The following is a 55,797-nucleotide window of genomic DNA, read 5'->3' as shown; positions in this document are numbered from 1 at the left end:
TTCAAAGATTTGTATTAGCTGGTCCTGTAAGACGCCCCCGTGAACCGCCGCCATTGTAGGCCCTTTCAATGTACTGAGACAAAGAAAACAAAATAAATAACTTAGGTCCGACCGCAACGTCCGTCATGACTTTTGACTACTATAGTAGGTGGCACTAAAGGGCGCGTTCTGACTGCCTCGCCGCATGAGGCTGAGGTCTGTTTTTGCTCGCAATCTGAGGTTGCTTCGCCAGGGCACCGGCCTGTCGCAGGAGCAGCTCGCGGACCTTGCCGGCCTCGACCGCAACTATGTCGGCAAGCTCGAGCGGGAGGAAAACTCACCGACCGTCGACACGCTGGAGGTACTGGCGTTGGCATTGCAAGTTGACGTGGAGCAGCTCATCCGTCGAAACTCGCCGTGATGCGCTGGTCAGCAGGCCGCCGAGAGCATCAGGATTTTCCCTTGCGCCGCTCACGCGGCGCCACAGCACAATCACCAGCTGGGGCTCGGGCGTTTTTGCCGGGCCGTTTCGTCAGCTCCTCGATGTCGACGCTCAATGCGGTGGCAAGCTTTGCGAGCGACAGGAGTGTGGGATTGCGACGGCCGGCCTCGAGACCACTCAGATAGGCGCGCGTGAATCCTGAACGGAACGACAGTTCCTCTTGAGAGAGGGCCTGTGCGCGCCGAATCCTCTGTACGTTGAGGCCGACAACGAACCGTAGGTCCATGACGGCATGGTCGTCGCTGGGCACACTTTAGGACGACACACTATAATGAACATTCGTCATTGACAGGCGCGGCCATTGCTGCTTTTCTCATCATATTAAGGAACGCCATTCCGAAATAAGGAACGCCAGTGACAGGAAATCTTTCGTTGGAACGTGGGCTTGCGGTTCTCAATGTCCTCAAGGAAGCGGACGAAGCTGTCGGGGTGCGCGAACTCGCCCGCCGGCTTGAGCAGAGTGCTCCCGCCGTGCAGCGAATTCTGAATACCCTGGCAGAGCAGGGCTATGTCGAGCAGTCGCCAGACTCGCGACGCTACCGGCTGGGTCACTCCGTGCTGGCGCTGGCGCGGAAGGTCCTGGGCAGAGATCGCCTGGTTGGTTTGGCTGAAATCGAACTGCAGGCGCTGGCCGCCGAAGGGTGCTTCAACGCATTCCTCGGTATCAGGCGGGGCAACTGCGGAATTTATCTCCTGACCGTGCAGAGCAAGAGTCCGGTCGTCATTCGTTCTTCACCTGGCGAGACCTTCCCCTTGCATTCCACCGCGTTGGGCAAGGCGCTCCTGATGGAGCTGAGCGGCGAGGCGGTCATTGGGATTCTTGGCCGAGGTCCACTGGAGCAGGTTGCCGTACGCACAGTCACCGATCCGCACAAGCTCATTGCTCAAATCAGAGCGTCCGAGCCCATTGGTTACACAACATCCCTGGACGAGAACTTTACCGGGCTGATTGCGGTCGGCGCACCGCTTCGCGATGCATCAGGCACAATCATCGCGGCCATAAGTGCGGCCTACCCCCGGTCAGTGGGACCGCATGTGGAGATCGCTGAGATTGGAGAGGCAGTAATGGCGGCTGCGGCGCGCATTTCCACCGGCCTCGGCTTTCTGGAAGCAAAACAGGCTCGGGATTCCCATCATGCTGCTTAACGAAGCGCGCCTGAAACAATGCATGACGGCAGCCGGGCTTCACGCAATTATAGCGACTGCCCCGGAAAACGTGACCTATATGAGCGGCTTCTGGGCTCTGCCGCAATGGATCCGTCGCGGCCCGCAGGCTTATGTGGTGTGGCCGGCTCCTGACAAGGGCACGCCTGAAATCATCGCCAGCTCCAGCACGCTCGACCTCGTTGCCGATCAGGAAGTCTGGGTAAGCAAGGTTCGGCGCTATGGCGACTTTTATGCCAATGTCGGTTCCTCGACGACCGTGGACCTCGCCAATGAACGACACCTCCAGCTTCGAGACCTGCCGAGGCATGGCGATGCCATTGCGGCTTTGGTCGCCGCATTGGAAGAGGCCCAGCTCGGCCGTGGGCGGATCGGCATAGACGAGGCGGGGCTCGCGCCAGGATACCAGGAAACCCTCAGAGCCCATTTTCCCAATGCGTCGTTCCTACCAGCCACCGCATTGCTTCGCGAGGTTCGTGCCGTAAAAACGGCAGATGAAATCGAACGGCTCGGCCAAGTTGCCCAGATTGCCGAACGCTCCATTCAAGCAGCACTCGGCGTTGCTCAGGAAGGCGCCACCGAAGCAGATCTGGCGCGCGCTTTTCATGTCAGGACGGTCGAGGAAGGCGCCCTGCCCGTACTGGGATGCATCGGCTTTGGCGAGCGCAGCGCGCTCATGAACGTCCAGCCGTCTGACCGCAGGTTGCGCGCTGGAGAAATCATTCGCTTCGACGTCGGTGGCCGGTTCCGGCACTACCGCGCCGACATTGCCCGCATCGCCACGCTGGGCGAGCCGCCGCCGCAGGCGCATCGACTTCAGCAGGCGCTGCTGCGCGGCGTTCAGCATGCGTGCGACATTATCCGTCCGGGCATGGCAGCAGCACAGCTCTTCGAGACGGTCGTGCGTGTGGTGAAGCGCGAAGGAATTGCCCACTACGAGCGCGATCACGTCGGACATGGCATCGGCCTTGATGGTTATGATGCGCCGACGCTCTCGGCGCGCAGTACAGACATCCTTGAAGAAGGAATGGTGTTGTGCGTGGAGACCCCCTACTACGAAATCGGCCGCTGGGGACTCCAGGTGGAGGACATGGTGGTTGTTCGCGAGCGCGGAGTGGAGCGGCTGACGCAGACGCACGATGCAATCACGCGGGTGCCGTTATGAGCCGCGCGGCAGGGTTTTCCTGTATTCGATGCGGCGCCTCGTTCCGGATCGATACCAAAATCGACTCGCGCGGCTGCCCGAAATGCTGTGCCGAAGCACCGGCCAATCTTAAGGTCGTCTACGATCCGTCCGGAGCTACATCGGCCGCTTCCGCAGCGGGTGCCGCCCTGCCCTCGCTCTGGCGCTATGCCGACATGCTTCCTTGTGGACTCAGCGATGCAATCTCCTTGGGCGAGGGCCTGACGCCGTTGCTGAGCGCCGAGAAGCTGGGAAAGCAGCTCGGCGTCCCCAAGCTGCTTATCAAGGACGAGGGCGCAAACCCTACCTGGTCCCACAAGGACCGCTTCTCGACCGTGGCGGTGTCGATGGCACGTTTGAGTGGCGCACGCGTGGTGGCGACTGCTTCGTCGGGGAACGCCGGGGCCTCACTTGCCGCCTATGCTGCACGGGCGGGCCTGAAATGCGTCGTTGTCACATTCTCAGGCACCGCCGGCGCAATGTTGGCGCAGATCCGCAAATACGGCGCAAGCGTCGTATCCCTGGCCGACAAGTCCCATCGCTGGCCATTGCTTGCCGCTGGCACCGAGCGCCTCGGATGGTTTGCAACATCACCGTTTCACACTCCCGTGGTGGGCAGTCATCCTGTCGGGATCGAGGGCTAGAAGACCCTGGCTTACGAAATCGTCGAACAAATGCACGGTGCAGTGCCGGACTGGTGCGCCTTGCCTGTTTGCTACGGGGACGCGCTTGCCGGGCTGTGGGCCGGATTCAAGGATCTTCTCAGCCAAGGCAAGATCGAGCGGTTGCCGAGACTCGTGGCGGCGGAAGTGCATGGATCTTTGGCCAGAGCCCTTGCCGGCAAGGGAGATCTGGTTGCCGAAGTCCCCGCAAGCTTCGACACGCTTGCCATCTCGATCGGCACCACACGAAGCACGTTTCAGGCGCTCAACGCCCTGCGTGAATCTGGCGGCACGGCAATGCCGGTCGGCAATATCGGCTTGATAGCGATGCAGCAGCAGCTTGCGGCCACCGAGGGCGTTTTTGCCGAGCTTGCCTCGGTGACGCCATTTGCAGCTATCGAATCCTTGAGGCGAGAAGGCACCATCGCGCGGTCGGACAGCGTCGTTGCCATCGTGACAGCGAGCGGCCTCAAGGATTTGGATCGTTCGACCGGTCCGAACAAAGCACAACCATCGTTTCAGTCAGTTGCCGAAGCGTGGGAATACGTTGCCGAGGGCCGTGACTATTTCACGCCCTCACTTGAACGGCGCGCGACCAAGATGTCCTGAAGAGAAGATAGAGGCGATCATGAACGGATGCGATTTTTTCTGATCGATTGATGATCTCGTCCACCATTGGACGGTATTGCGACTTCCTAAAAGCTATCCAGGAGAGGCAAATTCAACTCGCTTAGCGAGCGGAATCTCGATTCAAACATGATGTAAGGGGAATGTTCATGCTTCGCAAAACGCTCATCGGCTGGCTCGCAGCCCTCAGTGTCGCAATGGCAACTCAGACGATGGCTGAGGAAACGCTCAGAGTCGGCGTCACGCCAACCGGAGTGCCGTTCACGTTTGTCGACACCGCAACCCAAAAGCCGACAGGCGCGATGGTCGATCTGGCAAGTGCGATTGCCGCGAGCCTTGGCACGACCGCCGATTTTCAAATAAACGCTTTTCCAGCCCTGATCCCGGCATTGACGACCGACAAAATCAATCTGATTTCCGCCAGCATGTTCATAACGGACAAACGAAAGCAGGTAATCGATTTCAGCACGCCGGTTTACGCCTATGGCGAGGCGATGTTTGTTGCTGCCGGCGATAGCAAAAACTACACGATCGAGGAACTCACAGGTGCGACCGTCGGGGCGCAGATCGGCTCGACCTACGCTGATGCTCTGGAAGCGCTTGGCGTCTTCGGTCAAGTCAAGCTCTACGACTCAATCGCTGACATGATGCGCGATGTGGTTCTGGGCCGCATCAAGGCCGGTTTCGGTGACGCCCCGATCGTCGCATATCAGCTTTCAAAGAATCCCGAGCTGGGTGTTCGCCTCGTCGACGGCTATCAGCCGATGAAAAAAGGCGAGGTCGCGTTGGCGGTTGCCAAGGAAAATCCACTGCTTCTCGAAAAGGTGAATGCCTCCATCGCCAAGCTGAAGGAAAGCGGCGAATTAAGCCGAATATTTGCCAAATATGGCCTTTGAGGCCGACCCGCACTGACCTCGACAGAAGCGCCGGCTGGCAGGACCAAAGGATCGCATCGGAATGACCGGCTTTGACGGCCGGGGTACGTGCCAAGAGGAAGCCGGCCATGACCAAATTCATCGCGCATGCAACGGAATATCTGCCGCTTCTTCTTAACGGCGTTTGGCTGACCGTCATGATAACCCTTCTTGCGCTGTGTCTTGCGACGGCGCTCGGCCTTGTCTGGGCGCTGTTCAGGACATCGGGGATACGCTGTCTCGCCGTGCCGACGCGGCTCCTTGTCGACTTCGTGCGCGGCATACCATTGTTGGTGGTTCTCTTTTATATCTACTTCGTCGCGCCCGAGATCGGCATCAACCTGACTGCGCTCCAGGCTGGCACGATCGGGCTGGGGCTGGCGCACTCCTGCTATCTCGGGGAAACCTTCCGGGCTGGCATCGAGGCGGTCGATAAGGGTCAGGTCGAAGCGGCAAAATCGATCGGCATGAAGCGTCCGTTGATGATGCGCCGCGTCGTGCTGCCGCAGGCATTCAAGATCATCCTGCCGCCTTACGCCAACAATATGGTCATGCTGCTGAAGGACTCCTCGCTTGTCTCGGTGATTTCGGTTCAGGAGTTGACCATGCAGGGCAAGATGCTTGCGTCGTCCACATTCGACAACATGACAGTTTTTACCTTGGTGGCACTGCTTTACCTGTGCCTGACGGTTCCGCTGAACCTGTTTATGCGTAGAATCGAAAGCTATCTTGGGGCGGCGGGATGATCACCTTTGAAAACGTGCACAAGTCCTTCGGCTCCCACGAAGTCCTCAAGGGGATCAACGCCGAGATCGCCAAAGGACAGGTCGTATGTCTGATTGGGCCCTCGGGTTCCGGCAAATCGACGCTTCTGCGATGTGTGAACGGGCTTGAGACCTATCAGCGCGGTCGCATCAGCATCGACGGCACCGTGGTCGATGCCGCCTCGCCCCAGGTTCACGCCATCTGCACCCGCGTTTCCATGGTTTTCCAACGTTTCAACCTGTTTCCGCACCGCACAGCCCTGGAAAATGTCATGGAAGGGCCGCTCTACGTGCTGAAGGAAAATAGGAACCAGGTCCGGGAGCGGGCCACGGCATTGCTCAATCGCGTCGGGTTGGCCGACAAGACGAATGCCTATCCCGCGTCATTGTCGGGGGGTCAACAGCAGCGCGTGGCCATCGCCCGTGCCCTGGCGATGCGCCCACAGGCCATTCTTTTCGACGAGCCCACCTCCGCACTTGACCCGGAAACGGTCGGCGAGGTCCTGCAGGTCATGCGCGCGCTCGCATACGAGAACATGACCATGCTCGTGGTTACGCACGAAATTCAGTTCGCCCGCGAGGTTTCCGACAGCGTCCTCTTTCTCGACGGCGGCCGGATCGTTGAGCAAGGTCCGGCCAAGGAACTGCTTCGAAATCCGAGACACGAACGCACTAAGGACTTTCTTCATCGGGTTATGCACCCCGTGTGACTCGCGCGCTGGTTTGTCGCGTCCAACTCTGAATTCGGACCTGTCACTGCGTAGGGACCAAGCCGTCCGCCCCCGCGACCACGGCGTTTAAAGTTCTGCGGTTCCAAGGGAATCTCGTCCATGCCGTCTCTTCGGCCGGATGAATTTGCGTGAGAACAGTTGGTTCAGGAGGAATTGAGATTGGCCAATCCTTCAAACCGGCGAGCCAGTCGGGGTTGTAGACTGTATCTGAATGACGGTGCCCTTCATCTGGCATTATCACGACGGTGGAGGCTTCCGGATTTTGCCTGGCGAACCAGGCGCCGACCAAGGCTGCGGCGCCGCTGGTCGGCCCCATGAAGAGCCCGTGATCGCGAAACAGCCCATGCGCCATTGCGTAGGCCGGCAATGCCCCCACCCAATGAATATCGTCGATCATCTCATGACGAACATTTTCCGGCAAAACACTGTTGCCCAGCCCGCGCAACATGCGACGTCCGACAGGCTGGCCAAAGAGCATGCTTCTGTGGGTATCGACTGCAATCATCCTGAGATCAGGAAAGAGCTCACGAAGGAAGCCTCCGGTTCCACAAAGCGATCCCCCAGTGCCCACGCAGCCGACGAGGCAATCGATACGGCCGAATGATCGAACAACGAGGTCGGCCAGGCGCGCGTAGGCCAGGCGGTTTTCCGGACTGTCGTATTGCCGAGGCCAATACGTGCCCGGGCTATCTTGCAGCGTCTGCTGAAGATACTGGAGCCGACCGCGCTGATTGCCGTCTCCTTGAGGATCGTCGATGGCCATGACTTTGGCACCAAGCTGTTCCAGTCGTCGCCTGAGTTTCAGGTCGATGAGGGTGGAGGCCGTGACAAGTGTAAGCGCATAGCCACGAGCCGCAGCCAGCATGGCGATGGCCAGGCCGAATGTGCCCGACGTCGTTTCGATTATGTGACCTTCCCGCCTGAGGCGCCCTGACGCTTCCGCCTGATCGACCATGAATCGGGCGGGCATCAGCTTCATAAGGGAAAAGCAGGCGGCATTGAGGTTAGGTGCGAGTTGGGCAAAACGCGGCGTCTCGTAGGCGCGTAAATAGTCTTGCGCCGCGCTCACTGGATTAGCCCCGTTTCAGCGTTAAGGGCAAACGTATGGACGCCTTGGAGGCCTGCGCCGCTCACCTGCCTTGCGAGCTCAGCAGCGCGCATGCCCGCCCTGGGTGCGTTGGCATCCAGAAGGATGCCGATCAACGTGCCACTGTGGGCCACCTGCACACCGCACGCGTCATGCGCCCGTGCTATATCCAAAACGGTATTGAAGGATGCCTTCGGCAAATGCCTCTGGCTGATACTGGCGCTGATGGTTGCGACACGTCCAAGCAAGCGGGGATCTTGTTGCCGGATGGAGTGGTTCGCCAGTCCCCGCAGAACACGGAACAGCCCGATTTCCTCACCATCGTAGCGTGCCCGTGGCATGCTCAGCGTATCGATCGGCCGGGCACTGCCGTCCCTGAAACCTACCAGGAGAAGGGGCGGGAACTCGCCACCGAAGTGTTCGATCGTACGGCCTTCCCGGTGGGCGAAGAGGAGAGGTTGGTCGCCGTAGGCAATGGCGTCGCTTGCGCCTTCCGCGGCCACCGCCAGTCGCGCAATCGTTGACTGGCGCAGCGTGAGGCCCGCTGCGGCTGCCACCGCACGAATCGCCGCAATGACGTCGGCGGTCGAGGAACCATAGCCATGCCCTATCATGATAGGGCTTTCGATCGTAAGTTCTCCACCTCCTTCAGCTACTCCGATATGCTCGAGCGTGAGGGCTGCCGCGCGCGCCGCCTTGGTCCGGTTTGCAGGCCGCGGTCGAATCCCAATTTGTTCATGCGGCCAGAAAGTCGCTAGCGATTCTTGCGACGTGAGCGGCAGGGTTACGAGCCCGCGACAAAGCCTTCCGTTTTCCCCTTCAAACACGCCTTGGAGGAATTCCCCGTGATGGGCGTGCGCCCGTCCGACGCCTACCGCCAGAGGCAGCACGATATTCTCGTTGTTGACGTTGCTCGGGTTTGTCCGGTGGCCGGACCTGAGCGTACCCTTTGGTGTCACCGCATCATCTCCTCACCATGGCATTGGACGATGATGCGTGCGACTGACCCGTGCTGTCACTCGCCAAATCTTAGTAGTGCCAGACAACATTGCCCCACTAATTCGGGCCTCCTATAGCCCGTTGGCGCTCCGACAACGCCAACCTCACCTTCCCCATCTTCGTCGCGTTCCTGCTGGATCGGTATTCGTCCTGACAGGTATCCGACCGTCATGGTCGGACAATCAACCCGGTTTCAGAGTCCGTCGTGCGTCGGCGAATGTTCTGTTTATTGTGGCGAACCGAGTCAGCATCGGCGGAATCTGTTCCGGGCCAATCTCACTCAGGCGTCGCCGCTTTTAATGCCCTTTGCCTCTGCGCGTCTTGCCCGGCTCCGCCCGGTTGTCCTTGCAAAACTGGAACTATACTCCATAATTGCAAGGATGATTGAACGTCGCATCAGCACTGAACTCACCGAGATGCTGGACAGCATGCCCGCTGTGGCGCTGCTCGGGCCGCGTCAGGTTGGCAAGACGACCCTAGCGCTGGAACTAGCCGAACGGCGTCCTTCGATCTACCTCGACCTCGAGTCGGACGCCGACCGCGCACGGCTTGCCGAGCCGGAGCTTTATTTGGCCGAACATCAGGACAAGCTGGTTATCCTCGACGAGGTCCACCGGCTACCGAACCTGTTTCAGAACCTGCGCGGGCTGATCGACCGCGGTCGACGTAGCGGTCGCAAAGCCGGCCGCTTCCTGCTCTTAGGTTCGGCGTCGATCGATCTCCTGAGGCAGTCAGGCGAGACCCTTGCAGGGCGCATTGCCTATCTCGAAATGCATCCCATCGACGGTCTCGAGGTCGGCGCCGCCGACCTTGGGCCGCTATGGGTACGCGGCGGCTTCCCCGACAGCTTTCTGGCCGCCAGTGACCGCGCCAGCCTGCGGTGGCGGCTGGATTTCATCCGCACCTATTTGGAACGCGACATCCCTCTCCTCGGTCCGCGCGTCCCAGCCGAGACGCTGCGCCGCTTCTGGACCATGCTGGCGCACCACCAAGCTGGCCTGCTCAACGCCGCCGAGTTCGCCCGCGCGCTCGGCGTCGACGGCAAGACAGTCGCGTCGTATCTTGACCTACTCGTCGATCTCCTGCTGGTTCGCCGGCTGGAACCCTGGCATGCCAACGTCGGCAAGCGCTTGGTTAAATCCCCACGCGTCTATGTCCGCGACAGCGGCATCACCCATGCGCTGCTTGGTCTCGCCACGCACGAAGACGTGCTTGGGCACCCAGTGGCCGGCGCCTCTTGGGAAGGGTTTGTGATCGAAACCCTCACCGCCGCCGCCCCCGCCGGCACGCTCAGCAATTTCTACCGAACAGCCGCGGGCGCGGAGATCGACCTGCTGCTCACGTTGCCGGGCCAACGCCTCTGGGCCATCGAAGTGAAGCGTAGCCTGGCGCCGAAGGTGGAAAAGGGTTTTCATCAGGCCTGCGAGGATCTTGCTCCGGTGCGGCGCATCGTGGTTTTCCCGGGCTCGGAGCACTTTCCACTCCAGCATGGCGTCGAAGCGATGCCCCTACAGGACTTAGGCCGGGCGCTGCTTGGTCAAGCATGATACGATAGCCGTGGCATTCATCGCGTCAGCAGCAGAGCATCGCTTCGCGAAATTCCCTAAGGGCAGCCAGAGATTGTTCCGATCAGTGTTGAACGAGATAGGTTTCAATCCTGCCGACACCTGCCAGTTCTACATTACAGCGCGGTTCGAGCTCCCAGGAGGTGCACAGGGCCTGCTTGGTTGCCTCGGAGATCTGCATGCGGTCGGCCACGCCCTGGGACTCGAGCCGGCTTGAAATATTCACGGTCTCGCCCCAGAGGTCGTAGACGAACCGATAACGGCCGATCAGGCCCGCGATCACCGGTCCCGTGTGCACGCCAATGCGGATCCGAAAACTATCGTTGCCCCAAGCTAAGGGCTTCAACGCGTCCAGCATGGATTTCCCCAGTGCCACGATCCTGTCGGCATGGCCTGTCACGTCGATCTCGCCCTTCGGCTCGCCGTGACTGGAAAGACACGAGCCAGTATAGTATTCGGGCAGCAGAATTCGAAATGACCGGCGTCCATCCGCCTCTGTGACGCCGTGTAGGCTCCCTTCGCTCTCTGCGGATCCAGCAAGACGTTTTCGATGATCTGTGCTTCCCAGGCGTCCGGAAGCGATTTGCGGATGCGCACGAGGGCTCTGGCGCAGTCACACGCACCCGAGCTTCGTTGCCAGCCGGGGAGACAGCGACAAACTTCGAAGCTCAGGGAAGGAGGGAACGAAACATTCGCCATCTGTTCCGAAGCGTCCCTGGCGTGTGTCACCCATCTCCGCCGAACGGCCCTTACCACCCAATTGCCAACCCAAAGCCTCGACCAACTGGATGACGGCTTCGGGTGACGGCCGTGAATTGGCCCGGAGCAAGCGAGCTTCCGCTTAGGTGAGAACCGGCATTTCGCTTAGGGTAAAGCCACCAGGACAGCTTCAGGCGGAGCCATCACCTTCACCACCGCTTCGCGTCGTGCTGCTGGCTGGAGACGCCGCTCGTTGACGGGCACGGCCGGTCTTCGCCTTACGGCTGCGCCAGCCGCGATCCGACCCGACGAACGCTTCCAGCATGTGCGGAATCAGGGCAGCGGTGTCCACGGGTTCGTAGAGCCGGCTGTGCTCCGCCGCATACTGATCGAGTTCCTCCTTGAGAGGCTCCGGCAGGATGATGGTCATGCGGACGACGCCAACCTTCGGCAGCCGACCCAGCCTTAGATCTGGCATTGTTCACCTCCTGCTTGTGAGACAAGGACATGTTGACTGTTCAGATAATCTGCGTAGGCGACGCGATCGCGATGAACGGCGCCGGGCAGTTCGACCGTGACCTTGATCGGACAGTCATCGGGAATGGCGGAGCGTTTCAACTTGGTCATGACGGATCCTTCGGCGCACCATACGGCACAAGAACAAGGTCGCGATTGACAATCACGCGAACCGGGAAACCGGGCCGCACGGTGAGCGTAGGCTGGACATTGAGCTGATTGCGCACGAGCTGCTGGCCAATATCGGAGGCCGAATCCTGCGCGCTTTCGCGGATGGCCTTGGCGATTTCGCTTTCGTCGTCGCTGGACCCAAGCGATGTCCCAATGCCCAGTAATGTCGAGAGTGCTGCGGCCCGGAACATCTGGCCCCAATGAGGGTCGACCTCGTCCTCAAGCCCAGAAAATCCTTCAGCGTCTGCGCCCTGCTGGCGCTCCAGGACGATCGAGGTGCCGTCAGGCATGATCAGCCGGTTCCAGACCAGCAGCACGCGCGACTGGCCGAAGGCGACGTGGCTGTCGTACTGGCCGATCAGCCTCGCACCCTGCGGGATCAGGAGATGGGATCCTGTCGGGCTGTCGTAGACATTTTCCGTGACCTGAGCGGTGATCTCGCCGGGCAGGTCGGAGCGGATGCCGGTGATAAGGGCGGCTGGAATGACGCTGCCGGCTTGAACCACATAGGCCGAGGCCTTCGCGGCGAGCCGATCGGGGCTGACTGTGCGACGGTCTGGCTCGGCATTGACGAAGGCCAGCTTGCGATCCTGCACGTTTTGCGCGGCGCCAGGATTGATCGGTGGCGGCCCAAGCGGCGGAGTCAGACCAGATTGGGTGTCCGGTTCTATGACTCTGCCGCCAGTATCCTGTCGTGTGGGACCAGGTCTCGTGTTCGTATCGGTGAAGAGCTTCGCCACGCGTGCGGCCTCGATCTCGGCCAGTCGGCGCTGCTCCTCCGGATCGGCGCGCGGTCCACTGACGTTGGACGCCCCAATCGGCTGGCCGCGCTCCTGCGCACGCAAGATCGGCCGGCCCAAATCGCCAGGCAGCGCGGGGCCGAGTTGCGGAACACCTGCATAGTCCTTCGGCAGCTTCTGTAGCCCGTCGGCCGTTGAGCGGTTTTCGGTGGTGAAGAGCTCGGGCGGCTGTTCGGTTCCGCGCTGTCTGGTGTCGAGCGCCCAAATCAACGTGCCGAGGATCGCAGCGCTGGCAACTCCACCAACGCCTATCAGCACCTTGCGCGACAGTCGCGTGACCCTGGCCGGTTCGGGCCGAAGGCGCAGTTCCGCTCGAATGTCCTGGTTGGGTGCATTTGCAGGGTCGCTCATCGGAACAGCCTCGTGCTGGGCGAGGTTCGTTTGCCGTCCGTGCGCACGATGCGGACGCGCTTTTCGCTTGTTTTGTCGCCGAGCCTCAATTCAGCGGCGGCAAACAGCCGATCAACGACGTAGTAGTTCTGGCGAGCACGGTAGTTGACCAGCTCCGAGCCGCCCGATGGGCCGATGACAAAGAGCGGCGGCATTTCACCTTGCCCTATGCCCGACGGGAACTCGATGTAGACTTTTGCACCGTCATCGAAGGCGCGAAGCGGCCGCCAGGGCGCCATGTCGCCTTCGATGCGATAGCGAAAATTCAGTTTCTGGATGTCGACGCCGGACGCGACCGGCTGTGCGGCGGAAGCCTGCGCGTTCTGGCGCCGCAGCGCAATCAGCTGGTCCTGCGGGTACTGCCAGGAGACCGAAGCCATGTAGGTCTTTTCGGTCGAGCGCAGCTCGAGATGATAGGTGCGGCGGTCGCTGTTGATGACGAGATTGGTCTGCAGATCCGGCCGTGTCGGCTTCACAAGGATATGGACCTGCTGGCGCTCCCCTGCCCCACTTTGCGTATCGCCGATGATCCAGCGCACCGTGTCGCCGGCGGCCACAGGCCCGGAGCCGACAAGCTGCTCGCCGGGTTGCAAGGCGATGTCGGTGACCTGGCCGGGCGCGGCATAGATCTGGTAGAGCGCGCCCTCACTCCAAGGATAGAGCTGGATGGCATTGACGAACCCGTCGCGAACCGGCTGCATCCTCGCTGCCTCGTTCGCCTGGCTGATACGCTGCTTCGGATCGGTCGGCTCCGGCTTCACCTTCGTAGCGTCGACTGGTTTCAACTGACCAGGCAGCGGAAGCGCTTTCGGCACTTCCACCACTTTGACCGGACCAGGCGGCTCGACCCTGCGCACCGCAGGCACCGCATCGTCGTAGGCGATTTCCGGCGGAATGTATTTCTTCGATGCACAGCCGGCGAGCGCCGTTGCCGACAGCAGTGCCAGGGCAAGCCTACGTGCCTCGGGCGCATTGTGCGTGACCGGTCTCGCCGACGTTCTTGTTGGTGCTGCACGCATCATGAAAACTCCTTCGACCAGCTGATGGCGTTGACATAGACGCCAAGCGGATTGGCTTTGAGCCGGTCAGCGTCGCGGGGTTGCTGAATCACGATTGTGAGGATTGCGGTCCAACGCTCGGTGCCGGCCAGGTTGCCATTCTCGTAACGGCGCTCGACCCAGGCGACGCGAAACGAATCGGGGGTAGCACGGATGACGCTGGAAACCTCGATGGCGATCTGGAGTTTGCCCAATTTGGCAAAAGGGTCGTTCAACCGGGCGTAATCATTAAGGGAAATGGCGCCGCGGTCTGTGGTGTAGTCGTAGGCTCGCAGCCAGTTTTGGCGGACGATGACCGGGTCGGCCGGAATGCTTCTGACCTGTTCGATGAAGCGGGCCAGATGCCAGGCGACCTGCGGATCGGTCGGCCGATAGTCGGCAACGGCCGGCGCGACAACCTGCGCTTCACCGAACTTGTCGACCTCCACCACCCAGGGAACCACTGAGCCGCGCGTTGACTGCCACACCAATGCGGATGCAAAACCGCCGGCCAGGACGAGAGAGCCGAAGGCCATCAGCCGCCAGTTTCTCGCCTGGACGCGAGCCGAGCCGATGCGCTCGTCCCAAATCTGGGCTGCACGCTGATATGGCGTCTCGGGGTGGGGCGTTTTTGCGTAACGAACGAAAGGGCGTCTAAGGGGGGTCATCGGCGGTCGTCCTGATCGAGGGAAACATTCATCGAGCCGCCCCCATCATCACTCGAGTGAACTGAATGCGCGGCGACGCTGGCGCCATGGCTCATGACCTGGCTACGCTTCATTCGTTTTGCCCATGCGGGCGGGGCGTCGGAACTGGTTTCGGAGGTCGACCAGTCACCCGAGGAAGCCGTTCCCGACGATCGCTCTCCACTCGTCGCACTCCAAGCCGCAAAGCGGCCGGCCTCATAGCTGTCGGACAGCGCCGACGCCGCGCGCGACATGGCCTGCTTCACCGGTCGAACGGCAGCGCTGGCACCGGCCCTGGCGACACCCGCCACGCCGGCGGCGACCGAGCCTGCACCACCTCTTCCAGATGTCGCTGCGCCAAGTTCCCAGGCGGCCGAAGTGCTGCCGGCCAGATGCGCGCCGCGGCGTGCGGCTGCTGCCGACATACGCGCACTGCCATTGAGTGCGCCTGCCGCGCCGCTCAATCCGGCGCGAGCACCCATAGCGCCAGCCACGCCAAGGCCGCCAGCGACGAGGCTCGTGCCAACAGCGGCACCTGCGCCCAGTTGCGGGGCACCGGAGACCAGCCCCGTCGCAATGCCGGGACCGAAGATCGACAGTCCCATCAGCGACAGAGCGCCCAGGACAAGCGACAGCGCATCCGTGATTGTGGGCTGTTCGGCGCCGAAGCCTTGGGTGAACTCGCCGAACAGGCCCGAGCCGATGCCGACGATGACGGCAAGGACCAGTATCTTCACGCCGGAGGCAACGATGTTGCCGAGCACTTTTTCGGCAAGGAAGGCGGTCCGGTTGAACAGCGCAAAGGGTATCAGCACAAACCCGGCAAGCGTCGTCAGCTTGAATTCGACCAGCGTGACGAAGATCTGGACGGCCAGAAGAAAGAACGCAATCAGTACGATCGCCCAGGCGATCATCAGCACTACGATCTGGACGAAATTCTCGAAGAACGATACGTAGCCCATCAGCTGGCTGGCGGCCTCGAGGATCGGATTGCCGGCATCGATGCCGACTTGCGCCACGCGGCCCGGCTGCAGCAATGCCGAGCCTGAAAGTGCCGAGCCTCCAGCCTTCAGGCCGAGCCCGGAAAAGCTCTCGAAGACGATCCCGGCAAGACGGTTGAAGTTGCCGATGATGAAGGCAAAGAAGCCGATATAGAGCGTCTTCTTCACCAGTCGGTGCAGCACGTCTTCATCAGCACCCCATGCCCAGAACAGGCCGGCCAGTGTGATGTCGATCACAATCAGGGTCGAAGTGAGAAACGCAACTTCCCCACCGAGCAGACCAAAGCCGGAATCGATGTAGCGAGTGAAAGTCTCGAGGAAGCGGTCGATGACGCCGGTGTCGTTCATGGCGCCACCGTTTCGGGATAGGGCCGGTCTTCCGCGAAAGGCGGCGTTGGCGGTTGGAGCGGCGGCAGCCGGGTCGGGTCCTTTTCGATCGACGGAGCCACGTTTGGCATGATCGGGCGGGATGGCCGCAGGAAGCGTCGGCGGCCTTCCGCCCAGGCTTTCCTGCAGGCGTCGTCATCGATCGCCGCCATGCCGATGTCCCGGCATCGGGCAAGCTCGACACTTGCCGGCTCACCGCCCGGATATGCGGAGCGCGGGGAGGACGCGTCCTGCGAGCCGCCGCCGCGCAGCGCCATGGAGGCGGCGGTCATGGCGGCGCCAAGGGCAAGAACGGCTGTTATCCGGGCGGCGATCTTGAGATTCATGCGGTCTTCGCCTCAGTCGTGGAACATTTTTACGGATGACGCGCTGTAGCTGCTGCCCGTCATGAAACGGCTGAACTGTTCCCGCGCCTGCTCCTGTGCGGCCGCCCGCCTCGCCTGCTCAAGGGCTTCGGCTCGTCCTTGTGCCGCCAGCATCGCGGTGAGGTCGGCAACTTGCTTGGCCTGCACGGCAAGAAGCTGGTTGCCGGCCTGCGTCGCCTGCAGCACGCCGACCGCGGACTGGCTGGCACCAACCAGCGCACTCGTCTGCTCTTGTGTCGCGGCGCTGTTGTCGACCGCGACAGCGCCCGCCTTCAGCGAATGCTCAAAGGCCGACACCGAGGTCTGCCAGCGTTGACGCGCGCCCTCGACAAGCTGCTGGCTGGAGAGTTTCGAACCGAAATTCTCGTAAGCGGAGGTAAACTGGCTCTCGATCTCCTGGACGCTATAGGCCAGCTTGTCGGCCTCGCCGAGCAGGCTCTTCATCTCGGAAAAATTGGCCTCGATCTGTCCAAGCAGCGAGGTTGGCAGGGAGGTGAGATTCTTCGCCTGGTTGATCAGCATCTGCGCTTCGTTCTGAAGCGAGCTGATCTGATTGTGGATCTGCTCCAGCGCACGCGATGCCGAAAGCAGGTTCTCGGCGTAGTTCTTTGGGTCGAACACGATCAGTGCCGATGCCGGTGCCGATGACAGCGCCGTCGCGACGACCATTGCGCCGGCTGCCGCCATGCGACGGATACGGCGACCTGCAAGAACGGAATTCATGAGGGAAGCTCCTTTGTGGATTGGTCGATCACGCCAGTGAGATTGGCAATGAGGTCTGCCGCCCAGGAGAGACCACGGTTCGTAAGCCAGGCCTCGACGAAATGGTCTCGCCCCGCCTCGGCGATTGTCCGGTCGATCGCGGCCTGGTCCGATTTGGACGATGCGGCGCAGAGCGCCAGCGCGATCGGACCAAGCCCCAGCTCGAACAGGCGGTTGCCGCGGCGGCTTTGACAATAATAGTCGCGCTTCGGTGTCGCTCGGGCGACGATCTCGATCTGGCGATCGTTGAGACCAAAGCGTCGATAGATCTCTGTGATCTGCGGCTCGACGGCGCGCTCGTTCGGCAAGAACAGCCGCGTCGGGCAGCTTTCGACGATTGCCGGTGCGATTGGCGATCCGTCGATGTCCGAAAGCGACTGGGTGGCGAAGACCACGCTGGCGTTCTTCTTCCTCAGCGTCTTCAGCCATTCGCGCAACTGGTCAGCGAAACCGCCGTCGTCGAGCGCGAGCCAGCCCTCGTCGATGAGCAGCAGTGTCGGCCGTCCGTCCATCCTCTGCTCGATGCGGTGGAACAGATAGGCGAGCACGGCGGGCGCTGCACCTGTGCCGATCAGGCCTTCGGTTTCGAACGCCTGGACCGAAGCCTCGCCCAGCCGCTCGTGCTCGGCATCTAGCAGGCCGCCATAACGGCCACCGATGCAGTAGGGAAGGAGCGCCTGCTTCAGCGGCGAAGATTGCAGCAATACGGACAGGCCAGTCAGCGTCCGTTCGTGGACGGGCGCAGAGGCCAGCGACGTCAACGCCGACCACAGATGTTCCTTTACCTGCGGCGTGATGGACACGCCTTCGCGCAGAAGGATGTCGACAAGCCAGTCGGCCGCCCAGGCTCGCTCTGGCGTATGATGAATATGGGCGAGCGGCTGTAGCGAAACGGTATGAACGTCGTCCGACAGATCGGCTAAAGTGAGCAAGGGCAACGGATCGTCAGCCCCCTGCCCAGTTCCGGCATTTCTTCCGAGATCATGCCAATCGCCATGCATGGCGAGCATGGCCGCGCGGATTGAGCCGCCGAAGTCGAAGGCAAAAACCTGGCTGTGCTCGTAACGTCGGAACTGCAGCGCGATCATCGCCAACAGGACCGACTTGCCGGCACCGGTCGGGCCGATGACGAGGGTGTGGCCGACATCGCCGACGTGAAGGCTGAACCGGAACGGTGTGGCGCCTTCCGTTCTGGCGAAGAACAGCGGCGGGGCGCCAAAATGCTCGTCCTCAGTCGGTCCAGCCCAGACCGCCGAAAGTGGAATCATGTGGGCGAGGTTCAGAGTCGAGATCGGCGGCTGGCGGACATTGGCGTAGACGTGGCCGGGGATGCTGCCGAGCCAAGCCTCGACCGCGTTGACGCTTTCGGCGATGCAAGTGAAATCCCTGCCCTGAATGACCTTTTCGACCAGGCGCAGCTTTTCGTCGGCGATCGACGGATCGGCATCCCAGACCGTCACGGAGGCGGTGACATAGGCTTCGCCGATCTGATCTGAACCGAGATCCTGCAGGGCCGCGTCCGCATCGGCCGCCTTGTTGGCGGCGTCCGTATCAACGAGGACTGACGCCTCGTTGGTCATCACCTCCTTCAAGATTGCGGCGATCGATTTGCGTTTGGCGAACCACTGGCGACGAATCTTCGTCACCAGCTTCGTCGCGTCGGTCTTGTCGAGCATGATCGCCCGCGTGGACCAGCGGTAGGGGAAAGCAAGGCGATTAAGGTCGTCGAGAATCCCCGGGAAGGTCATGTTCGGAAACCCGGTGATGGTGAGTGTGCGCAGATGCGCATCGCCAAGCCTCGGCTCTAACCCGCCGGCTAACGGCTGATCGACAAGCAAGCCATCGAGATGCATCGGCGTTTCCGGCACGCGAACGCGATGCCGCTTGGTCGAAACGGCTGAGTGCAGGTAACTCAGCGTCTCGGCATCATCGAGCCAGTCAGCTTCGGGAACGAAACCTTCGATGAGGTTGAGCACGCGGTCCGTGCGATCGACATAACTCTTCAGGAGCTCCCAAGGATCGACGCCGGTCTTTTGCCGGCCTTCGTACAGCAAGCTCTCCATTCGCGACGCTTCCTCGGCCGGAGGCAGCCACACGAAGGTGAGAAAGTAGCTGCTTTCAAACAGCACGCCGGACCCTTCGAACTGTTCGCGCCGCTCGATGTCGAGAAGTGTGGATGCGCAATCCGGGAAGCGGCTGTCGGGATAGCCGCTGGCAGGATTGCGCTGCGCTTCGACAAAGATCGCCCAGCCGGAGCCGAGCCGGCGCAGCGCGCCATTGAGCCGCGCGGTCGTGCCGACCAGCTCCGCCGGCGTGGCGGAGTCCAGGTCCGGCCCGCGAAAACGCGCCGTTCTTTGAAAACTGCCGTCCTTGTTGAGCACCACGCCCGGCGCCACCAGGGCGGCCCAAGGCAGATAGTCGACGAGGCTGGCGCTCTTGTTTCGATATTCCGCGAGGTTCATCACGGCGAAAAACCTCAATAGCCGAAATGCGAGGGATAGCGCAGGTGCCGGCGAACCACGTCGACGAACTGCGCATCGCGCTTTGCCGCCCAGACGGCGGCGAGATGCCCGACCGCCCAGATGACGAGCCCCGCGATCCACAGACGAAGACCCAACCCGACCGCGCCTGCCAGCGTGCCGTTGGCGATAGCGACCGCGCGCGGCGCGCCGCCGAGCAGGATCGGTTCAGTAAGCGCGCGATGCACCGGCGCGAAAAAGCCACGGACTTCCTCCTCCATCAGATCAGCGCCCCGCCGCCGAAGGAGAAAAAGGACAGGAAGAACGAACTTGCCGCGAAAGCGATCGACAGCCCGAAGACGATCTGAATCAGCCGGCGAAATCCGCCCGATGTGTCACCGAAAGCGAGCGACAAGCCGGTGACGATAATGATGATCACCGCCACGATCTTGGCGACTGGCCCCTCGATCGATTCGAGAATCTGCTGAAGGGGCTCCTCCCAGGGCATGGAGGAACCGGCAGCGTGGGCTGGCTCAATCGTCATGATCGCGGCGGTCGTCGCATACGACAGCTCCACGGCAAGCTTGCGGATAGCCGGTGGAGTGAAGCGGATCTGGTTCATTCTGAAGCTCCATGGCAGAGTGGGGATTCACGATCGGAGTGGTCTCGACATTCGAGGGTGCGGTAGTCGCCGGTGGCCGCATCGAGCCCGTCGACCAAGGCGATCTCGACGAGCCGGCGCGCTGAGCCACGACCAGCGAGAACCGCGATGATGTCTATGGTTTCCGCAATCAGTGCGCGCGGGACCGTGACGACGGCCTCCTGCACGAGCTGTTCCAGTCGCTGCAGTGCGCCAATGGCAGAATTGGCGTGAATGGTGCCGATGCCGCCGGGATGGCCGGTGCCCCAGGCCTTCAGCAAATCGAGCGCTTCGGCGCCCCGTACCTCGCCTATCGGGATGCGGTCGGGCCGAAGCCGCAACGACGACTTCACCAGATCGGACAGCGAGGCGACACCATCCTTTGTGCGCAGCGCTACAAGATTGGGCGCAGCACACTGCAACTCACGTGTGTCCTCGATCAGCACGACGCGCTCGGCGGTTTTAGCCACCTCCGCCAAAAGCGCGTTGACGAGCGTGGTCTTGCCCGTCGATGTACCGCCGGCCACCAGCACGTTCTTGCGTGTCTCCACGGCAAGCTGCAGGACGTCAGCCTGGCCGTCGGTCATGATGCCGGCAGCGACATAGTCTTGAAGCGTAAACACCGCGACTGCCGGCTTGCGGATGGCGAATGTTGGTGCCGTGACGACAGGCGGCAAAAGGCCCTCGAACCGTTCACCGGTCCCGGGCAGTTCAGCCGAAACGCGCGGCGAGCCCGAATGCACCTCCGCACCGACATGGTGCGCGACCAGCCTGACGATCCGTTCGCCGTCTGCCGCGATCAGTGTTTCATTGCTTGCAGCGAGTCCTTCGCTGAGACGGTCAACCCACAGGCGACCGTCGGGATTGAGCATCACCTCGACAATGGCTGGATCGTCAAGGAAGCCTGCGACCGCCGGGCCGAGGGCGGTGCGCAGCATGCGCGCGCCGCGCGATACCGCTCCCTTACTGGCATGATAGTTGGTCGCCATGCGGGTCCCCGTTTCTCGCCACGAACTGGTTCTTGCCGCGGTCGGGGATCATTAGAAAAGGCAGGAGCGCCGGCCTTGCAACAAGCAAAACCGGCGATCGTGACATGACGTGCAGAGACTTGCGAAATGCGGTGCCGCGACCGCGACAGCTCAGCAACCCGGTGCTCGACTGGCCATCGCCGCTCCAGCAGAACAGGCGGCTATATTCAAGAGGTGGCATCGCGACGGAGGATCAGCGCCTCGTTAGGTGCGTCTGACAGGATGAAGGGACTGCTTTCACGCTCTATGGACCGCTGCCGGAGCGCTCTTTACCGCGGCCCCGGTAGAGTTCCTCGCCGGCCGTCGTCGGATTGGAGTCGACAGGCAGCTTCGGGAGACTGCGGTCGCCGCTTGGCAGACGTCGGCCTGGCGATTGTCGTGGTCAATCCGGCGCGGGTAGGCGAGGCTAGCAGGTATGTTGAAGAACCTAGAGAACTGTGGTAGAAATTGCCAGAAAGGTAGATTTTTGGAGCTTCTCGTGTCCCTGAACATCAAAAATCCAGCCACCGTTGCTCTCGCCGATGAACTCGCACGCCGCCAGGGTATCAGTAAGACAGCAGCCATTCATCAGGCCCTTAGCGAGCGCTTGCACCGCTTGGGCTTTGGAGAGACCGCTCAGGAGCGTCTGCTGGCAGAATTGCACGCCATCCGAGAAAGAGTGGCACGATTGCCTGAACTGGATAGTCGCAGCGACGAGGAGATCATCGGGTATGACGAGCATGGAATCCCTACCTGATGGTGATCGATACCTCAGCTGTTGTAGCGATCCTTCGGAGCGAGCCTGAGGCAGCAAGGCTGGAACGAGCGCTGGTCTCCGACCCAATCCGTCTGATCCCGGCAACCTGCGTGCTCGAGGCACGCATGGTGCTGGTCAGCAGGCGCGGCGAACACGCGTTGGCTGAGATCGATCTTTGGCTGCGCAAAATCGAGGCCGACATCATTCCTGTCGACTCCGAATTGGTTGATCTTGCGACCCAGGGCTGGCTGACCTACGGCAAGGGCCACCACCCGGCGGCGCTGAATTTTGCCGATTGCCTCTCCTATGCTTTGGCAAAGCGTGCAGACGAACCGCTGCTTTTCATCGTCAAAGACTTCGGCCAAACGGATATCGATCCGGCATGAGCACGAGATTGTAAGATGATCGGCTGTCTCCGGCTTGAACCTGTAATAGCGCCCAATTAGTTTCGGCCCTGTCGGCTGGGCCTGCATCAAGGGGCCTCATGCCAACTTGGTCCAAAAGCAAAGCAAGCTGGCGTCTTTCGTCCTTCCGATCTGGCGCTGCTGGGCCGCGTCTTGGATGGGTTGGAAGTTGAGGGCCAATCCAGCCGGCCAACTTGTAACTCAGACATTCACGGCCGCGACGCTGGCTGCACCAATAGATGATGGGCCTCGTCGAAAACAGCCCTTGGGAGGGCCCGAAGCTCGCTTGCTTGGTGGGTGAGATGCTCGAGATACTGCGTCGACAGCGGGACAATCACTTGCGCTTGGGCCAAGTCACGACCGCGCTTGACTGGCTCGCGATCAGCTCGTTTTGAGACCCAGAATTGTGAGCAGCAAAAATACGCGGATCGGGAACCACGAGCCGTAACGGTCCGCCTTTTTCATCGATGGCGATTGCTTCGAAAGCAGGGGCGTTTTCCAATTATGCCAGACCAGATCAGCAGTGTGTGGGACGGCGAACCTGTTTTGAGAGGTACTTGAACTCACGTTCGGGCAATTGGCCGCGCAGGTGTTTGGACGACACGCGCGCGGCATCATGGCCCACCAGATTCGGATTCGCGGCCAAGAGGACGACGTCGGCATAACTGTGCCTGAGATTCTGCTCGAGATCGCCGGCGGAACGCAGCCTCAGATGGTCTTTGAAAACGTGCTCTACGGATCGAGCCATGCAACATCTCCATTTGCGGCACCGAAGAGACATTCAGCCCGAGGGTTCTGGCGGTGCCGAACGGATGCGAGTGCGGTTGTTCCTCTGCTATGAGACAGGGGCGCGGAGGCCCGGAGAGGTGGACATGCCGCATCGACCGACGGATAATTGTCGGGACTCGCCGGTTTGAAAGGCGTACTCTGCTTTGATCGGTGATAAACATTAAGGGCATCGCCGGCTGTGAGCGAGCATCGTGCTTCCGCCCCAATTCGGGAGGGAGCCATGAGCAGCCCCAACACCTCCAAAATTGGCCTCGCATACTCAGAAGACCGCGATCGGGCGCCACAGCCAATTCCTAGCCCAGAGCCTGTATACAGAAACGAACTGCTGCGGCGCATGTCTCCGGCCGATCTTCAATTGCTCAGGCCTCACCTTCACAGCAGCTTTCTGCCATTGAGGACGCAGCTCGAAACCGCAAACGCCGCTATCGAGGCCGTCTACTTCTTTGAGACCGGGATCGGCTCGATGGTGGCGAAACTCCGGCCGGAGGTCGACGCCGAAGTTATAGTCATTGGTTTCGAGGGCATGACCGGCTCGGCGCTGATCATGGGCGGCGATCGATCGCCGCACGACTGCTACATTCAAGCGGATGCCGAGGTTGCCAGCATGGACGCCGAGCCATTCACAAAGGCGCTTTCCGACAGCCCGACGCTGCGGCTTTTTCTGCTGCGGTACGTGCACTACGCGTGGATCCAGGCAAGCTATACCGCCCTCGCCAATGCGCGTTTGAAACTGGAAGAACGGCTGGCAAGATGGCTGGTCATGTGCAACGACCGCATAGAAGGCGACCGGCTGCCGATTACCCATGAATTCCTGTCGGTCATGTTGGGTGTACGACGGCCGGGCGTCACCCTGGCACTTCAAATGCTGGAAGGCCGCGGTCTGATCAGGTCAAATCGTGGCGAGGTCATCGTCCGTGATCGAACTGGTCTCATCACCTTGGCAAACAGCTCATATGGCCAGCCGGAGGCGGAATACGCCCGCCTGATCGGCGAGCAGGCATCTCCATGATCCGCGCCAATATCGAAGTCCGCCGATGGGATGAGACAAACTACCTAAAGCGGCAGGCCATCGCTAATGCTGGGCGGGGGGTCTCGATGCGCGAAGGGCAATCCCTGCTGGTTGCGACCGTTGAGTGAGGGACGCCGAGTCTCTCCCTTCCCGCAAAGAATTGATATGTTGAGACCGGAGGCTCTGTCAGCGCCGTTGGCGACCAGAGCAGGATATGGCTGCCAGTCCGGCGCGGGAACCACCATCCAGCCGCAGTCGACGTGTTGTCCGGGTCCCGGCCAGCGTCGACGTTACTCCGACCGATCCCACACACTGACCAGGTCGGTGATGAGCAGCCCTGCAAACGGCCTGAGAAAGCTTACCAAATGTGGCGGAACAAATCATGATCGTTTCTCATTGTGCTGATCAATCAAGGGAGATTGACCATGGGCGACCGGCACAACCCAAAAATCGAGGCATCGGCAAATGTCGGAAAAGACCCGGAAGATTGGGTCAGCGGAGATGACCCAATGACTCCCGCACAAGCCTCATATCTGAAAACTCTGGCCGAACAGGCCGACGACCCTGACGCCTATGCCGACGGCCTTAGCAAGGCGGAAGCTTCTAAACGGTAAGCGCTGTTGTGGGACCACCTTTCGGGAGTGGTCGCGATCTGTGAGGTTGCCGATCCTGTATTGGGATCGGAGATCGGCTTGTGTCTGGACTTGACCTTACGCTTGACCCGGAGCGGCAGCCTCGGCGTTTCGAGGTGATCAACGGTGCCGGCGGTCGGCGTCATTGGTCGGTGGATGACAAGGCGCGGATCATCGCGGAGACGCTGGAGCCGAACGCAGTCGTTTCCGAGGTCGCCCGCCGGTATGGCCTCAGGCCGCAGCAGGTCTTCGCCTGGCGCCGCGAAGCGCGCAAACAGGCCGCTTCGGTGCAGCAAAATTCTCCTGCCTTCGTGCCGGCGGTTGTGGCGACGGCGGAGCCTGTAGCCAGCCGTTCACCGAAGCAGCAGAAACGGCAAGCCACTCGAGACGCCGGAGTGATCGAGCTTGAGATCGACGGGGTTGCGATGCGCGTCGGCCGGGGCGCCGATGCCAAGACGGTGGCCGCAGTGGTCCGCGCGCTGAAGGCGACGTCGTGATCGGGCCGACGGGTGCGGTCAAGGTCATGGTGGCGACGAAGCCGGTCGACTTCCGCAAGGGTGCGGAGGGATTGGCTGCGCTGGTGCGAGAGACGATGGGGGCCGATCCGTTCAGCGGGGCCGTCTACGTCTTCCGGGCGAAGCGGACTGACCGGATCAAGCTGATCTTCTGGGACGGCACCGGCGTCTGCCTCTATGCTAAGCGTTTGGAGGATGGGGAGTTCCGCTGGCCGAAAGTACATGACGGCATGATGCGGCTGACGGCCGCGCAGCTCTCGGCGCTACTCGAAGGTCTCGACTGGCGGCGCGTCCATGAGGCGCGCCGGACCCGCGTTCCAACCCAGGCCGGCTGACCCGCGACGAAGTGAATCAGTCTGGATTCCGCTGTCGCGGGCTGTCGTCGAATATGGTCTGATCCGGCCATGGCGATGACTGCTGACCAGCTTCCCGACGATCCGGACGCGCTGAAGGCGATGATCCTGGCGCGCGACGTCGAGAACGCCCGGCTGATCCAGATCATCAAGGAATTGCAGCGCCACCGCTTCGGCCGTCGTGCTGAGACGCTGCCCGAAGACCAGCTTCTGCTGGGGCTTGAGGAAGCCGAACAGATCGAGGCGGCCGGTGAGGAAGAGCAGGCACAGACCGCTCTTGGCGAACGTCAGGCGCGTGTCGCAAAGCGCCGAGCGAATCGGGGCGCGCTGCCGGCACACCTTCCTCGCGTGGAGATGGTCGTCGACATCGAGGATCAAGCCTGCCCGTGCTGCCGCAATGGTCTGCATCGCATCGGCGAGGACGTGAGCGAGCGGCTCGACATCGTGCCGGCGCAGCTGCGTGTGATCGTGGTGCGCCGGCCCAAATATGCCTGCCGCACCTGCGAGGACGTGGTGGTTCAGGCTCCGGCACCCGCCCGCCTGATCGAGGGTGGTCTTCCGACCGAGGCAACGGTCGCCCAGGTCCTGGTCTCCAAATACGCCGATCACCTGCCGCTCTATCGTCAGGCCCAGATCTATGCCCGGCAGGGCATTAATCTCGATCGCTCCACGCTCGCCGACTGGGTCGGCCGTGCCGCCTGGCATCTGCGTCCGGTGCATGCGCGGCTGCTTGGCAATCTGAAGGCGTCGCCGAAGCTCTTTGCTGACGAGACCACCGCGCCGGTGCTCGATCCCGGCCGCGGCAAGACAAAGAACGGGCAGCTCTGGGCCTATGCCCGCGATGACCGACCATGGAATGGCGGCGACCCGCCGGGCGTCGCCTATGTCTATGCGCCAGATCGGAAGGCCGAGCGTCCGATCGCTCATCTCGCAGGCTTCACTGGAATCCTGCAGGTCGACGGCTATGGCGGCTATCGTGTGCTGGCCGACAAGAGCGGTGTGACGCTCGGCTTCTGCTGGGCGCACGTTCGCCGGCGGTTCTATGAATTGGCCGTGTCCGGACCGGCGCCGATCGCGGGCGAGGCGCTGAGACGGATCGCCGAGCTCTACAGAATAGAGGACGATATCCGCGGCCGATCGGCCGATGAACGCCGTGCGATGCGTCAGGAAAATAGCCGTGCCATTGTCGCCGATCTCGAACCCTGGCTGCGCGAGAAGCTCGGCCTGATTAGCCAGAAGACAAAGCTCGCCGAGGCGATCCGCTACACGCTCTCGCGCTGGCAAGGCCTCTCGCGCTTCCTTGACGACGGCCGCATCGAGATCGACAGCAACACCGTCGAGCGCTCAATCCGTCCGATCGCGCTCAACCGCAAGAACGCGCTCTTCGCGGGCTCGGACGGCGGTGCCGAACACTGGGCAGTCATCGCATCGCTCATCGAAACCTGCAAACTCAACGGTGTCGAGCCGCTCGGCTATCTCGCCAACGTCCTCACCAGGATCGTCAACGGCCATCCGAACAGCCAGCTCGACGACCTGCTGCCCTGGGCCTACATCCGGGCGCCTGAGCTCAAGGCCGTGGCCTGAGAACAGCGCTTACTCTAAACGCATTGGTGCACTCCGGGAAAAGTTAGGCCTGTAGCGTCCGCCCGTGGCTTTTCGTCTCTAGCAAAGGACAGCCGATCGGATTGGATTGGGACAGTTTTGCTGCAGGTGACCCGCAATGAATCTTCTGAATTCAGTGCGTTGTGGCTCGACCGGCGATCGAGACGACAAACGGCGGATGGGAGCGGCTCATAGGGTACAACAGCCCGGCATTCGCCCTAAACCCACCGAGACCTCGCACCCGCCGGTCCAATCCTACTGTCGAAACAGATCAGGCCCTTCCGACGAGGGCGATGGTAACCAAAGACACAAACAGGACAAGGGCGATTGCAGCGCCCCAGAAGAAAACTTTTTCGGTGCCGCGTTGCTCTTCCTCGCGAGATATGTCTTTCGCCATTGTATGCATCCTTTGCGAAGGTCAGCGACTGAGCAACGTGCTGTGCCAAGGCTGGGTTCCCGATATGCACTCAACGGCGATGGCGCAGTTCTCGGAATGAAGCTCCAACCGTCGGTTGGTGGACGCATCGCAGCTGGTGCATCTAAAGTTCGCGTGGTCCGCGCGCACCGGGCATGTCCGACCCCCCGCTCGGTGCAACAGCGTTTGATCGACCCGCCGCATCAACCTGTGCGGCGGGCTTTTTTCCTCACGCGATGGAACACCGGCGCGCAGGAAAAGTTCTGCCCACGCAGCAAACTCTTTCCCTCATATTTTTGCTGCCAGATCGGATATCTCCGATCGGCCCGCGTCGTTCTTATCCTCCGGCGGCGCGGGCTCGCCGTCGTGCTATCGGTCGAGGAACCACAGAACAACCGAAAGCACGATGCTGTCAGGACCCGGTGCCAATCGGAGCACAAACGTGAAGTTCTCACGCGGATCCTGGTCAACCGTAGCGGCATATGTAAGGCGGGAGCGTCTTCACCGATCGCCTCATCGGCTTCCTCTTGCAGGTCTAACTATACGTTCTGATGTTCTTGGACCCAAATGAGCTGCACCGCGTTGTTTGCGCGCATGCTGTGCTTCGCAATCTGATGGAAAAATCCGACGCCCCTGCTGCACCGCAGACGGCTCCTGGTGCCGAAGCGCGCTTTCCGTACGATCGTGCGGCGGTTGAGCGGTTTCGACAGACATTCCCGCGCGCCAGGTGGAGTGACGAGCGCAGAACCTGGTTCGTGCCAGGAAAGACTGCAGCGCGGCGCATCCAGCGCTGGCTTGCGCAAGAGGCGGATTTGCGAGCAGCACATGATGACAGCAAGGGACGGGATGCCTTCGCCTTCGATCCCCTGTCGAGCCGGTATCTGGAAGTCGCGGACGACCTGCGCATTCGCACGCCTTATTCGCGGACGGTTCTTGAGGAACTGCGAGCCGTTCCATGGGCGAGCTGGGACGACGAACTGCGGGCCTGGAGGGTGCCTTTCCGCTCGTACGAGGAGTTGAAGCGCCATTGGCCAAGCATCGAAAGGGCCGCAGGCCGCGCAGAACCGGAGGAGAGGAAACGGCGACGAGAAGCCTCCAAAGATTCCGAGGAATATAAAGCCGCCAGATTGCGGTATGCCGAACGCAGGCGACGTCGCTATCCACTGCCCCCAGACGATTTACCCCGGCTTGGCCGTGCCGTGGCAACGGAGCAATACGGTATCGTGGTCTTCACCGAGATTTCGGGTGAACTCGTCGACGCCTCGCAGATAGCAGCGTTCTATCCGCATTTGATCGAGGCGAACGTCGACCACGTCTGGGGCCGATGGCGTCCGGCGACGTTGGCTGAATTGATTAGAACATGGCCCGCTCGGCGTGCTGCCGGATTACCGGAACGGCAGCGAGGCTGGTGGCAACCAACGCTGGCCGAACTCAGGATAGCTCGCCAAATAGCTCGAAGCCTGGCGCGAAGAAGGGCACAAGGCTTATGGCATTGTTCTAGCTTTTGAAGCTGGGGCCGTTTTCCACCGTCTGTCCGGTTGCCCTAGTGTTGAGATGTCACCCCGATCGGAGCCTTCCATGTGCAACGATTGCGAACAACATACGGCTTGGCTGAACATTGCTCGATGATGACGTCGCTGGCCTTGAAGGTCCCATGCATGAAACCGACTTGACGTGCGCGTAGGCGCACGACACCAGCATCGATGATCCGGCTCCAATAACCCGCGTGGCAGTAAAGCCATCGACCGGCTTCTATGACGTTTGGAACGCACCGGCCGGACCTAGACTAACGGTGGGCGGGTGGTCAACTTGCCTTCCGAGGGAGCTTGGGGACAGCACACGTTTCCTGCTTCCGGCGTGGCGTTCCTCGAATTTGCCAGAACGATGTACCTGAACGCGAAAGATTCATTTCCGCTTCACGCTCAGCGTTTATGCCATCGCCGGACTGCGATGAAGTCCGCCGCTCCGCTACCGTGTGGCGGGCGCGCCAAGGTCATCCTGAACGTCAAACCGTTTCTGCAGAATTTTGACGCACAAGGCCGATCCGAGGCCAACTGGGAGTGCATACCAGCTTGGAATTGTGCGGAACCGTACGAAGTCGATTGCAAGCAACCAACCTGGTTGGCCGGGCATTAATTTAGCAAAGCGTGAATTAGGAAGGCATCGGGAGGAAGACCATGCTGCACGTTAACATGCCTCGCGAATTTGAGGTCGGCGATGAGGTGGCGCTGGCAGGTATCGTGATCGCGATTCTCCCCAGTGGGCGCGCCAGGGTGAGCATTCCTTCGTATGACCATCCTTATACGATTGATCCGCCACCGAAAGTCCGGGCCGGCGACAGAGTGGTTCTTGTTGGGGACGTCACCCGCGTCGATCGCGGGGTGAACAAACTCACTGTGCGGATTGACTGCGGCGGGGTGATCACTGTCGACAATTCGGCGATTACTCGGCTGAGAAAGCACAACCGGACTTCAGCGGGTTGACGCTCCGGATACAACGGCCGGTGTCGGCGCAGGGAAGATGCAAGCGCCTTTGAACAGCCCAAGGGTGCGGCCCTGTCCGGATATGGAGCGGACGAACCGATAGATGGGAGCTCGACGGCTAGGGCACGGGTCCAGCGCAGCGCGTCCCTGGCGTCTTCCGGGTTACTGGAGAAGCAAGCCAGATTCGGGCCATCGCAAGCGCGCTTCACCTGCCGCGGCCCGCCCGTCCAAGACGCGTAGCATGTGCCGTCGCGTGAAGGCACGCGGGCATCGCGATCGATTGTAACCTTTCTCTGCAACGAGCGCCTGTTCGCCGATCAGCAATTTCAATCGCGACAGGCTCCGGTTCGTACGCATTATGGAGATCACATGTTCGTCCCGGCCCCGATGCCGGCATAGGTCTGCTTCGGAGCGTCGCGAGGGAACTGGGCGACGTATTGCGGTGGAGTAAGCGCCCCCTGGGTTAACAACCCGGTCAGTGACGGCCATGGCGGTCAGTGACGGCCACGACCGCATCGACAACGCCCGCAACGGCGATCAAGTCGTCGCTGAAAGCCCGCAAGGTGTCTGTCACGACATAGCGTGCCGGCGAAGCTCCGCCCTGGCGACGGGGATTCGTTGTAGGCCGACCGGAAAGCAACGCCGGCCAGATGAGCGACAACTTACCTCGGTGTTGGTCTCGATCAGGGTCGACGTTCGTCGACGACCGTCGGTAATTGCCGACTACGAGTCGAGGTCGTAGGGCTCGTGGCCCAGCTCGTTGTGATGAAGCGCCTCTGCCATACACCTGATATCGAACGCCTGGCCGCACGCCGGGCAAACGACATAATACTCCTCCTCCCGAAGTGGCGAAGCGTCGTGGTCTTGGGGAATGACGATGTCATCGTCGGGCATTGGGTCCTCCGGCAACCCGCCCGCTATGCTGGAACGCTTGCCGGCAGGATTTGTTTCAAAGTTATTGCGCCTAAGGAAGGGTCCGATGTCCGGTTCGAGCGATGCCGTCCCACCGGGCTGTCCAAAGTGATTATCATCTGCAACCTTTGGTTACGGCACGGGCAAGAACCTGTTCCTCCGGCGGCAAGGCTCGAATTCAACCAAGCATGCGCGGTCGAAAGAACTCCGATTCTGCAACGCACACTGGCCGAGATCGACTGTGGAGACGAATGCCCAGGCCCGCCGCTCCGATGAAAGGTGATCTGATGGCCATCAGCTGCGCAAAATAGCTCTGCAATCGGGCACCGGGGTTGGGCTGTTGAAGCGCCGGTCTTGCCGCAAGCTCATCCAGTTGCTGGCGGCGCTGGCGGGACATCGTCGGCTATCTCCTGCCTGAGCCTTGGTCCTTTGCTGAGCCGGCGCCCGAGCGCATCGACGAAATTGTCGTAGCGCTGCAAGCCCTTGGCGCGCGCCTCCGCTTGCGCCGATTCCGGCAAGGCTGGAGTCGAATTGAGCCAAAAGCGGACGAACAATGCGAGTGTCTCAATGGATATTCCGATATCGCGTTCAACACGCTGCACACGTCGATCGATCTGGTCGAGGCGTCGAGTGATTGCCGCTTGCTTTCGCTCTTCGGCATCAGGCGACAGGAACGACGCGAGCGCAGCCTCCGCGACCAGTGACAGCGAGACCTCGCGCCGCCCGGCGTAATCTGCCAGTGCCCTCATTACGTCAGGGTCGAGATAGGCAGACAGACGTCTTTTCTTGGCGTTCTTCATGCGCTCAAAGCTCAATGCCATCATCGGGGTCAAGGGCGGCCTGACGAGCTGCGCGTCTCATGGCTTGATCGACACTGCGGCGACGAACGGCGTCATCATCGGGCTCGTCCCTGTCCAGGTCGAACTCATCGTCGCAGCGTGGCGTTCGTTCCGGCGCGATGTCTTCGTGTTCGGGAAGCTCGGGCTGGCGGCGAATGCCGCCATTGGCCGGATCCTCGTCCTGCTGATCCCTGGCAAGCCTCAGCTTGCGAGATTTGCCTTCCGGCCCAGCAAGAAGTGTCGTGTCGGTCCAGTCGTCAGGGCGAGCGTTCTGCGTTGTCCCTCCGGTCCTTGGTGGCGGCAAGACGCGCTCAGCAAGACGCGGGTCGGCAAAGTAGCGTGCCTTCTTCGCACGGATTGGGAACTGGCCCGAGATCATAATGATCGCCTCGGTCGGCGGCAGCTGCATGATCTCGCCCGGCGTCATCAGTGCACGCGCCGTTTCCTGCCGCGACACCATCAGATGCCCGAGCCAGGGCGACAATCTGTGCCCCGCATAGTTCTTCATGGCGCGCAACTCGGTCGCGGTCCCCAGAGAGTCTGAGACGCGCTTGGCCGTCCTCTCGTCATTCGTGGCGAAGCTCACCCGCACATGACAATTGTCGAGGATGGAATTGTTCGGTCCGTAGGCCTTCTCGATCTGATTGAGCGATTGTGCAATCAGGAACGACTTGATGCCATACCCGGCCATGAAGGCCAGCGCGCTTTCGAAGAAATCGAGCCTGCCGAGCGCGGGAAACTCGTCCAGCAGCATCAAAAGACGCTGCCGGTGATCCTTCGCGTGAAGATCTTCGGCGAGCCTGCGGCCGATCTGGTTAAGCACGAGTCGCATCAGCGGCTTTGTGCGACTGATGTCCGATGGCGGCACGACCAGATAAAGCGTCGTCGGCCGTGCCTCCTCGACAAGGTCTGCGATCCGCCAGTCACAGCATGACGTCACCTTGGCCACAACTGGATCGCGGTAGAGGCCCAGAAAACTCATGGCCGTCGAGAGCACGCCGGAACGCTCGTTCTCGGACTTGTTAAGCAGTTCCCGAGCAGCCGACGCCACGACAGGATGCGGGCCTGCATCACCCAAATGCCGCGTCAGCATCATGGCGCGCAGCGTTGCCTCGATCGGCCGCTCTGGATCGGAAAGGAAGTTCGCCACGCCTGCGAGGGTCTTGTCTTTCTCCGCATAGAGCACGTGCAGTATTGCGCCGACCAGCAATGCATGGCTGGTCTTCTCCCAGTGGTTGCGGCGTTCCAATGTGCCTTCTGGGTCGACCAGGACATCCGCCACGTTCTGCACATCTCGAACTTCCCACTCGCCCCGTCGCACCTCCAGCAGAGGATTGTAGGCTGCTGATCCAGCATTGGTCGGGTCGAACAGAAGCACCTGGCCGAAACGGGCCCGCCATCCGGCCGTCAGTTCCCAGTTTTCGCCTTTGATGTCGTGGACGATTGCCGAACCCGGCCAAGTCAGTAGTGACGGCACGACCAGGCCGACGCCTTTCCCGCTTCGGGTCGGTGCGAAACATAGCACGTGTTCCGGACCGTCGTGGCGCAGATAGTGTCGGCCCAACATACCCAGGATCACCCCATCCTGACCGATCATCCCAGCGGCCTTGATTTCGTCTCGCGTCGCCCAGCGCGCCGAGCCGTAAGTCGTGGTGTCCTTTGCCTCGCGCCCCCGCCACAGCGACATCCCGATCGCTGCGACGATAGCCATGAGGCTTCCGCTCGCCGCAATCGCCGCGCCCTCCAGGAAGACCTTCGGCGCGTAGGCGTCGTAGAAAAACCACCACCAGAAAAAGGCTGGCGGCGGATAAACGGGCTGTCCAGCCAATTCGAACCACGGCGGACCGAGTTGGCTTTGAAAGCCGAGCCGCCCTGCCGTCCACTGTGTTGCTCCCCATGTTGTCGCGACGACGATCAGAAAGGCGGTGAGTATCTGGCCCCATAAAACCTTGCTTGCCGGCATCGATCGTTTCCCAAATGGATGATCGGAACAACCGAAAAGCTCGAATTCCTAAATCCGCAAGAAGAAAGGGGCGGTCGAAGCAGCATGGCGTACCCGGACGTGGAAAGACTTGCCCGATGCGGGCTCGAATGTTGAACGAGCATCGGGGGGCTGCTTTCTTCTGGAGCCGTTGAGCCGCTACTTTGCCCAATGATAATTAGTTGTCTCGGCTCAGATGGCATTTGACGAGATGGACGGGTTCTTGGAGAACCGCGGATTGCCCACGACCAAATGAACAAGAGCCCTCAGCGGCGCGCCGAGCCGGAGAACGCTCTAGTCCCGGCAAGTGGTGGTCAGCCGGAATTGCCGTTCTGCTGAGCTCGAATCTTACCGCCTCCCTGATCGGTAGCGCGATAGATCCAGAGCCGACTCGATGAGCAGACCCATCAAGTCTGTTCAATTTTGTTAATCAATTCAGTCCCATCAACTATTGCCATGGACTTTCGTTGGAACTGTTGCGCGCGCCGGCCTCACGGGTCGCGGAATCTATTGGGCCGCACCAAAGTTCCAGATGTCCCGATGCAGGCGCCACGTCCCGTCGTCCCCTTTTTTCCAAACGACAATGTACTTGCCCGCAACGGTGGAAGGGGCACCGCCTTTGCTCGGCACACCGAGCGTAAATGCGCCAACTTCGTAGGCGAGATTCCCGCTCTCTTCCACTTCCAGCGCCTTCAGGGTGAGATTCTTCATCCCGGCCTTGATTGCGCCCTGCCAGAATTCTTCCACGCCCTTGCGGTCATCGACGCGTTTGCCGTCGGGTGGCAGCAGGGCGGCATCGTCGGTATACATTTGACCTACCGCTGCTGCGTTTCCGCTGTTGAAGGCGTCCATGAATTTTACCAACGCCGCTTCGATGTCCTCACGAGCCGAGTGGGCGGCCGCAGACAATGCAGACGAAAAAAGCAGCACAGCAGCAAATGCAAATGACTGAACCAGTCTCATTTCGTCCTCCCTTGCGTGCCCGACATGCCCACCCGATGAATAGCGCCGACCCGAGGGCGCCGCGGCGCGTTCGATGGCCGGGCGCGGATTATATTAGACTTATCTGATATGACGGCGCAAGCGCAACTGCGACCCTCTGAATGACCAGCGTAGCAGCTGCCGGAGAGCTTCAAAGCGGCGGCTACCGCCTCACTGCCCTCCTCGTCTCGACGAAAGAGTTCGTTCGAATGATGCTTTTCCGTGGCTTTGCTCGCAAGTTTTCGTCAGCCAGCACAGGGCCTCCTCTTACGGTCGCTGGTCGTCAAGGCCCAGCGGCCACTAGCTGACAGTCCCCCCGTAGCCAAGCCGCTGGGCCCCTCGACGTGGGGAACGAGCATTGGAGACGATGTCGCGCTTTCCGTTACAGCCCGAAGGCGGGTGACAGATGACCGCGTCAGCCTCTCCACTCCGAGCTACGATTTCACGCATTCGATCAGGCACAGCTCTCTCGGGCACCAAGCATGAGTCAGCTCCCGAATGAGCAGGTGCCGCCCAGTTCGGCTTCGGCCCTTGCGCGCGCAAAGTATTGGGCGAGATCGATCGGCAGTCCGATCGGCAAATTGGGGCAGCGATGGCGAGAATGAATGCCAGGAACTTCCCTTCGGTGCCGCTTCGTCGATCTGTTTGCCGAGAAGACGCGCGCTGCGTGCCGCCCCCCATACCGCAGAGAACTCACTTCAGGTCACACACACACGACGCCACCGAGATCCTGCATCACTTTTCTACTCCGACGCCGCCACGTCACCAAGATCAGTCGCGAGCGTGATCGCGGCTATCAAATCGGGATCGCGCACCGGAGTGCTCTATGAGTGAGCCCCGAACGGCGCGCTCGAGCAATCCGGCTCGACGTAAGGCGGGCCATCCGTGCCGGCCTCGTGACTAAGACGGGCGAATGGCGGTTCCTGGACTCACCTTTTTGGTCTGAAGTCGCTTCCTTGAGCCGGTGGCGGAGTTCTTGCTTGATCGACCTCAGCACTATCTTAGAATCGGTTTTCGGAAAATTTGTCTTGTGGCATCAATTTTCATGGGATAGGATCATTTTTCATAGGTTTTGCCGACTAAACCAAAATTCAATGGAAGGATTCGCGTTTCATGCCTGCGGTGCAACAGCACCAATTTTCAGGTCCTGTTACCGTTTTTCAGGAAATCCGCCTTCCTGAAACGGCGACCCCGGCCGGGTACAGCGCCCTGATCGGAGCCTACAGGCTCGCCGCGCCCTTGCCCCGTAGGTTGTTCGCCACTGGCGAGCATCATCGCATTACCGAACGGGATGGCTGGCGGATCATGACCCCCCGCCATGCCCCAAATCCTACCCTCGAAGGCCACCTGACCTTTGCGCTCAAGTACGAGGGACTGGACCTTGCCGTCCTCAAGCGGCTGTTCCAAGTGACCGGTCCCGCGCCGATCGAGGCGCTGGTCCGTGAAAGCCCGACCGGCAGTTATGCCCGCCGCATCTGGTTTTTATATGAATGGCTGAGGGACGCGCGTATCGATCTGCCGGACGCGGAGGCCGGACGATACATTCCGGTTGTCGATCCCGAGCTGCAGTGGCCCGGACCCGACAAGACCGCTTCGCGCTATCGCGTAAGGGACAATCTCCCCGGCACGCGTGAGTTCTGCCCTCTGGTGTTCCGCACCAAGATTCTCGAAAAATTCATCGGCCTTGAACTACCGCGGCGCGCGGAGGCAATCGTAGCGGACGTGCCGCGCGACCTCCTTGCTCGGACCGCCGCCTTTCTTTTGCTCAAAGACTCGCGATCAAGCTATGCGATCGAGGGCGAGCACCCGCCGCAAGATCGCATCCAGCGCTGGGGCCGCGCCATCGGCGAAGCCGGCCGCTGGCCGATCGATCGCGATGAGCTGCTGCGTCTGCAAAGAATTGTACTTGGTGACGCTCGTTTCGTAAGACTTGGCTTCCGAAAAGAAGGAGGTTTCGTCGGTGAGCATGATCGAGACAACGGTACGCCCTTGCCCCATCACATCAGCGCTCGGCCCGAGGACCTGCCGCGGCTAATCGATGGAATGGCGGCGTTCGATCAGGGCCCCGCGCAAAAGCTTGATGCAGTCGTAGCCGCCGCAATCCTCGCCTTCGGCTTTGTCTATATTCACCCGTTCGAGGACGGAAACGGCCGCATTCACCGCTACCTAATCCACCACGTCCTTGCCATGCGCGGCTTCAATCCGCCGGGAGTGGTCTTTCCCGTCTCGGCCGCGATCCTGGACCAGATCAACGAGTACAGGGGCGTGCTCGAGAGCTATTCGCAGCGCCTTCTGCCGTTGGTGGAATGGGAACCGACGCCGCAATTCAACGTCCGGGTGCTGAATGACACCGGTGATTTCTACCGGTTCTTCGATGCAACCCCGCACGCCGAATTCCTCTATGCTTGCGTTCAGCGGACGATCGAACGGGACCTTCCCGAGGAAACCGCATTTCTGCAGCGCTACGATCAGTTCCGGCAGCAGGTGGACGCCTTTATCGACATGCCCGAGCGGTTGACCGATCTGCTCTTCCGTTTTCTTCACCAGAATGATGGCCATCTATCGAACCGCGCGCGCGAGAAGGAATTCGCCGCGCTGACCAGTGACGAGGCAGGAAGAATCGAGGCGATCTACGCGCAAACCTTTGGTGCCCATTGAAGGTGTGATCATCAGGATCGATTTTTAGTCCGACGCTTTGCGATTCCCTTGTCCTTGCCTTCATCTCCGACGCTTGACTTGTCGCCGAGACATGCACGATTTTTCCGCACGGTCTGACCGGCCGCCGATCAGCCGCGGCCAGAACGCGCTTGACAAACCGGAGCCGTCCCGTCCAACCTCACGCATTCACCAGGGGAGTCCCGGCAAGGGGCTGAGATACTGCTGGCTTTCGCGGCGCAGTGACCCGTTGAACCTGATCCAGTTCATACTGGCGTAGGGACGGTGCAAGCGCTTTGCGGGAGTTCACGCCCGAGGTCCTGTTTCGGCAGGTCGACAGAAGCGTCTTTTCATCCTTCCGGCACAGAACTGGGTCTCCAATGCACGAGCAAAGGAGCCTCAAGATGAATGCCCTCACCCCCGCCGTGTCGACGGGACCGCTGCCTGCCTCACGCAAAATCCACAAGCCCGGTGCCATCCACCCGCAGATCAGGGTGCCGATGCGCGAAATCTCCGTCCATCCGACGGCAGGCGAGCCGCCGGTGACCGCTTACGATCCGTCCGGCCCCTATACCGACCCGACTGTCGAAACCAGCATCGAAAACGGCCTTGCACGGCTTCGCCATGAATGCGTCACCGCGCGCGGCGATGTCGAAGCCTATGACGGCCGCCACGTCCGGCCAGAAGACAATGGGTTTGCGGCGGGCGAGCGCCTAACACCGGAATTTCCAGTCCGCAACCGGCCACTCCGGGCTCAGACCGGCAAGGCGGTGACACAGCTTGCTTATGCGCGCGCTGGCATCATCACGCCCGAAATGGAGTTCGTCGCCATCCGCGAGAACCTTGGTCGCGAGATCCTGCACGGCAAGCTTGAGCGCGACGGCGAGGCCTTCGGCGCGGCGATCCCCGACTTCGTCACGCCTGAATTCGTCCGCCACGAGGTGGCGCGCGGACGCGCGATCATTCCCGCCAACATCAATCATCCCGAGAGCGAACCGATGATCATCGGCCGCAATTTCCTGGTCAAGATCAACGCCAATATCGGTAACTCCGCCGTCACATCGTCGATGGCTGAAGAGGTCGAAAAGATGGTGTGGGCGATCCGCTGGGGCGCCGACACGGTGATGGATCTGTCGACCGGCCGCAACATCCACAACATCCGCGAATGGATCGTCCGCAACTCGCCGGTGCCGATCGGCACGGTGCCGCTCTACCAGGCGCTCGAGAAAGTCGGCGGCATTGCCGAGGATCTTACCTGGGAGGTTTACCGCGACACGCTGATCGAACAGGCCGAACAGGGCGTCGACTATTTCACCATCCACGCCGGCGTGCGGCTGCATTACATCCCGCTGACCGTTAACCGGGTCACGGGTATCGTCTCGCGCGGCGGCTCGATCATGGCAAAATGGTGCCTGCACCATCACCGGGAAAGCTTCCTCTACGAGCACTTTGCGGAGATCTGCGACATCTGCCGCGCTTATGACGTCTCCTTCTCGCTCGGCGACGGCCTTCGTCCCGGCTCGATTGCCGATGCCAACGACGCGGCGCAATTCGCCGAGCTGGAAACGCTCGGCGAGCTGACGCAGATCGCCTGGGCGAAAGATTGCCAGGTGATGATCGAGGGGCCCGGCCACGTGCCGATGCACAAGATCAAGGCGAACATGGACAAGCAGCTCGCCGTCTGTGGCGAGGCGCCGTTCTATACGCTTGGACCGCTGACGACCGACATCGCGCCGGGCTACGACCACATCACTTCCGGCATCGGCGCGGCGATGATCGGCTGGTTCGGAACGGCCATGCTCTGCTACGTCACGCCCAAGGAGCATCTCGGCCTTCCCGACCGCGATGACGTCAAGACCGGCGTGATCACCTACAAGATCGCAGCGCACGCGGCCGACCTGGCGAAGGGCCACCCGGCGGCGAAAGTCAGGGATGACGCCCTTTCCCGCGCGCGCTTCGAGTTCCGCTGGGAGGACCAGTTCAACCTGTCGCTCGACCCCGAAACCGCACGGTCCTTCCACGACCAGACCTTGCCCAAGGAGGCGCACAAGCTGGCGCATTTCTGCTCGATGTGCGGACCGAAATTCTGCTCGATGCGTATCTCTCACGACATCCGCGCCGAGGCACAGAAAGAGGGCATGGCGGCGATGGCGGCGAAATACCGCGAGGGCGGCGATCTCTACGTGCCAGCGGACGAGACCGGCGCACCGCTCACGCCTCAGCCAGGTAAGCCGTCATGAAGGTGCTGATAAAGGGGGCCGGCGTCGCCGGCCTCACCGTCGCCTTCGAACTCGCCGCCCGCGGCGCGACGGTCACGGTCGCCGAGATCCGGCATGGCCTTGGAGGCAATGCGTCGTGGTTCGCCGGCGGCATGCTGGCGCCATGGTGCGAGCGTGAAAGCGCCGAGCAGCCGGTGCTGGACCTTGGACGTGACGCTGCCGACTGGTGGGATGCGGTGCTGCCGGGTCAGGTGACACGGGGCGGAACACTTGTCGTGGCCGCCCCGCGCGATGCCGGCGAGCTCGACCGCCTCGCCAGCCGCACGTCGGGCCATCGGCGTGTCGACGAAGACGAAATTGCGCTCCTGGAGCCCGACTTAGCCGGCCGCTTTCGCCGCGGATTGCTCTTTCCCGATGAGGGCCATCTCGATCCGCGCCAGGCGATGGCAGCACTTCATGACAAGCTCGCAGCCATGGGTGTCAAATTCCACTTCGGCACCGACGCCCGGCATGTTTCCGGTTTCGATCGTCAGATCGATTGCACGGGAATGGCAGCCGCCGATGACAGGCTTCGCGGCGTTCGCGGCGAAATGCTGATCCTAAACACGCCAGACTTCTCGCTGTCGCGCCCGGTCCGGTTGCTGCATCCGCGCTTTCCGCTCTATGCGGTACCGCGTGCCGACGCCCAGTTCATGATCGGTGCGACGATGATTGAAAGCCGGTCCGCCAGACCGGTCACGGCGCGCTCCATGATGGAGCTTCTGGGTACCGCCTATGCCCTCCATCCGGCCTTTGGCGAGGCCGAGATCGTTGAAACCGGTGTCGGCGTCCGTCCAGCCTTTCCCGACAATCTGCCGCGCGTCGAAATGAGCGGAGACACCGTCGCGATCAACGGGCTCTATCGCCATGGCTTTCTTCTCGCCCCTGCCATGGCGCGCCTGGCGGGCGAAATTGTCTTCAATCACGACAAACCCGTGGAGCTTGCTCATGAAACTGATGGTCAACGGCAAAGTGCATGAGGTTGCCGCCACCACGCTGGCCGAGCTGCTTGCCGCGCTTGACTATGAGGGCGATTGGCTCGCGACCGCCGTCAACAACGACCTCGTGCACAAAGCCAGCCGGGCGGAATTCCAATTGAACGACGGCGACCGGATCGAAATCCTCTCGCCCATGCAGGGAGGCTAGCATGTTCGATCTTCTCGGGACGACGCTTCCCTCCCGCCTGCTTCTCGGCACCGCTCAATATCCTTCGCCGGCCATCCTTGCCGATGCAGTCAGGGCATCGGGCACCTCGGTGGTGACCGTCTCGTTGCGCCGTGAAATGGCAGGCGGCAGGGCTGGCGAAAAATTCTGGTCGTTGATCCGGTCGCTTGGTGTCAGAATCCTGCCCAACACTGCTGGCTGCCACTCCGTCAAGGAAGCGGTCACGACCGCACAAATGGCGCGCGAAGTCTTCGGCACGCCCTGGATCAAGCTCGAAGTGATCGGCAATCACGACACGCTGCAGCCGGACGTGTTCGGTCTGCTCGAAGCCGCCCGCATCCTGTGCGAGGACGGTTTTGCGGTGTTCCCGTATACTACCGACGACCTTGTCGTCGCCGAGCGGCTGCTTGCGGCGGGCTGCAAGGTCTTGATGCCCTGGTGCGCACCGATCGGTTCCGCCCTCGGGCCGGTCAACATCATGGCGCTGCGCTCGATGCGCGGACATTTCCCTGATGTCCCGCTGATCGTGGATGCTGGTCTCGGACGGCCATCGCACGCGGCAACAGTCATGGAGTTCGGCTTTGATGCCGTGCTCCTGAACACAGCGGTCGCCAAGGCGGCCGATCCGGTCGGCATGGCGCGTGCGTTCGGCAAGGCGGTCGACGCCGGTCGAGAAGCTTTCAGCTCGGGGATGCTCGAACCCCGCGACGTCGCGGTGCCATCGACACCAACATTCGGCAGGGCGGTTTTCTCATGAAGCTCGATCCCTTCTACCTGATCGTCGACAGCGCCGCCTGGATCGAACGGCTGGTGCCACTTGGCGTCAAGCTGGTTCAGTTGCGGATCAAGGATAGGGACGAGGCCACGCTGCGGACGGAAATCCGCCGCGCGAACGGCGTCTGCGCGGTCCATGGTTGCCAACTGATCGTCAACGATTATTGGCGGCTCGCCATTGAGGAAGGCTGCGACTTCGTCCATCTCGGCCAAGAGGATTTGGCTGCGGCCGACCTGCTGGCGATTAAGTACGCCGGATTGAAGCTCGGGCTCAGCACGCACGATCATCTCGAACTGGAAACGGCCATCGCTGCCGAGCCCGACTATATCGCGCTCGGCCCCATCTATCCCACCATCCTGAAGCAGATGAAATGGGCGCCGCAAGGGCTCGAGCGGATCAGCGAGTGGAAGCATCGAGTGGCGCCGATCCCATTGGTCTCCATCGGCGGCCTCAACCCCGACCGGCTCGACGGTGTCTTCGAGGCTGGTGCGGACAGCGCGGCGGTGGTCACCGACATCACGTTGAATGCCGATCCCGAAGCGCGCACGCGAGAATGGATCGAAAAGACAAAGCCATGGCGCTGAGGCGAGAACCGCATGTGCTCGTGGTCGGCGGATCAGACCCCAGCGGTGGGGCTGGAATTGCACGTGATATCGAGACGATCTCTTCCATTGGCGTGCGCACCTGCCTGGCTGTCACAGCGCTGACGGTGCAGACGCACGAAGCCGTAATGGAAATCCATCCTTCGCAGCCCGATCTTGTGGCCGATCAGATGTGCGCCGCGCTACAGGCCAACAAGGTGGCGGCAATTAAGATCGGCATGCTCGCAACGGCTGAGATCGTCGTTGCCATTGCCGGCGTGCTGCGCGAAAATCCGCAGGTGCCGGCAGTGCTCGATCCGGTGCTGGCCTCGAGCTCCGGCCGGGGGCTTCTGGAAGCAGGTGCCATCGCTGCCATGAGGCGCGACCTGATGCCGCTTTGCTGCCTTGTGACCCCCAATCTCCTGGAGCTGGCGCTCCTTGTTGGTGCGGAACCGCCAGCCGACGAGAGCGACGCGGTGAGACTGGGACGGAAATTGCTGGCAGCCGGCGTGCCGGGCCTGCTGATCAAAGGGGGCCACGCATCAGGACCTCGATCAACCGATATTCTGTTGCGTTCCGATCAAGAACCAATCCGCTTCGACGCACCTCGTCTTGTCGCATCAATGCGCGGGACGGGTTGCATGCTGGCTAGCGCGATTGCGGCGCATCTGGCGAAGGCGAAGCCGCTCGAAGACAGTGTGCGCGAAGGCAAGCGGCTTGTCTTGGCCATGTTTAAGAAGAATGCAGCAGACCGACGAAATTTGTAAGATTTTCCAACTCTCGAAAGACACGCCTGCCTCTCGCGGGTCCGGGCTGGTAATTTACCCTCGTAATTCACCTCACTCGACAGGAGTAGTTTGACGGCCTCGCCAGGCGGCGACCGCGAGATCAACGATGGCGAGGCGGCCGTCGTGCGCCGTATCTAGTGCGTCGTGTGGCATCCTTTCCCCCCATCCGACTGCGATCCTGGAATTCACCTTGGTCGCGAGCTCCTGCTAAACGATGCCCCTCGACGGGAGCGGTCGATCCCGCGTCTCGGCTGCGGCGGCGCTAGGCTGACGCTCCTTATGCCGTCCTGTTGAACCGGACTCGGGATCACGAACTGCTCCATGCGGCACTCGTTGACAAGCCTGCCGTGATATGAACAGGATTATACAGGATCACTGAACAGGTACCCATATGAAGCGGCGCTTGGTTCAACTGTCTCCCGGCACGGGCAAGCCCGAACAGATCGCCACCGTTCTCGAACATGAAATCCGCTCCGGTGTTCTCGGCTTCGGCGACCGGCTGCAAAGCGAGAACAAGCTCGTCCAGCGTTTCTCCGTCAGCCGCAACACCGTCCGCAAAGGCCTCGAGGAACTGTCCAACCGCGGGCTGATCACGACCAAAGTCGGCATCGGCTCTTTCGTCACCTTCGATGGCAAGCCCGTTGATGACTCCATCGGTTGGTCGCGGGCGCTCGCCAACGCCGGCGCCAACGCCGAGACGCGGACGCTGCGGCTCGAGGTGATCGAGGACCCCGGTCTTGCCGCACTGCTTGGTATAGAAAACCCGTTTTTCATCGCTGTCGACCGGGTGCGCACCAATGCCAGCGACGGCCACGCCATCTCCATCGAGCGCAGCCGCCTGCCATTGTCGCCGGAACTGGAGGACGTGCCGTTGCGCGGCCTGCGCGAAGGCTCGCTGCACCAGACGCTGCGCGGCGCGGGCCTCATTCCCGACCATGGCGAGGAATGGGTCGGCATCGAAATGCTCAACGCCGAGGACTCTGCAATCCTCGGTTGCCCGCAAGGCACGCCGTTCCTTCGCGGTCGCCGGTTGACCCGCGCCGCCGATGACCGGCCGATCGAATATGTGACCAGCCTGCTCAACCCGGCGCATTTTGCGCTGCATATGAGGTTCTGAGTGATGCCGGACGACAACACCGGGAATATGATTGATCGGGCCATGGGGGCGCTTGTCGGCGGGGCACTGGGGGATGCGCTGGGCATGCCGACGCAGCTTTTGTCGCCGGCCCGGATTGCCGAACTCTACGCCCATGTAGAGGGCTTCATTGCTCCTTTCGCCGACCATCCGGTGTCGAAGGGCCTTCCCGCTGGAACGATCACCGACGACACCGAACAGGCGCTTCTGCTTGGCCGTATCCTGGTCGAATCCGGTAACCGCTTCGATCATGCGCGGTGGGTCAACGCGCTGCTCGACTGGGAGCGCGACGTCAAAGCGCGCGGCAGCTACGATCTGCTGGGACCATCGACCAAACGCGCCATCGACGCCATCAACAATGGCGTGCCGGCCGAGGAAGCGGGGCGCAGCGGCGACACAAATGGTGCGGCCATGCGCATTGCGCCGGTCGGCATCATGATGCCGCCAGAGCCGCTGGACGCGCTGGTCGCCAAAGTTGCCGAGACCTGCCGGGCCACGCACAACACCTCGGTTGCCATTGCGGCCGCAGCCGCCGTTGCGGCGGCCGTCAGCCGCGGCGTCGCCGGCGGCGACTGGCGCGCCGCTTCCGACAGCGCCATCGCCGCGGCGAGGTGCGGAGCAACGCTCGGCCATTGGGTGACCGGCGGTGACATTGCCGCGCGCATTGGGTGGGGGCAGGAGCTTGTGCGCGGCAAGGCGACGAAGGACGCGATCCGGCTGATCACCGATCTGGTCGGCACCGGCGTCGCCAGTCAGGAGTCCGTTCCGGCTGCATTCGCCGTGCTGGAAGTCGCCGGCGGTAATCCCTGGCAAGCGGCGGTGATCAGTGCCAATCTCGGTGGCGACACTGATACGATCGGCGCCATCGCGACCGGCGTGGCCGGCGCCTGCACCGGCTTTTCCCGACTGCCTCAGAACCGCATTGCAGACCTCAAGGGCATCGACATAGCGGCGGTTGGCGCGCTCACCGCCGACCTTGTTGCGGCCCGTATATCCAAGCGCCGTGCCGACAGGACGGGTCCCGGCAAGGATGCGGCGATATGAGTGGGCGTCTCGTCCATGTCGGCAGCGCGGTGGTCGACTATGTCTACCGCATCGACGCCTTGCCGGCGCCGGGTACGGAGAAGACGGCGTCGAGCTACACGCAAGTCGCCGGCGGCGGCTTCAACATGATGGTCGCGGCCAGCCGCACCGGCATGAAGGTGGTGTTCGGCGGCCAGCTCGGCAGCGGACCCAATGGCGACTTCCTGCGCACGGCCTTAGCCAGTGAGGGGATCGAGACACTGACGACGCCATCGCCCGTCATGGACAGCGGCAATTGCGTCGCCATGATCAGCAGCGATGCCGAGCGCACCTTCGTCTCGTGGCCTGGTGCGGAGAGCTTGCTCAGCCTTGACATGATGGCGCCCGTCTCGGTCGCGCCGGGGGATTGGGTGTTCACCTCCGGCTATACGCTTAGCTATCCGGGAAGCCGAGACGCGCTTGTCGACTGGATCGAGGCACTTCCGGCCGACACACCGCTTGTCCTCGACCCGACACCTGTCGTCGTCGACATTCCCCGCCCTATCCTGCCTCGGATACTCGCCCGCACCACCTGGTTGAGCTGCAACAGGATGGAAGCGGCCGCGATTGCCGGTCCGGGCGACGTCGAGACACTCGCGTCACGGCTTCTTAGCGACCACTCCCCGAAGGCCGTCGGCGTCGTTATTCGCGCCGGAGCGAAAGGCTGCCACATACGGCTGGCCGATGGCTCGGCGCAAACGAGTGCCGGCTTCGAGGTCGACGCCATCGACACCAATGGCGCCGGCGACACCCATATCGGCGCTTTCGTCAGCGCGCTGGCGCGCGGCGCGCCGCCTTTTGAAGCAGCGCGCTACGCCAATGCGGCGGCGGCCATTTCCGTCACCCGCCACGGTGGTTCATCAGCGCCGACCGACCACGAGATCCAGACATTCCTAAGCCATGCCGGCGGTCCGCCGATCGGCCTCCATGGCCGGAAGCAAGTGGCCAAACGCCCGACAGCCTGACAAAGCCCGGGAAGCGGGCAAACACAGAGAGGAACGAACATGCGCATGCCCGACTTGACTGCCCTGCTGACGGCGACCGCCGTCTTCACCTCCGCACTCGCATTTGCCGCCAAGGCCGACGAGGTGCACGTACTCAACTGGAAGGGCTACGGCGCCGACGAGCCGTGGGCCATCGAAGCCTTCGAGAAGGCGACCGGCAACAAGGTCGTCAACGATTTTTTCAATTCCGAACAGGAGATGCTGACCAAGCTCAGGACCAATCCCGGCCTTTACGATGTCGTCATGATCAACGCCGCCTTCAACGACCAGGCGATGGCGGAAAAGCTGATTCAGCCGATCGACACGTCCAAGCTGCCGAACTTTCCCGACATCAGCAAGGACAAGGCCGGATCGCCGATGCTCGTCCATGACGGCAAGGTCTATGGCGTGCCGTGGGTCTGGGGGCTGACGGCGCTCGCCATCAATGAGAAATCCTTCGATAAGCCGCCGACGAGCATCGCCGAAATGTGGGATCCCGCTCACAAGGGCCGCGTCACCATCCGTGATGATGCCGTCGAGGCGGTTCAGTTCGGCGCCATTGCCACCGGCCAGAACATCAACGACATCAAGGATATCGAGGCGGTCAAGGCGAAGCTCACCTCGCTGATGCCGCAGATCAAGACGTTCTGGAGCTCGGAGAACGACTGGAACCAGATGGCTGCCTCTAACCAGATCGACATCGGCACCTATTGGAGCGGCTCGGCCGATCGCGCCAAGACCCATTTCAAGCTGCCGGTCTCGCTCGTGATCCCGCAGGAGGGCGCTGTCGCCTGGCTCGACGCCTTCTCCATTCCGGTCGGTTCCAAGAATGTCGCCGGCGCCGAGGCCTTCATCAACTACATGATCGACCCGAAGTTCTATGTCGAATGGGTCACCAAGGTCGGAGCCCCGGTATCCGCCAACACCAAGGCTGTAGAAGCACTTCCCGGGGATGCGTTCAACCGCAAGGTGATGGGTGACCCGGCAGTCGCCAAGCGCATTCAGTTCCAGGCGCCGATCACAGACGCCCAGCGCGAAACCTATCTGTCGCTCTGGCAGCAGCTCAAGGTCGACGTGAAGTAACAGCAGAAGCCGGTATCAGCCGACCATCCATGTCGGCTGATGCTTCCCCATCCTGGGAGGAGGATGTCATGGCAGCACAGGTTGCGGCCGCGTCGCGCAGCGGATTGAGATCGGCCTTGCCACTGCTGGCGCCTGCCTATCTCTGGCTGACGGTTGCGATCTTCCTGCCGCTCTCAGCCATGGTCTTCTTCTCCTTCATGACCGACCTGCCGCTGTCGGGAAAGCCGTGGGCGTTCACACTCGAAAACTATGCCGCCTTCTTTTCACAAAGCCTTTATCTGACATTGCTTTTGGCCTCGCTGCGCCTCGGCCTCGAGGTGACGCTGTGGTGCATCGTCATCGGTTATCCCGCCGCTTATGTGCTGGCCAAGGTGCTGAAAGGCCGCAGCCGAGAGGCGATTTTCCTGCTCGTCATCCTGCCGTTCTGGTCGAACGGGCTGGTGCGCATCTTCTCCTGGGCGATGGTGCTGCGTGAAGGAGGCATGCTCGACACCGCGCTGAACGCAGTGCTGCCGTTCAAGATCAACATCGACCTAATGTATTCCTATCCGGCCGTCATCATCGGGCTGGTGCACTCCTACGTGCCTTACATGGTGCTGACGTGCTACTTGACCCTGCAGGCCATCGATGACTCGCTGATCGAGGCCGGGCGCTCGCTCGGCGCCTCGCGGCTGCAGGTGCTGAATCGAGTCATCATTCCGCTGTCGATGCCGGGGCTGGTGGCGGGCGCAGCGCTCGTCTTCGTCCCGGTTGTTGGTTCGTTCATGGAACCGCGCATCCTCGGGGGCCGTACCGGCACCTTTTACGGCACTGTCATCGAGGACCAGTTCGTCGCCGTGTTCAACTGGCCGCTGGGTGCTGCGCTCTCTTTTATCCTGTTGGCCGTCGTGCTGGTCATCCTGGCGGTTGCCTCGCCGGTGCTGCGGAGGGCTACGTGATGGCGACGACACGTGTTCTCGAATGGCTCGGCCGCCTTTACATCTGGCTATTGCTCGCCTTCCTCTATGTGCCCATCATCATCATGGCGCTAATGTCTTTCAACGTTTCGCCCTTCTACCAGCTGCCGTTCGAATGGACGGCGGAATGGTATGTCTCGCTGTGGCAGAACGACCAGCTTATCTCAGCCACCTGGAACAGTGTCGAAATCGCAGTCATCACTACCATCATCTGCGTCGTGCTTGGCTCGGCGGCGTCACTTGCGCTCTACCGCTATGAGTTTCGCGGCAAGAAATTCCTGCAGGCGCTGCTGTTTCCGCCAATCGCCATTCCGTGGCTGATAACCGGCACGGCGATGTTGATCTTCTTCTTCGGCGTCGGCATTGGGCGCGGCCTGTTCGCCATCCTGCTTGGCCACGTCGCGCTTGCGCTTCCCTACGTCATTGTCGTCGTGTCGGCCCGACTGCAGACCTTCGCGCACGAGCTGGAAGAGGCGGCGCGCTCGCTCGGCGCCAATCAATGGCAGTTGACGAACCGCGTCACGCTGCCCTGGATCATGCCGGGCGTCATTGCCGGTGGGCTGTTCGCCTTCGCCGTGTCCTTCGACCAGTTCGTCGTATCCTACTTCTTGTCGACGCCCGGCCAGACGACGCTGCCGGTCGAAATCTACGCCGCGATCCGCAAGGGATTCACCCCCGAGATCAATGCGGTCTCGACGATCATCATTGTCGTGTCGATGGCACTGATGCTGCTGACGGCGCGCTTCTTCAAATTCGGCGGAGAGAAGTAATGGCTGGCGTCCAAGTAGCGAACGTGTCGCGCGCTTTCGGTGCCCACAAGGCGCTGGACGATGTGTCTATCGATTTCGCCGATGGCGGCTTCTATGCCCTGCTCGGGCCGTCAGGCAGCGGCAAGACCACGCTGCTGCGACAAATCGCGGGCTTCGACTTTCCCGATTCCGGCCGCATCACCATAGGTGGTGAGAGCGTCGAACGGGTGCCAGTCGAAAAACGGCGCATCGGCATGGTGTTCCAGAACTACGCCCTGTTTCCCAACATGAGCGTTGCTGGCAATGTCGCCTTTGGCCTGTCGGTGCGCGGCGAGCCCAAGGCGGTGATTGCCAGCGAGGTACAGCGCGCACTCGATCTTGTGCAACTCGGCAGGCTCGGCGGCCGCCGGCCGCATCAGCTGTCCGGCGGCCAGCGCCAACGGGTTGCGCTCGCTCGCGCGATCGTCATCCGGCCGCGCGTGCTATTGCTTGACGAGCCGCTCGGCGCGCTGGACAAGGCGCTGCGCGTCGACATGCAGATCGAGCTCAAGCGCATCCAGCGCGAGATCGGCATCACCACCATCTTCGTCACCCACGACCAGGAAGAAGCGCTGACGATGAGCGACCGCATCGGCATTCTGCGCGATGGCAAGCTGGTGCAGGAAGGCTCGCCCGAGGAGATCTACGATCGGCCGAAGAGCGAGTTTGCCGCCACTTTCCTGGGCGACGCTAACATCTTTCGCGGCGACAGCACGGGCAACGGCATCCGACTGCCGGACGGCACAGCGATTGCCGCCGGCGCGGGTGCCAAGCTTGCCGCTGGCGCCAAGGCAAGCTGCGCGGTGCGGCCCGAACGCCTCCGCATCTTCATTGATGCCGACGTTCCGGATGCCGCCAACGCGAATGTGCTGCGAGGGCAAGTGTCCAAACGCATCTTCGCCGGAAATAGCAGCACTTACTTTGTCGAGCGTGCCGGCCAGACGCTCAAGGTAATTGTGCAGAACACCGGCGCTGGCAGGCTGGCGGAAGGTCAGGACGTCGTGCTGAGCTGGTCGCCAGAAAGCACGGTCTTGATCGCGGAGGGTTTAGATTGACAATCACCGTCGATTTTGTCGTCGGCGTGGCCGCGGTGGCCTATCCGGGCAAGGGTGGCGGATTTGCCAAGACGCTGCTTCGCGGCCGCGCCTCTCGCGTCGTGGTGACCATGGGCATCCGTTCTTTACCGGCTCTGGTTCCTCGGCGCATTCATGCACGGCTCGACCTCAGCGCGGCAGATCGACGGCGAGGCCGATGGGCCTTCCGAGCCGAGACAGGGTTTCGACTGTGTTTTGGGAGTGGCAGGATTTGAACCTGCGACCCCATCGTCCCGAACGATGTGCGCTACCAGGCAAGCCGCAGGTTCCTGGGCTCCTTCGTCACGCTCGCTCCGCAATGATTGCATTTGCTTTCGGGCTTTGTGTGGGGAACCTGTGGTGTCACCGGGCCGACTTCACGTTTTCATCGTCACCTATCCTGAGCGAGCTTTTCGTCGCCTTGGCCGCGACGTGCTTCTTCGCGATCTTCTCGGCGGCGTCTGCCTGGAAGTCGGGATGATGGTGGCCATAAGTATCGATCAGAACATCCACGGTGATGCCGAGAAAGCCCGCCGCCTGCCACATGTCGGCGCCGGCCCGCATCAGCCAGGTCGCAGCGGTGTGGCGAAGGGTGTGCGAAGTGACGTCGGGACCGAGGCCGGCAGCGTCGCGAGCTCTCCTAAAGCTCTTCTTGACCGACTCCACGGGCTTTCCATTCCACTCCACCACAAAGTCTTGCGATATCTTGCGACCAATATTTGCGCTCTTGCCGCGCGCCTTGGTCCTGATATCGAGATCTGTGCACGCCCAGCGGCGGAGGTGCGCCAACAGTCTGTCCGGCAAGCGCACGGGCGGCTGGCGTTTTTTGGTCTTCTTTGCGCTAGCGGCGCGGCGGTAAAAGATGCCGCGGTCGAGGTCCACATACCCACGCCCTTTGGTTGGACGGATGGCGGCACCGCAAACTGCGGCAGAGCGCGTTCCTGTATAAAGCGCGACAAGCATGAAGCGGGCGAGGTGTCGTCCGGTACGCCGGTCGCTCTCCTGGCCCTTCCATTTCTGCTTCATACGCCACGCGGCCCAGATGAGGGCGGCCGCCTCACTGCGCGTCAACCAGCGCTCGCGCGCACCGGCCTTGTCAGGCAGGACAATCGTCGGTGCGGCAGTCGTGTGGCCTTCCCTGCGGTAGTAGTTGATGGCCGCACGAAGATCCTCGAGTCGGCGGCGCGCAGCGGCTTCGGTGGGACAGAACGCGACGTAGTCGCGGCAAAGCTTGCCGTTGATAGCGGCGAGTGTCCTTTCACCGAAGAAATCGAGGATGTTGTCCAGCCGAGCCGCCGTCTCTTCCGGCGCGGCATGCTTCGGTGCAACCTCTCTCAGGTAGACGCTGACGACATCGGCTATCAAGACATCTTCTGGACCGCGCGCTCGGTGGTACTTGCCGGCGATGTAGACCGCGAGCGCCTTTTCAGCTTCAGGTCCTGGATGGCCTTTTTCGCCGCTGCCAGCGCTGATGAACGTTGTTCGATCGCGGATAAACCATCCAGCTTTGTTTCGGAGCGTTCCGTCTTTTTTCCAGCTTTCGCCGCGCCAGACGAGGCGTGGCCCTTTCGACGCCCGCGGCATAGTTCCCTCATTCTGGTGATCGCCAGCAAGGTGACGTACTCCTTTCCTGCGATTAGCTCGGTTTCAAGTCGACCGGCGTCACGTTCCTTGCGTAGGCCGGCTGCGCACATCGAGCCATCGGGAAAGGCAATTCGTGCTGCAATCGCGACGCGCAGGGGCGTGGTCTCGTCGAATTGGTCGGGGATTTTCAAAACGGAGCCCTCAGCCAATCTCTATGGTCCGATAGTTTCGCTCGGAAACAGACGGATCGCGGTTCGCATTGAGCACACTTTTCTGTCTCGCCATTCCGGATGCCCTGCCGCACGATCTTTTCTCTGAATATACGGCTGCGAAAAGCGCCGACTGGAGCGCCTGCGGCAAAGATGCTCCTTTGACCTGCTAATCGGAACGGTTGCGCTGACGCGCACTCCACGAGCCTTTCGGCTGGCTCCCCACTTCCGTGGCCGGTGAAACCGCTCCTGACTGGCTTCGCCTGTCTGTGCGGCTTCCGTTTTCATGGACTCACTGCCGGGTCGCTTGGGCCTACTCCCGTGTGCCCGGCTTAGTGGGTTCTGCTGATCGCCTCACGCTGCGGTATCGAGCGGTGTCTTTCACCTCGGAGTTGGTCAGCAACCGCAATCTTCGTTCGAGTCCATAGAGATAGAGGGCCCGCGCTTGGCGCACTGACGGGTTGAAGGCTGGGAGAAAGGCTCCCGGCGCCCGGCGCGGAGACTCGCAATGGCTAAGCATCAGCACCAAGCTGCCCCCACCCGGGCCAGCCTATATGACGACATCACCAACAAGATGATCGGCGAGCTGGAGGACGGTCGCCTGCCTTGGATTCAGCCATGGGGAACGACGGCTGCGAAGGCGCCGCTCGCCATGCCGAAGAACGCCGCCACCGACCGGCAATACTCTGGAATCAATATCCTGATCCTCTGGGGTTCGGTGATCGAGCAGGGCTTTTCCGGACAGAGCTGACTGACCTTCCGCCAGGCGCTCGCGCTTGGCGGTAGCGTCCGCAAGGGTGAGCATGGGACGACAGTCGTCTACGCTCATCGGTTCGTGCCCGACGACGAGAAAAGACGCGCCCGCGAAACCGGCGAGCAAGCCCGATCGATCCCATTCCTCAAACGCTTCACGGTGTTCAACGCCGCGCAGTGCGACGGGCTGCCCGACGGTGTTGCGGTGGCCACGCCCCCGCCCTTACTCGGACTGATCGAGCCCAAGGTCGAGAGGCTGATCAAGAAGACGGGGATCGATTTCCGGGTTGGTGGCAGCCGCGCCTTCTACGCTCCGGACCACGATTATGTGCGGGTCCCGCCACCCCAAGCCTACTTCGAGCCGATCAACTGGCATCGGACCGCCCTGCATGAACTCGGGCACGCCACCGGTCATGCCTCACGCCTCAACCGGGATATGTCCGGTTCCTTCGGCACCAAGAAGTATGCCTTCGAAGAGCTGGTTGCCGAGATAAGTGCGGCTTTCTGCTGCGCCTCGCTGGGCATCACGCCGACCGTGCGTCACGCCGACTATATCGGCTCGTGGCTAGACGTGCTGCGCGAGGATAACCGTGCGATCGTTCGCGCCGCCTCTCTGGCGAGCAGGGCTGCGGAATATCTCTTGGGATTCTTGCCCGACAAAGTCGCCGCTGACGACGATCGGCGGGAGGCAGAATAATGGCCCCCCGCTTCCAGTTCGGCGTCTTGCTGCGGATGCGTTCGTGACCGAAGTCTGCCTCGATGCGGGACCCCAGCTGCGGCGAAGTCGTTGCAGCGCGCCAGGACCGACCTGCTGCTCCGCGACAAATGTCGTGCCGAGCACATCGGAGGGAGAGGAGTGACGGAATTCTCATGACGGGTTTGGAGGTCGAGAGAGAGGCTCTCGGCCGCCCGTCGCGGAGTACATCCTATGGCTACTGCCGTTCAGAAGATCACCCTGTCGTCCTCGCGCGACATTCCCTTCAACAAGCTGGTGCTCTCCCAGTCCAATGTCCGTCGCGTCAAGGTCGGCATCTCGATCGAGGATCTTGCGGCCTCGATCGCCCGCCGCGGCTTGATCCAGAGCCTCAGCGTCTTGCCCGTTGTCGACAGCGACGGTAACGAGACTGGCATGTTTGAGGTACCTGCCGGAGGCCGGCGCTTCCGCGCGCTTGAGCTGCTGGTGAAGCAAAAGCGCCTCGCCAAGACCGCCCTCGTGCCCTGTGTCGTGCGCGCCCGTCACAGCGCGATCGTTGCAGAGGAGGTGTCGCTCGCCGAGAACATCGAGCGAGCGCCGCTGCACCCGCTCGATCAGTTTCGCGCCTTCCAGGACATGCGCCAAAAAGGCATGAGCGAAGAGGAGATTGCCGCAGCCTTCTTCGTGTCAGTCAACGTCGTTAAGCAACGGCTTAGGCTGGCTTCTGTCTCGCCAGTGCTGCTCGATGTGTATGCCGATGACGGGATGACGCTGGAGCAACTCATGGCTTTCACGGTCTCTGAAGACCGCGCTCGCCAGGAGCAGGTCTGGGAGGCAATCAGGGATGCCTGGTCGAAAGAGCCCTATCAAATCCGGCGCATGCTGACCGAAACGACGGTGCGCGCCTCCGACAAGCGCGCCGTCTTCGTGGGGATCGACGCCTATGAGGCCGCGGGTGGTATCGTCATGCACGACCTGTTCCAGTCGGATGACGGCGGCTGGCTGCAGGATGCAGCGATGCTGGACCGCCTGGTCGCCGAGAAGCTAAAGGCGGTTGCCCAGGAAGTTGCAGCCGAGGGTTGGAAGTGGGTCGAGGTCGCTGTCAGCTTCCCCTACGACGCAACGCGTGGGCTGTATCAGCTGCAGAGTGATCCGCTCGATCTCTCTGCCGAGGAGCAGGCTACCATCGATGCCCTCAACGCCGAGCATGCCAAGCTTGAAACCGAATATGAGGGTGCTGACGAGCTGCCCGAAGACGTCGATCAGCGACTCGGTGAAATCGAGACCGCGCTCGCCAATTTCGACAAGCGCCCAAAGCAGTTCGATCCGGCCGACATCGCCATCGCCGGCGCGTTCGTCAGCATCGACGCCGACGGCTCGCTCTCGGTCGACCGCGGCTTTGTCCGGCCTGAGGACGTGCCGCCGATGTCATTTGACGGCGCGAATGAATCGAAAAGGGATGGCGGGTCCGGGGCTGCCGACAACTCGTCGGTGCACCGTGCCGTTGTCACCGTTGGCGGCCAGGCAGTCGAGTGCGAGGAAGACGAGGACGACGCGGTCAAGCCCCTGCCGGACCGACTGGTGACAGAGTTGAGCGCACACCGGACGCTGGCGTTGCGCGACGCGGTTGCCGGCAACCCTCACGTCGCCCTGACAGCACTCTTGCACAAGCTGGTCACTGACACGTTCCAGCACCGCACCACGAACGGGTGCCTGGAGGCCTCGATCCGTCACGTCTTCTTCCCTCTGCAGGCAGGTGACCTGAAGGACAGCCCCTCGGCGAAATCGGTGGCCGAACGCCATGAGGCCTGGAAATCGGACCTGCCGACCGAGGACGATGCACTTTGGGACTGGATCGCCTCACTTGATGAGACCAGCCGCGCGGCGTTGCTCGCCCATTGCGTCAGCTACGGCGTGAACGCGCTCCAGGAGAAAGGCGACCGCTATGGCGGCGCTATATCGGCACACGGAGTTCGTCAGCGGATCGCGCAAGCTGATCGACTGGCACGCGCGGTCGGTCTCGATATGGTCGACGCCGGCTGGACACCGACAGTCGAAAACTATCTCGGCCGCATCACCAAGTCTCGCATTCTCGAGGCGGTGCGGGAGGCGAGGGGCGAACAGGCCGCGCAGCTGATTGAGCACCTGAAAAAGGGAGATATGGCGAAGGAGGCCGAGCGCTTGCTGACCGATAGTGGCTGGCTGCCCGAGCCGCTGCGCCTGGTCGACCTCGACGGCAGTGCTGGCGCTGATAGCGGCGCCGGCGCCGACGGCTGTGGGGAAGAGCTGCCCGAATTCCTCTCAGACGACGATGCGCAGATTGAAGACAGCGAGCCGAACATGGCCGCTGAATAGATCGCCTCGGGGGGGGGGGGGGGGGGCCGCCCCCCCCCCCCGCGAAACCAAACACGGGGTGGAGATTTAAAAAGTGGGTTTTATAAAAAAATAGCGCGCGCCGCAAATATCTTGTTTTTTAAGGGGTGGGGG

Annotated in this window: 54 protein-coding genes, 5 pseudogenes and 1 riboswitch (1 of these 60 only partly in view); of the genes and pseudogenes, 33 read left to right on the top strand and 26 right to left on the bottom strand. The window is 61.7% G+C overall.

Annotation, left to right across the window (positions count from 1 at the left end):
- Positions 1-54, bottom strand: partial view of an autoinducer binding domain-containing protein gene (locus tag NKH41_RS26290; protein WP_352685964.1) — the start only. Its footprint begins 696 nt before the window's first position; the window shows 54 of its 750 coding nt (coding positions 1-54); the start codon lies at positions 52-54; its stop codon lies beyond the left edge, outside the window.
- A gap of 130 nt (positions 55-184) precedes the next feature.
- Between NKH41_RS26290 and NKH41_RS26285 the strand changes: the two genes are divergently transcribed.
- Positions 185-400: a helix-turn-helix domain-containing protein gene (locus tag NKH41_RS26285; protein ID WP_023679380.1), complete on the top strand. Its 216-nt coding sequence runs from the start codon at positions 185-187 to the stop codon at positions 398-400.
- 28 nt (positions 401-428) lie between these two features.
- On the opposite strand, the gene NKH41_RS26280 is transcribed toward NKH41_RS26285, so the two are convergent.
- Positions 429-707: a helix-turn-helix domain-containing protein gene (locus tag NKH41_RS26280; protein ID WP_352934619.1), complete on the bottom strand. Its 279-nt coding sequence runs from the start codon at positions 705-707 to the stop codon at positions 429-431.
- A gap of 146 nt (positions 708-853) precedes the next feature.
- Here NKH41_RS26280 and NKH41_RS26275 point away from each other — a divergent pair, with 146 nt between their 5' ends.
- The 6 genes and pseudogenes from NKH41_RS26275 to NKH41_RS26250 all read left to right on the top strand — a co-directional run bounded on the left by NKH41_RS26275 (position 854) and on the right by NKH41_RS26250 (position 6,505).
- Positions 854-1,627 carry an IclR family transcriptional regulator gene (locus NKH41_RS26275; protein WP_352934603.1) on the top strand — a complete coding sequence of 258 codons (774 nt, stop codon included), beginning with the start codon at positions 854-856 and terminating at the stop codon, positions 1,625-1,627.
- A complete protein-coding gene (locus NKH41_RS26270) occupies positions 1,617-2,810 on the top strand; it encodes a M24 family metallopeptidase (RefSeq protein WP_352934601.1) in 1,194 nt (397 codons plus the stop codon). Before NKH41_RS26275 ends, NKH41_RS26270 begins: the two co-directional genes overlap by 11 nt.
- A pseudogene (locus NKH41_RS26265) lies at positions 2,807-4,099 on the top strand (threonine synthase). Before NKH41_RS26270 ends, NKH41_RS26265 begins: the two are co-directional and overlap by 4 nt.
- 167 nt (positions 4,100-4,266) lie before the next feature.
- A complete protein-coding gene (locus NKH41_RS26260) occupies positions 4,267-5,013 on the top strand; it encodes a substrate-binding periplasmic protein (protein WP_352934598.1) in 747 nt (248 codons plus the stop codon).
- Positions 5,014-5,120: 107 nt separating this feature from the next.
- The gene (locus tag NKH41_RS26255) at positions 5,121-5,777 is read left to right on the top strand and encodes an amino acid ABC transporter permease (protein WP_352542328.1); all 657 of its coding nucleotides are present in this window, start codon (positions 5,121-5,123) and stop codon (positions 5,775-5,777) included.
- Positions 5,774-6,505, top strand: a complete 732-nt coding sequence (locus NKH41_RS26250) for an amino acid ABC transporter ATP-binding protein (protein ID WP_352819435.1) — start codon at positions 5,774-5,776, stop codon at positions 6,503-6,505. The genes NKH41_RS26255 and NKH41_RS26250 overlap by 4 nt, the downstream gene beginning before the upstream one ends.
- A 43-nt stretch (positions 6,506-6,548) precedes the next feature.
- On the opposite strand, the gene NKH41_RS26245 is transcribed toward NKH41_RS26250, so the two are convergent.
- Entirely contained in the window at positions 6,549-7,595 is a 1,047-nt protein-coding gene (locus NKH41_RS26245) for a cysteine synthase family protein (RefSeq protein WP_352934595.1), read from the bottom strand.
- A complete protein-coding gene (locus NKH41_RS26240; protein WP_352934593.1) occupies positions 7,592-8,572 on the bottom strand; it encodes a GHMP family kinase ATP-binding protein in 981 nt (326 codons plus the stop codon). Before NKH41_RS26240 ends, NKH41_RS26245 begins: the two co-directional genes overlap by 4 nt.
- A 420-nt stretch (positions 8,573-8,992) precedes the next feature.
- On the opposite strand from NKH41_RS26240, the gene NKH41_RS26235 reads away from it, so the two are divergent.
- The gene (locus tag NKH41_RS26235; RefSeq protein ID WP_352871043.1) at positions 8,993-10,159 is read left to right on the top strand and encodes an ATP-binding protein; all 1,167 of its coding nucleotides are present in this window, start codon (positions 8,993-8,995) and stop codon (positions 10,157-10,159) included.
- An 82-nt stretch (positions 10,160-10,241) separates the two neighbouring features.
- Here NKH41_RS26235 and NKH41_RS26230 read toward each other — a convergent pair.
- The 14 genes and pseudogenes from NKH41_RS26230 to trbB all read right to left on the bottom strand — a co-directional run.
- Positions 10,242-10,568, bottom strand: a pseudogene (locus tag NKH41_RS26230) (adenylate/guanylate cyclase domain-containing protein); the annotation flags it as partial.
- Positions 10,566-10,818: pseudogene (locus tag NKH41_RS26225) on the bottom strand (histidine kinase); the annotation flags it as partial. The pseudogenes NKH41_RS26230 and NKH41_RS26225, both read right to left, overlap by 3 nt.
- Before the next feature lie 248 nt (positions 10,819-11,066).
- Positions 11,067-11,306: a DUF2274 domain-containing protein gene (locus NKH41_RS26220; RefSeq protein WP_502906053.1), complete on the bottom strand. Its 240-nt coding sequence runs from the start codon at positions 11,304-11,306 to the stop codon at positions 11,067-11,069.
- Between the two features lie 35 nt (positions 11,307-11,341).
- On the bottom strand, positions 11,342-11,503 hold the full coding sequence (locus NKH41_RS26215; RefSeq protein ID WP_502906052.1) for a DUF2274 domain-containing protein: 162 nt from the start codon (positions 11,501-11,503) through the stop codon (positions 11,342-11,344).
- Positions 11,500-12,714, bottom strand: coding sequence for a TraB/TrbI/VirB10 family type IV secretion system protein (locus tag NKH41_RS26210; RefSeq protein ID WP_352934590.1), 1,215 nt, complete (start codon positions 12,712-12,714; stop codon positions 11,500-11,502). The genes NKH41_RS26215 and NKH41_RS26210 overlap by 4 nt, the downstream gene beginning before the upstream one ends.
- Entirely contained in the window at positions 12,711-13,775 is a 1,065-nt protein-coding gene (gene trbG / locus NKH41_RS26205) for a P-type conjugative transfer protein TrbG (RefSeq protein WP_502906051.1), read from the bottom strand. The genes NKH41_RS26210 and trbG overlap by 4 nt, the downstream gene beginning before the upstream one ends.
- Positions 13,772-14,458 (bottom strand): conjugal transfer protein TrbF, encoded by a 687-nt coding sequence (trbF, locus tag NKH41_RS26200; RefSeq protein ID WP_352612605.1) that lies wholly within the window; start codon positions 14,456-14,458, stop codon positions 13,772-13,774. Before trbF ends, trbG begins: the two co-directional genes overlap by 4 nt.
- Positions 14,455-15,825, bottom strand: a complete 1,371-nt coding sequence (gene trbL, locus NKH41_RS26195) for a P-type conjugative transfer protein TrbL (RefSeq protein ID WP_352772991.1) — start codon at positions 15,823-15,825, stop codon at positions 14,455-14,457. The genes trbF and trbL overlap by 4 nt, the downstream gene beginning before the upstream one ends.
- Complete coding sequence (gene trbK-alt, locus NKH41_RS26190) at positions 15,822-16,190, bottom strand: putative entry exclusion protein TrbK-alt (RefSeq protein ID WP_352772992.1); 369 nt, start codon at positions 16,188-16,190, stop codon at positions 15,822-15,824. Before trbK-alt ends, trbL begins: the two co-directional genes overlap by 4 nt.
- Before the next feature lie 12 nt (positions 16,191-16,202).
- Positions 16,203-16,952 (bottom strand): P-type conjugative transfer protein TrbJ, encoded by a 750-nt coding sequence (trbJ, locus tag NKH41_RS26185; protein WP_502895759.1) that lies wholly within the window; start codon positions 16,950-16,952, stop codon positions 16,203-16,205.
- The gene (gene trbE, locus NKH41_RS26180) at positions 16,949-19,456 is read right to left on the bottom strand and encodes a conjugal transfer protein TrbE (protein WP_352780629.1); all 2,508 of its coding nucleotides are present in this window, start codon (positions 19,454-19,456) and stop codon (positions 16,949-16,951) included. Before trbE ends, trbJ begins: the two co-directional genes overlap by 4 nt.
- An 11-nt stretch (positions 19,457-19,467) precedes the next feature.
- Positions 19,468-19,731, bottom strand: coding sequence for a VirB3 family type IV secretion system protein (locus NKH41_RS26175; RefSeq protein ID WP_352772995.1), 264 nt, complete (start codon positions 19,729-19,731; stop codon positions 19,468-19,470).
- Positions 19,731-19,994, bottom strand: a complete 264-nt coding sequence (locus NKH41_RS26170) for a TrbC/VirB2 family type IV secretion system protein (RefSeq protein ID WP_352612738.1) — start codon at positions 19,992-19,994, stop codon at positions 19,731-19,733. The genes NKH41_RS26175 and NKH41_RS26170 overlap by 1 nt, the downstream gene beginning before the upstream one ends.
- 74 nt (positions 19,995-20,068) lie before the next feature.
- Complete coding sequence (trbB, locus tag NKH41_RS26165; protein WP_352772998.1) at positions 20,069-21,079, bottom strand: P-type conjugative transfer ATPase TrbB; 1,011 nt, start codon at positions 21,077-21,079, stop codon at positions 20,069-20,071.
- A 517-nt stretch (positions 21,080-21,596) separates the two neighbouring features.
- Between trbB and NKH41_RS26160 the strand changes: the two genes are divergently transcribed.
- Positions 21,597-21,854 carry a type II toxin-antitoxin system VapB family antitoxin gene (locus NKH41_RS26160; RefSeq protein ID WP_352773000.1) on the top strand — a complete coding sequence of 86 codons (258 nt, stop codon included), beginning with the start codon at positions 21,597-21,599 and terminating at the stop codon, positions 21,852-21,854.
- Positions 21,854-22,240 carry a type II toxin-antitoxin system VapC family toxin gene (locus NKH41_RS26155; protein WP_352773002.1) on the top strand — a complete coding sequence of 129 codons (387 nt, stop codon included), beginning with the start codon at positions 21,854-21,856 and terminating at the stop codon, positions 22,238-22,240. Before NKH41_RS26160 ends, NKH41_RS26155 begins: the two co-directional genes overlap by 1 nt.
- Positions 22,241-22,467: 227 nt before the next feature.
- On the opposite strand, the pseudogene NKH41_RS26150 reads toward NKH41_RS26155, so the two are convergent.
- Both NKH41_RS26150 and NKH41_RS26145 read right to left on the bottom strand, forming a co-directional pair.
- Positions 22,468-22,760 (bottom strand): annotated as a pseudogene (locus tag NKH41_RS26150) (GSU2403 family nucleotidyltransferase fold protein).
- Positions 22,761-22,775: 15 nt separating this feature from the next.
- Entirely contained in the window at positions 22,776-23,006 is a 231-nt protein-coding gene (locus NKH41_RS26145; RefSeq protein WP_352773005.1) for a hypothetical protein, read from the bottom strand.
- A gap of 375 nt (positions 23,007-23,381) precedes the next feature.
- On the opposite strand from NKH41_RS26145, the gene NKH41_RS26140 reads away from it, so the two are divergent.
- From NKH41_RS26140 to tnpC, 5 genes are all read left to right on the top strand, one after another.
- Entirely contained in the window at positions 23,382-24,056 is a 675-nt protein-coding gene (locus NKH41_RS26140) for a Crp/Fnr family transcriptional regulator (protein ID WP_352685433.1), read from the top strand.
- A 425-nt stretch (positions 24,057-24,481) separates the two neighbouring features.
- Entirely contained in the window at positions 24,482-24,670 is a 189-nt protein-coding gene (locus NKH41_RS26135) for a DUF3072 domain-containing protein (protein WP_352773008.1), read from the top strand.
- A gap of 80 nt (positions 24,671-24,750) precedes the next feature.
- Complete coding sequence (tnpA, locus tag NKH41_RS26130; protein WP_352773010.1) at positions 24,751-25,185, top strand: IS66-like element accessory protein TnpA; 435 nt, start codon at positions 24,751-24,753, stop codon at positions 25,183-25,185.
- Entirely contained in the window at positions 25,182-25,538 is a 357-nt protein-coding gene (tnpB, locus tag NKH41_RS26125; RefSeq protein ID WP_352934581.1) for an IS66 family insertion sequence element accessory protein TnpB, read from the top strand. The genes tnpA and tnpB overlap by 4 nt, the downstream gene beginning before the upstream one ends.
- A 69-nt stretch (positions 25,539-25,607) precedes the next feature.
- The gene (gene tnpC, locus NKH41_RS26120) at positions 25,608-27,140 is read left to right on the top strand and encodes an IS66 family transposase (RefSeq protein WP_352780435.1); all 1,533 of its coding nucleotides are present in this window, start codon (positions 25,608-25,610) and stop codon (positions 27,138-27,140) included.
- A gap of 289 nt (positions 27,141-27,429) precedes the next feature.
- Here the strand turns inward: tnpC and NKH41_RS26115 are convergent, their stop codons facing one another.
- A complete protein-coding gene (locus tag NKH41_RS26115; RefSeq protein ID WP_352612592.1) occupies positions 27,430-27,555 on the bottom strand; it encodes a hypothetical protein in 126 nt (41 codons plus the stop codon).
- A gap of 632 nt (positions 27,556-28,187) precedes the next feature.
- Between NKH41_RS26115 and NKH41_RS26110 the strand changes: the two genes are divergently transcribed.
- Entirely contained in the window at positions 28,188-29,081 is an 894-nt protein-coding gene (locus tag NKH41_RS26110) for a hypothetical protein (protein ID WP_352768511.1), read from the top strand.
- 669 nt (positions 29,082-29,750) lie between these two features.
- The gene (locus NKH41_RS26105; RefSeq protein WP_352768512.1) at positions 29,751-30,056 is read left to right on the top strand and encodes a hypothetical protein; all 306 of its coding nucleotides are present in this window, start codon (positions 29,751-29,753) and stop codon (positions 30,054-30,056) included.
- Between the two features lie 723 nt (positions 30,057-30,779).
- On the opposite strand, the gene NKH41_RS26100 is transcribed toward NKH41_RS26105, so the two are convergent.
- From NKH41_RS26100 to NKH41_RS26085, 4 genes are all read right to left on the bottom strand, one after another.
- Positions 30,780-30,950 carry a hypothetical protein gene (locus tag NKH41_RS26100; RefSeq protein ID WP_352768514.1) on the bottom strand — a complete coding sequence of 57 codons (171 nt, stop codon included), beginning with the start codon at positions 30,948-30,950 and terminating at the stop codon, positions 30,780-30,782.
- 383 nt (positions 30,951-31,333) lie between these two features.
- Positions 31,334-31,789, bottom strand: coding sequence for a CopG family transcriptional regulator (locus NKH41_RS26095; RefSeq protein WP_352768515.1), 456 nt, complete (start codon positions 31,787-31,789; stop codon positions 31,334-31,336).
- Positions 31,773-33,770 carry a conjugal transfer protein TraG gene (locus tag NKH41_RS26090; RefSeq protein WP_352768518.1) on the bottom strand — a complete coding sequence of 666 codons (1,998 nt, stop codon included), beginning with the start codon at positions 33,768-33,770 and terminating at the stop codon, positions 31,773-31,775. Before NKH41_RS26090 ends, NKH41_RS26095 begins: the two co-directional genes overlap by 17 nt.
- 525 nt (positions 33,771-34,295) lie before the next feature.
- Entirely contained in the window at positions 34,296-34,751 is a 456-nt protein-coding gene (locus NKH41_RS26085) for a YybH family protein (protein ID WP_352768520.1), read from the bottom strand.
- A 1,131-nt stretch (positions 34,752-35,882) separates the two neighbouring features.
- Here NKH41_RS26085 and NKH41_RS26080 point away from each other — a divergent pair.
- From NKH41_RS26080 to NKH41_RS26015, 14 genes are all read left to right on the top strand, one after another.
- Positions 35,883-37,427: a Fic family protein gene (locus tag NKH41_RS26080; protein ID WP_352768522.1), complete on the top strand. Its 1,545-nt coding sequence runs from the start codon at positions 35,883-35,885 to the stop codon at positions 37,425-37,427.
- A gap of 181 nt (positions 37,428-37,608) precedes the next feature.
- Positions 37,609-37,725, top strand: a riboswitch (TPP riboswitch).
- A 103-nt stretch (positions 37,726-37,828) separates the two neighbouring features.
- On the top strand, positions 37,829-39,664 hold the full coding sequence (gene thiC, locus NKH41_RS26075) for a phosphomethylpyrimidine synthase ThiC (protein WP_352768525.1): 1,836 nt from the start codon (positions 37,829-37,831) through the stop codon (positions 39,662-39,664).
- Positions 39,661-40,662, top strand: a complete 1,002-nt coding sequence (thiO, locus tag NKH41_RS26070) for a glycine oxidase ThiO (RefSeq protein ID WP_352768528.1) — start codon at positions 39,661-39,663, stop codon at positions 40,660-40,662. Before thiC ends, thiO begins: the two co-directional genes overlap by 4 nt.
- Positions 40,631-40,828, top strand: coding sequence for a sulfur carrier protein ThiS (gene thiS / locus NKH41_RS26065; RefSeq protein ID WP_023679205.1), 198 nt, complete (start codon positions 40,631-40,633; stop codon positions 40,826-40,828). Before thiO ends, thiS begins: the two co-directional genes overlap by 32 nt.
- A gap of 1 nt (position 40,829) precedes the next feature.
- Positions 40,830-41,603, top strand: a complete 774-nt coding sequence (locus NKH41_RS26060; protein WP_352540067.1) for a thiazole synthase — start codon at positions 40,830-40,832, stop codon at positions 41,601-41,603.
- A complete protein-coding gene (locus tag NKH41_RS26055; RefSeq protein ID WP_352470532.1) occupies positions 41,600-42,205 on the top strand; it encodes a thiamine phosphate synthase in 606 nt (201 codons plus the stop codon). The genes NKH41_RS26060 and NKH41_RS26055 overlap by 4 nt, the downstream gene beginning before the upstream one ends.
- Complete coding sequence (locus NKH41_RS26050; RefSeq protein ID WP_352768908.1) at positions 42,196-42,969, top strand: hydroxymethylpyrimidine/phosphomethylpyrimidine kinase; 774 nt, start codon at positions 42,196-42,198, stop codon at positions 42,967-42,969. The genes NKH41_RS26055 and NKH41_RS26050 overlap by 10 nt, the downstream gene beginning before the upstream one ends.
- A 412-nt stretch (positions 42,970-43,381) precedes the next feature.
- Positions 43,382-44,107, top strand: coding sequence for a GntR family transcriptional regulator (locus tag NKH41_RS26045; RefSeq protein ID WP_352470533.1), 726 nt, complete (start codon positions 43,382-43,384; stop codon positions 44,105-44,107).
- Between the two features lie 3 nt (positions 44,108-44,110).
- Positions 44,111-45,169, top strand: coding sequence for an ADP-ribosylglycohydrolase family protein (locus NKH41_RS26040; protein WP_352768530.1), 1,059 nt, complete (start codon positions 44,111-44,113; stop codon positions 45,167-45,169).
- Entirely contained in the window at positions 45,166-46,152 is a 987-nt protein-coding gene (locus tag NKH41_RS26035; RefSeq protein WP_352768533.1) for a PfkB family carbohydrate kinase, read from the top strand. The genes NKH41_RS26040 and NKH41_RS26035 overlap by 4 nt, the downstream gene beginning before the upstream one ends.
- Before the next feature lie 39 nt (positions 46,153-46,191).
- Positions 46,192-47,253: an ABC transporter substrate-binding protein gene (locus NKH41_RS26030; protein WP_352635147.1), complete on the top strand. Its 1,062-nt coding sequence runs from the start codon at positions 46,192-46,194 to the stop codon at positions 47,251-47,253.
- Positions 47,254-47,321: 68 nt separating this feature from the next.
- Positions 47,322-48,191, top strand: a complete 870-nt coding sequence (locus NKH41_RS26025) for an ABC transporter permease (RefSeq protein WP_352540072.1) — start codon at positions 47,322-47,324, stop codon at positions 48,189-48,191.
- Positions 48,191-48,979: an ABC transporter permease gene (locus tag NKH41_RS26020; RefSeq protein WP_352470538.1), complete on the top strand. Its 789-nt coding sequence runs from the start codon at positions 48,191-48,193 to the stop codon at positions 48,977-48,979. The genes NKH41_RS26025 and NKH41_RS26020 overlap by 1 nt, the downstream gene beginning before the upstream one ends.
- Positions 48,979-50,052: an ABC transporter ATP-binding protein gene (locus tag NKH41_RS26015; RefSeq protein ID WP_352768537.1), complete on the top strand. Its 1,074-nt coding sequence runs from the start codon at positions 48,979-48,981 to the stop codon at positions 50,050-50,052. The genes NKH41_RS26020 and NKH41_RS26015 overlap by 1 nt, the downstream gene beginning before the upstream one ends.
- Positions 50,053-50,433: 381 nt before the next feature.
- Here NKH41_RS26015 and NKH41_RS26010 read toward each other — a convergent pair whose 3' ends face one another.
- On the bottom strand, positions 50,434-51,654 hold the full coding sequence (locus tag NKH41_RS26010) for a tyrosine-type recombinase/integrase (protein WP_352768541.1): 1,221 nt from the start codon (positions 51,652-51,654) through the stop codon (positions 50,434-50,436).
- Between the two features lie 717 nt (positions 51,655-52,371).
- On the opposite strand from NKH41_RS26010, the pseudogene NKH41_RS26005 reads away from it, so the two are divergent.
- Positions 52,372-53,313, top strand: a pseudogene (locus tag NKH41_RS26005) (ArdC family protein).
- Positions 53,314-53,544: 231 nt separating this feature from the next.
- A complete protein-coding gene (locus NKH41_RS26000; protein ID WP_352768543.1) occupies positions 53,545-55,665 on the top strand; it encodes a ParB/RepB/Spo0J family partition protein in 2,121 nt (706 codons plus the stop codon).
- Positions 55,666-55,797: the final 132 nt, after the last annotated feature.

This window comes from Mesorhizobium sp. M1169 (assembly GCF_040318345.1).
Lineage (GTDB): Bacteria > Pseudomonadota > Alphaproteobacteria > Rhizobiales > Rhizobiaceae > Mesorhizobium.
The sequence above is the reverse complement of the archived record's forward strand: the minus strand, read 5'-3'. Positions and strand labels throughout refer to the sequence as shown.

Coding starts and splice junctions, on each gene's coding strand:
- trbB (WP_352772998.1), bottom strand. CDS start 21,079: ATGGCGACCAACTATCATGCCAGTAAGGGAGCGGTATCGCGCGGCGCG.
- NKH41_RS26040 (WP_352768530.1), top strand. CDS start 44,111: ATGCCGGACGACAACACCGGGAATATGATTGATCGGGCCATGGGGGCG.
- NKH41_RS26155 (WP_352773002.1), top strand. CDS start 21,854: ATGGTGATCGATACCTCAGCTGTTGTAGCGATCCTTCGGAGCGAGCCT.
- NKH41_RS26090 (WP_352768518.1), bottom strand. CDS start 33,770: ATGCCGGCAAGCAAGGTTTTATGGGGCCAGATACTCACCGCCTTTCTG.
- NKH41_RS26055 (WP_352470532.1), top strand. CDS start 41,600: ATGAAGCTCGATCCCTTCTACCTGATCGTCGACAGCGCCGCCTGGATC.
- NKH41_RS26270 (WP_352934601.1), top strand. CDS start 1,617: ATGCTGCTTAACGAAGCGCGCCTGAAACAATGCATGACGGCAGCCGGG.
- NKH41_RS26105 (WP_352768512.1), top strand. CDS start 29,751: ATGCTGCACGTTAACATGCCTCGCGAATTTGAGGTCGGCGATGAGGTG.
- NKH41_RS26210 (WP_352934590.1), bottom strand. CDS start 12,714: ATGAGCGACCCTGCAAATGCACCCAACCAGGACATTCGAGCGGAACTG.
- NKH41_RS26095 (WP_352768515.1), bottom strand. CDS start 31,789: ATGGCATTGAGCTTTGAGCGCATGAAGAACGCCAAGAAAAGACGTCTG.
- NKH41_RS26100 (WP_352768514.1), bottom strand. CDS start 30,950: ATGCCCGACGATGACATCGTCATTCCCCAAGACCACGACGCTTCGCCA.
- NKH41_RS26170 (WP_352612738.1), bottom strand. CDS start 19,994: ATGACGATTGAGCCAGCCCACGCTGCCGGTTCCTCCATGCCCTGGGAG.
- NKH41_RS26140 (WP_352685433.1), top strand. CDS start 23,382: ATGTCTCCGGCCGATCTTCAATTGCTCAGGCCTCACCTTCACAGCAGC.
- NKH41_RS26250 (WP_352819435.1), top strand. CDS start 5,774: ATGATCACCTTTGAAAACGTGCACAAGTCCTTCGGCTCCCACGAAGTC.
- NKH41_RS26010 (WP_352768541.1), bottom strand. CDS start 51,654: ATGCCGCGGGCGTCGAAAGGGCCACGCCTCGTCTGGCGCGGCGAAAGC.
- NKH41_RS26030 (WP_352635147.1), top strand. CDS start 46,192: ATGCGCATGCCCGACTTGACTGCCCTGCTGACGGCGACCGCCGTCTTC.
- NKH41_RS26135 (WP_352773008.1), top strand. CDS start 24,482: ATGGGCGACCGGCACAACCCAAAAATCGAGGCATCGGCAAATGTCGGA.
- thiC (WP_352768525.1), top strand. CDS start 37,829: ATGAATGCCCTCACCCCCGCCGTGTCGACGGGACCGCTGCCTGCCTCA.
- NKH41_RS26025 (WP_352540072.1), top strand. CDS start 47,322: ATGGCAGCACAGGTTGCGGCCGCGTCGCGCAGCGGATTGAGATCGGCC.
- NKH41_RS26015 (WP_352768537.1), top strand. CDS start 48,979: ATGGCTGGCGTCCAAGTAGCGAACGTGTCGCGCGCTTTCGGTGCCCAC.
- NKH41_RS26285 (WP_023679380.1), top strand. CDS start 185: ATGAGGCTGAGGTCTGTTTTTGCTCGCAATCTGAGGTTGCTTCGCCAG.
- trbK-alt (WP_352772992.1), bottom strand. CDS start 16,190: ATGAATCTCAAGATCGCCGCCCGGATAACAGCCGTTCTTGCCCTTGGC.
- trbL (WP_352772991.1), bottom strand. CDS start 15,825: ATGAACGACACCGGCGTCATCGACCGCTTCCTCGAGACTTTCACTCGC.
- trbJ (WP_502895759.1), bottom strand. CDS start 16,952: ATGAATTCCGTTCTTGCAGGTCGCCGTATCCGTCGCATGGCGGCAGCC.
- NKH41_RS26035 (WP_352768533.1), top strand. CDS start 45,166: ATGAGTGGGCGTCTCGTCCATGTCGGCAGCGCGGTGGTCGACTATGTC.
- NKH41_RS26260 (WP_352934598.1), top strand. CDS start 4,267: ATGCTTCGCAAAACGCTCATCGGCTGGCTCGCAGCCCTCAGTGTCGCA.
- NKH41_RS26280 (WP_352934619.1), bottom strand. CDS start 707: ATGGACCTACGGTTCGTTGTCGGCCTCAACGTACAGAGGATTCGGCGC.
- trbF (WP_352612605.1), bottom strand. CDS start 14,458: ATGACCCCCCTTAGACGCCCTTTCGTTCGTTACGCAAAAACGCCCCAC.
- NKH41_RS26085 (WP_352768520.1), bottom strand. CDS start 34,751: ATGAGACTGGTTCAGTCATTTGCATTTGCTGCTGTGCTGCTTTTTTCG.
- NKH41_RS26115 (WP_352612592.1), bottom strand. CDS start 27,555: ATGGCGAAAGACATATCTCGCGAGGAAGAGCAACGCGGCACCGAAAAA.
- thiO (WP_352768528.1), top strand. CDS start 39,661: ATGAAGGTGCTGATAAAGGGGGCCGGCGTCGCCGGCCTCACCGTCGCC.
- NKH41_RS26000 (WP_352768543.1), top strand. CDS start 53,545: ATGGCTACTGCCGTTCAGAAGATCACCCTGTCGTCCTCGCGCGACATT.
- trbG (WP_502906051.1), bottom strand. CDS start 13,775: ATGATGCGTGCAGCACCAACAAGAACGTCGGCGAGACCGGTCACGCAC.
- NKH41_RS26175 (WP_352772995.1), bottom strand. CDS start 19,731: ATGGAGGAGGAAGTCCGTGGCTTTTTCGCGCCGGTGCATCGCGCGCTT.
- NKH41_RS26020 (WP_352470538.1), top strand. CDS start 48,191: ATGGCGACGACACGTGTTCTCGAATGGCTCGGCCGCCTTTACATCTGG.
- NKH41_RS26110 (WP_352768511.1), top strand. CDS start 28,188: ATGGAAAAATCCGACGCCCCTGCTGCACCGCAGACGGCTCCTGGTGCC.
- NKH41_RS26235 (WP_352871043.1), top strand. CDS start 8,993: ATGATTGAACGTCGCATCAGCACTGAACTCACCGAGATGCTGGACAGC.
- NKH41_RS26220 (WP_502906053.1), bottom strand. CDS start 11,306: ATGACCATCATCCTGCCGGAGCCTCTCAAGGAGGAACTCGATCAGTAT.
- NKH41_RS26050 (WP_352768908.1), top strand. CDS start 42,196: ATGGCGCTGAGGCGAGAACCGCATGTGCTCGTGGTCGGCGGATCAGAC.
- NKH41_RS26215 (WP_502906052.1), bottom strand. CDS start 11,503: ATGACCAAGTTGAAACGCTCCGCCATTCCCGATGACTGTCCGATCAAG.
- NKH41_RS26060 (WP_352540067.1), top strand. CDS start 40,830: ATGTTCGATCTTCTCGGGACGACGCTTCCCTCCCGCCTGCTTCTCGGC.
- tnpC (WP_352780435.1), top strand. CDS start 25,608: ATGGCGATGACTGCTGACCAGCTTCCCGACGATCCGGACGCGCTGAAG.
- NKH41_RS26080 (WP_352768522.1), top strand. CDS start 35,883: ATGCCTGCGGTGCAACAGCACCAATTTTCAGGTCCTGTTACCGTTTTT.
- NKH41_RS26145 (WP_352773005.1), bottom strand. CDS start 23,006: ATGGCTCGATCCGTAGAGCACGTTTTCAAAGACCATCTGAGGCTGCGT.
- NKH41_RS26255 (WP_352542328.1), top strand. CDS start 5,121: ATGACCAAATTCATCGCGCATGCAACGGAATATCTGCCGCTTCTTCTT.
- thiS (WP_023679205.1), top strand. CDS start 40,631: ATGAAACTGATGGTCAACGGCAAAGTGCATGAGGTTGCCGCCACCACG.
- NKH41_RS26045 (WP_352470533.1), top strand. CDS start 43,382: ATGAAGCGGCGCTTGGTTCAACTGTCTCCCGGCACGGGCAAGCCCGAA.